Source organism: Actinoplanes sp. NPDC051851 (assembly GCF_040681165.1).
Lineage (GTDB): Bacteria > Actinomycetota > Actinomycetes > Mycobacteriales > Micromonosporaceae > Actinoplanes.
This window is the reverse complement of sequence record NZ_JBFAYF010000071.1, coordinates 1-43,986: the sequence shown is the minus strand read 5'-3', so window position 1 is coordinate 43,986 and position 43,986 is coordinate 1. Positions and strand designations below refer to the sequence as shown.

Below are 43,986 nucleotides of genomic sequence, written 5' to 3'. Positions count from 1 at the left end.
GATTTCGTAACCCGAAGAACCAGCGGCTACGGACCCGTACCGCTACCACCCGCCGCCACCGCGGACACCTCAACCCCGCTTAAATTCGAAGAGCCGGTATCGATGCGACTTCTCGAGAATGAGCCGCGGCACAGGGGGCATTCGACGGGCGGTACGGGTAGTTTCCCCCGGCCATCGCACCTCTGGCATTTTTGGGATTCCTTGCCGTCGATCGCGGGCCGCATGTATCCCGGCGTGTAGTGCCCAGGATCTCCTGGCGATGCCCCGGGGGTGTGGTAGCCGCCTGACCGCTCCGCTGGCCGTGAGCCACGATCAACCACGGTCCAACCACTGCCCCGGCGTGCGAAGCAGTCTTCGCAGTACGCATCGGCCACTCACTCAACGTAGCCAAGACGTGACTCGATCGGTGGCGCTCCGAGTGGGGCCGTCCGCGTCGACGCCGGATTGCTAATGTTTTTAGAACATATTTCTGTAAAGAGAAAATCGGCTTGCCGACCCGTCCCCGTTAGCACCGGCTCGTCGGTCATTGTGCTGCCTTGCCCTGCCGCGATCACGTTGTCCACTCGCGGCCTGAGGTGCCGGCGATGAGGGAGGCTGGGGCGATGGCGACTGGGACTTCTGGAGCGACCGGGACGTATTCTCGGCCGTAGGAGGTTTTCAAGATCTGGTGTCGAACTCCTCGAAGACCAGCAGGGTTCGCGTGTTGACGACGCCGGGCATGCCCTGGATCTCGTCGAGGACCAGGCGGCGCAGGTCGGTGTTGTCCTTCGCGCGGACCAGCAGGATCACGTCGAACTCGCCGCCGACCAGCGCGATGTGGACCACCCCGGGCAGCGCCCGTAACCGGTCGCCGACCTCGCGCCACTCCGCCTGGTGCAGGTTCACCGTGACGTAGGCCGAGGTCGTCATGCCGGCCGCGATGTGGTCTATGTCCGCGCGGAAGCCCCTGATCACGTTCGTCTCGCGGAGGCGCTGGACCCGGGCGTACGCGTTGGCCCGGGAGATGTGCAGCGCCTCGGAGAGGTGGCGGATCGACATCCGCCCGTCGCGGCCGAGCTCCGTGAGGATCTGTCGATCGATGTCGTCGACCACCTGTCCATCTCCCGTCCTCGATCCTGCTCGCGGTTGGACGTCTGGCTTCCGAAGTCCGCCCGCGGAGCGCAGAATTCTCGATCTGTCCCGGATTATGGAACAGGAGTGCTCCAGGTAACAGCATGAGCAGATGAGCCTGCTGCCGTCCGACACTCCCGTCACGCTCATGGACCTGGAGAAGCCGCCCGAGGACGATGTCCTGTTGCGGTCACTCCAGCACCTGATCACCGCCCGGCGGATCAACGATCAGGCGTACGCCCTGGTCCGGCAGGGCCGCCTCGCGGTCTACCCCTCGTCGCACGGTCAGGAGGCCTGCCAGGTCGCGGCCGCGCAGGTTCTCGAACCGGGGGACTGGCTCTTCCCGACCTACCGGGACACGGTCGCGGCGGTGGTCAAGGGCGTCGATCCCGTGGAGGCGTTGAGCCTGCTCAAGGGGGACTGGCACTGCGGCTACGATCCGCGCGAGCATCACGTGGCGCCGCACACCACGCCGCTCGCCACCCAGCTGCCGCACGCGGTCGGGGTCGCCCACGCGGCGCGGCTGCGCGGTGAGCCGACCGTGGCGATGGCGATCTGCGGCGACGGCGGGACCAGCGAGGGCGACTTCCACGAGGCGCTCAACTTCGCGGCCGTGTTCCACGCGCCGGTCGTCTTCTTCGTGCAGAACAACGAGTACGCGATCAGCGTCCCGCTCGCCCGGCAGACCGCGGCGCCGTCGCTCGCGCACAAGGGGGTCGGCTACGGGATTCCCGGTCAGCGCGTGGACGGCAACGACATGCCGGCGCTGCTGTCGGTGCTGGGTGCGGCGGTCGAGCGGGCGCGATCCGGCGGTGGCCCGCAGCTGATCGAGGCGCACACGTACCGGATGCAGGCGCACACGAACGCCGACGACGCGTCCCGCTACCGCCCCGAGTCGGACGTCGCCGCCTGGGTGGATCGTGACCCGATCGTCCGGCTTCGATCATATCTGACCGAGCGCGGCGTGCTGACCGACGCGATCGAGGCCGCGTTCGCCGAGGAGGCCGCGCGCGTCGCCGAGCACCTCCGCGAGGGGATCGATCAGGATCTCAAGATCAACTTCCAGGACCTTTTCGCGTACGTCTACAGCACGCCGACGACGCAGCTGGAGGAGCAGGCGGCCGTGGTCGCCGACGAGCTGAGCAGGGAGGCCGCACCGTGACCGCGATGGTGACCCACGAGAAGCTGTCGATGGCGCAGACGCTGAACCGGGCACTGCGCGACGCGATGACCGACGACCCCACGGTGCTCGTCTTCGGGGAGGACGTCGGCCCGCTCGGCGGCGTCTTCCGGATCACCGACGGGCTGACGGCCGAGTTCGGCGAGACCCGCTGCTTCGACACGCCGCTCGCCGAATCCGGCATCGTCGGGCTGGCCGTCGGGATGGCGATGAACGGGATGCGCCCCGTCGTCGAGATGCAGTTCGACGCGTTCGCCTACCCCGCGTTCGAGCAGATCATCAGCCACGTCGCGAAGATGCGGAACCGCACCCGTGGCCGGGTCACGCTGCCGATGGTGATCCGGGTGCCGTACGCCGGCGGCATCGGCGGGGTCGAGCACCACTGCGACTCGTCCGAGGCGTACTACGCGCACACCCCCGGCCTGCAGGTGGTCACGCCGGCCACCCCGGCGGACGCGTACACGCTGCTGCGCGCCGCGATCGCCGACCCCGATCCGGTGATCTTCCTGGAGCCCAAGAAGCTCTACTGGAGCAAGGACGAGGTCGCGCTCCCGGACACCGGCGCGCCGGGCATCGGGACCGCGGTGGTCCGGCGGGAGGGCACCGACGCCACCCTGATCGCGTACGGCCCGTCGGTGCCGGTCGCCCTGGAGACCGCCGCGGTGGCCGCGCAGGAGGGCCGCAGCCTCCAGGTGATCGACCTGCGCTCGATCGTCCCGTTCGACGACGCCACGGTCTGCGACGCGGTCCGCGCCACCGGCCGCGCCGTGGTGATCACCGAGTCCGCCGGATTCGCCGGGGTCTCCGCGGAGATCGCCGCCCGGGTGACCGAGCGCTGCTTCACCAGCCTGGCCGCCCCGGTCCGCCGGGTGACCGGTTTCGACATCCCGTACCCGCCGCCGAAGTACGAGCACCTCCAGCTGCCCGGCGTGGACCGGGTGCTGGACGCCGTCGACGACCTCGCCTGGGAGCAGTGATGATCTTCAACCTGCCGGACCTCGGCGAGGGCCTGACCGAGGCCGAGATCGTCCAGTGGCTGGTGGCCGAGGGCGACGAGATCGCGAGAGACCAGCCGGTGGTCGAGGTGGAGACCGCCAAGGCCGTGGTCGAGGTGCCGTCGCCGTACGCCGGCCGGGTGGCCACCCTGCACGCGACGGCGGGCAGCACCCTCGCGGTGGGCGCGCCCCTGATCAGCGTCGCCGAACCGGCCGCCGACACCGGCTCCGGCAACGTCCTGATCGGCTACGGCACCTCGGCCGCCGGGGTGTCCGGGCGCAAGCGCCGTCCGCGCGTCCCCGTGCAGCCGTCCAGCCACACGCGGCCGCCGCAGGTGGTGTCCCCGCTGGTCCGCACCCTGGCCCGGTCCACCGGCGTCGACCTGGCCACGGTCACGCCGACCGGTCGCGGGGGAGTGATCACACGGGCCGACGTGGAGCGGGCCGCCGCATCGGTCGTGACGCCGGTGGCCGCTTCGCCGGTGGCTGCGCCGCCGGTGGCTGCGCCGCCGTCGGCCGGATCGCCGGTGACTGTTCCGCCGCCGGGATCGGCGGTGCTCGCTCTGCCGGAATCGGGGGAGACGCGGGTGCCGCTGAGCGGATTCCGGAAGGCGGCGGCGGTCGCGCTCGGCCGGAGCCGGGCGGAGATCCCCGAGGCGACCGTCTGGGTGGACGTGGACGCCACCGAACTCTGGCGGCTGCGCGAGAGCAACCCCGACGGGCCCGGGCTGCTGGCCTATCTGGCCCGGTTCACGATCGCCGGGCTGCGTGAGTTCCCGGTGCTCAACGCCCGCTTCGACGGCGAGCGCCAGGAGATCGTCGAGCTCGCGACGATCAACCTCGGGATCGCCGTACAGGGGAAGCGGGGTTTGCTGGTGCCTTCTGTCCTCGATGCCGGGCGGCTGACGACGCGTGAGCTGTCCCGCGAGATCCGGAGGCTGACGGCTGCCGCGCGGGAGGGCCGGGTCAGCGAGCGCGAACTGTCCGAGGGCACGTTCACGCTGAACAACTACGGCAGCCTCGGCGTCGACGGCAGCGCCGCCATCATCAACCACCCGCAGGTCGCGATCCTCGGCTTCGGCCGCATCCTCGACCGCCCCTGGGTGGTCGGCGGCGAGCTCTGCGTCCGCAAGATCACCCAGATGAGCTTCGTCTTCGACCACCGGGTCTGCGACGGCGGCACGGCGGCCGGTTTCATGCGCACGATCGCCGACGCCATCGAGAACCCACCGTCCGTGATCGCCCGCCTGTGAACCGCCCGCTGTGACTTGCCGGCCTGTGAACCGCCGGCCTGTCTGCTATTGACCGGCGCCGATAGGGTGTGCGCCGTGGAAACGGTGTTCTTCGGACTGGTCTTCATGGCGGTCGGCGCGGTGGTCATCGGTGTGGGCGTCCGCCATCGCGCCACCCAGCGGCTCCTCGCGAGCCGTGGCGTCGCGGTGCCCGGCCGGGTGGAGAGCCTGGAGATCCGCCGTACGTCCGGCACGTCCGGGTCCACGGTGTCCCCGGTGATCTCCTTCCGGGACGGTGCGGGCCTTTCGCGTACGTTCCGGCTGAAGCTCGGCGGCAGTTCCGTGCGGTACCCGGTGGGCTCGGCGGTCCCGGTCCGCTACCTGCCGGAGAACCCGGAGGTGGCCGATCTGGACGCCGCCGACTACCGGGGCTGGTCCTACGCGGTCACCTTCGGCACCGGCGCGGTCTTCTTCCTGATCGGCCTGGCCAGCGCCGCGTACGGCATCACCGGCCCCTGACCGTCCCCCGGCCCGCATCGCGGATCGGCCGGCGTGCGCGGGCGGTCTGACGTCGTGGATGCCGTCGGCGTGACGGGGCAGCCGAGTGATCCACGTACGCTGAACGCCCGGGTGCGGCTCGCGGCCCGCTACTGTCAGGGTGGCCACGACCGGGCCGCCCTCCTCGAGCTCGGCGAGCGGATCATCGCCGAGGTTCACCGGGTCCTCGGCCCGGAACGGCAAGACCTGCTTCTGGTACGCGCGGTGTCGATCTCCTCGTACCCGGCGGGCGGGCGTGCGGAGGAGGCGCTCGCGGTCGCCGAGCGCTACCCGGTGCCCGACGACGAGGAGTAGCGGGTGCTGCGGCCGGAACGGATCAGTGTGCCGGCGCCGACCAGGATCGTGCCGCCGATGAGGAGGAACAGCCCGGCGAGCCGGAAGTCGCCGGTGTGGTCGACGGGGGTGTCGTCCGTGTCGACGTTCAGGCCGGCACCCTCGAGGTGAACGACGGTGCCCCGGTACAGCGTCACGCGTACCGTCTGGCCCACCGCGTCACCGGGGAGTTGCCCGTGCAGCGTCAGCCCGGCCGACACGCGGCGGCCGTCGACGTCCATCGTGGCCTGGGAGTTCGTCAGCGCGGTCAGCGTCGCGCCGACCGTGGCCCGGCAGTCCGTCGCGGTGAACGTCTGGGCCGGCGAGCAGGTGGGTGCGTCATGGAACCGGTCCAGGCCGGAGGAGCCGTACCGCGAACCCACCAGCATGAGGACACCGACCGTCCAGAATCCGGCCAGTGCCAGCAGCGCCCTGCGCATCGTGCTCACCAGATCATTCTCGGCCGGCGAGGGCCAGGGCGACGTCCAGCTCGTGCTGCTTGGCCGGGGACAGGAGACCGATCCGGGTCAGCAGGGAGTCGCGGCTGACGGTCGTACCCCAGGTGCAGAAGATCTTCCCTTGCTGCGGCAGCGCCACCCGGACCACGCCGGGTTCGGCCAGACCCTCCTCCGCGCCGAAGAACACCTCGATGCCGGTCGCGCGGGGATCCGGCCCGGCCGCGTCGAGGACCCGGCGGCGCTCGTCGGGGTCGGCCGCCTGGTCGCCGGAGAGCAGCAGGAATCCGGCCTTCTGCGCGGGGGTGGCCGGTGCGACGATCTGCACGGCCGGGAAGTCCGGGCCCGGTCCACCCGAGAGCAGCACGACGGCCCGCTCCTCGTCGAGCCGGGCCCACCAGAGCTCACCACGTTCCACATGCCCTCCTCGCGGATGACCGTAGCGGTGCTGGATTCGTTGAGGGTAGCTCAGCCGGTACACAGCCGACGGGGCACAGGATCGACGCATGTCGCCTCGTCGTGGTGCCCCGCCGGCCGGTGACCGGTGTCAGCCGATGCGGGCGACGCCGCCGAACAGGTAGACCTCCGGCTCCGCCGAGTCCGGGGCCGGGCGCCAGCGCGAGCACGTGACGACGCCCGGCTCCAGCAGGTCCAGGCCGTCGAAGAAGCGTTCCAGCTCCGCCTTCGTCCGCGCGCGGATCGGGGTGCCGCCGCGCTCGGTGGTCTCGCGCATCACCCGCAGCATCGGCTCGCCGTGGATCTCGGCGGTGGAGTGGGTGAGGACCAGGTGGCTGCCGGGCGGCATCGCCCGCACCAGCCGGGCGACCGAGGCGTACGCCACCTCGTCGTCCATGATGTGGTTGACGACGCCGAGGATCATGAGCCCGATCGGCTGGGAGAAGTCGAGCGTCTCCCGCGCGGCGTCCAGGATGCTCTCCGGTTCGCGCAGGTCGGCCTCGACGTAGGTGCAGGCGCCCTCCGGCGTGCTGTTCAGCAGCGCCCGCGCATGCTCCATCACCAGCGGATCGTTGTCGACGTAGACGATCCGGCTGCCCGGGTCGAGCGACTGCGCGACCTCGTGGGTGTTGTCCGCCGACGGGAGCCCGGTGCCGACGTCGAGGAACTGGCGGATGCCGGCGTCCTCGACGAGGAACCGGACCACGCGCTTGAGGAAGACCCGCTCGGCCTTCGCGCCGATCGGGATGTCCGGGATGTGGGCGATCACCTCGTCGCCGGCGGCCCGGTCGGCCTCGAAGTTGTCCGTGCCGCCGAGCCAGTAGTTCCAGATCCGCGCCGAGTGCGGAACCGACGTGTCCAGTGTGGAGCTCTCCTCGGTCATGGGCGGCATTCTTCCGCCTCGATGGGGTGATCGCGCAAGAGGCCGGCCGTGCTCACCATGCCGGAATCCGCTCGCGGCGTCGCGGCCCGAGCGGCCGCTACCGGTCGTCGGCGTGCCGGGCGATGTCCCGGAGGTCGTCCGCGGCCATCCTGATTCCCGCGCACACGGCGTACTTCACGACGGTGTGCAGCGTGGCGCAGATGACGGCGATCACGAGCAGGTATCCCGCGCCCCTGAACAGCAGCATGACCAGGGGGTCCCAGTTCTCCATCATGTCCGCGGCAACCTTTCGTGTCCGGGTCGGGAGGGTGCCCGACTCATCAATCCTTGCTGGTGAGGGGCGTGCGGTGCCGGTCTTCGCGCAGGTTCGGGAGGGTGGGCGGCGGACTTCTCTGATCCCGCTGGTCAATTTCGGGCAGGGCCCTCACTCGGTCGTGCTGCTCCGTGCTCGTGCTCTCGCCTCGACACGGCGTTGTCCACAGGCGGCCCGCCAAGATCACTATTTTTCGGGCAGGATGCCTGTTGGGATGGGGGATTCCCCCGGTATGGGGTGGGAGCCGGGCATACGCGCCGAATGCGCCAGCAGGTTCACGGGTGTGTCCGGGTGCTCGAGGTACCCGTGATCCCACTGGTCAATTCCGGCGGGATCGTCACCGGCGGGGGTCGCGGGGTGGCCGTCCGGTCGGGGTGGGCCCTGTTCGGCCGGCTTGATCGACATTTCATGATCACCCGTGGAGATGATCTTCGTGGCCGGCGTTCAGGGGTGTCTCGACGGGCTCGAGTGACCTCTGGGCGCCGGCTTTCCCGGCGCGGCTGGCGGTCACGGGTCTCTCGGACCGCCCGAGACACCCCGGAGCGCCAGCCCACCACGCCGATACACCCCGGAGCGCCAGCCCACCGCCCCATGCGGTGAGGCGAGGCGGGGGCGAGCGACGGGGCACCCGCCGCGGGATCCGGCGTCCCGTCCGGGCGGGCCAGAATTGACCAGCAGGGTCTTCTCTTCGCCGTCGCCGCCGTCCGTGGCTTCACGCTCGGCCTGCCGGTGGGCACCGTGTCCGGGCTGCTCGCCCGCATCGGGGTGGCCATGGTGGTGTACACGCTGATCGGCGTCGGGATGGGCGCCCTGCTCCGTGATCAGGCCATCGCCCTGGTCGTGGTGATCGGCTACCTGTACATGGGTGAGCCGATGCTGATGCTGATCCCCGGCGTCAACGCGCTCTACCCGGTGCTGCCGGGCGGCGCCACGGCATCCCTCACCGACTTCACGTACCTCGCCGACGCGATCTCCCAGGAGGTCGGCAGCGCGTCCGTCACGCTGCTCCCACCCGCGGCGGGCGCCCTGCTGCTCCTCGGGTACGCCCTGGCCGCCTCACTGCTCGCCGTCGTCATCCCGATGCGCCGCGACATCACCTGACGGGAGCTCCACCGGGTGTCAGCCGCCGGCAGGTTCGGGCCCGGGGATGATCGCTGGGTCGGTGCGGCGGGGTGGCCTTCGCGGCAGCCGCACCCGGCGTGGCGGGCCGCCCTCCCCGAACCCCAACATCCCACCACGTCAGGGGCGAATGGCTGCGAATGCGGTTGCGGGCCGGTTGCCGTCAGCGCCACGTCAGCGGCGTTTCAGCAGAGCGCTGCACTGTGGACGGACCATTCGCGCGGCAAAAGGAAGACGGAATATGAGATGGCGAAGAGTCCTGGCCGGGCTCGTGGCGGCGGTGTGCGCCGCGTTCGTGACGGAAACGGTCACCGCCGGGCCGGCGTGGGCTGATCAGGAACCGACATCGGTGTCGCTGACCCCGCAGAGCGGCACCGCGTACCTCGGCTACGAGGACCAGGACGTGATGCGGGTCGACGTCTACGGTGGCGACGGTGGCGGCAGTTTCGGCGTCCGGCTCGGGTCGACCTGGCTCTGCTCGGGCGCGGTCGGCAACTACACCGGCACCTGTTCGATTCCGGCCTCGCAGCTGGCCGTCGGCACGTACTCGATCTGGGCCTATTACACCGGCGACGAGAACTCCTCCGCGGCGGCGTCCAGCCTGGTCACGCTCACGGTGGAAAAGCAGACGAGCTCCAACTTCCTTTCCCTGTACGACCCCAACGGCTCGACGGTGACGGGCGATCCGATGCTCGTCTACGGCAGCGAACAGTGGTACTCGTTCGGCGGCGCCGTGCTCGCCGCCCACATCGGCAAACCCACCGGCACGGTGACCATCACGGACACCACGGCGTCCGGGACGACCACCCTGTGCAGCGGGCCGCTGGACAGCACCGGCTCGATCGGCTACTGCGGTCTGGGCGCGACCACCCTGCCGGTCGGCAGCAACCAGATCACCTCGACCTACGGCGGCGACGCGAACTTCACCGGCTCCAGCACCCAGCGGACGATCACCGTGCTGGCCGTGCAGCCGACGACCACGGCGGTGACGCTGTCGGCCGCCTCGGTGCCCTACGACGCCGAGCAGACCGAGGTCTTCACCGCCAAGGTCACCCCCTCGACCAGCGGTACGCCGACCGGGAAGGTCACGATCGCCACGGGCACGACGGCGATCTGCACGATCACCCTCTCCGGCGGGACCGGCACGTGCAAGCCGTCCAGCGGCAGCCTGCTGCGGCCGGGCACTTACCCGATCACCGCCACGTACAGCGGTGACGCCACGAACACCGCCTCCTCGGACACCTCGCAGACCCTGACCGTGGCGAAGGAGCCGACCACCACCCTGCTGACCCTCTCCGCGGACACCGTCGCCGTCGGCGCCGAGGACGCCGAGGTCTTCACCGTCGAGGTCCTCCCCGCCACCGCGGGCACCCCGACCGGCAACGTGACGATCAAGGCCGGCGCGGTGGCGATCTGCACGATCTCCCTCGCCACCAACGTGGGCTGCTCCCCGAAGCCCAGCCTCTTCAAGGTCGGCACCTACCAGATCACCGCGACCTACAACGGCGACGGCACGTACGCCACCTCGATCTCCAACCCGGCACAGACCCTCAACGTGGTGGAGCTCCTCAACCGCCGCCGGGAACTCTGACACCCGGCACCGGCTGTCCCCGCGCCCGGAAAGGCGCGGGGACACCGGGTAGCGTCTCGGGCCATGAGCTTCGCGGGGAGGATCAGGCCGGTCGTCGATCGGGTCTACATCGGGGTGCGGGCGGCATCGCGGGAGCGGGTCATGGCCGTCTACGCCGAGCACGGGGTGAAGCCCGGGTTCGAGGGCAGCTTCTACTTCGGGCTGCTGGCGCGGCCGATGCCGGCGGAGAGCTTCGCGGCGGTGACCTCGTACGGCAGCGGGGACATGAGCGCGGAGCTGGCATCCGGCACCGCGGAGGTGGGGGCTGACGGGACGTGGCGCCTCACCGAGCGTGGGCGGGCGGTGGCCATGGCCGTACAGGAGAAGATCGGTGAAGTTGCGGCGCAGCGGTGGCGGCCCGGACCGCCCCTGGACGCGATGCTGCCCGGGGTGGACGCCTGGGAACGCCTCGCCGACCTGGTCGGGCGCCTTCTCGACGCGGGGCGGGCGACCGGTGGGCCGGCCTTCCGGGCGATGGCTCCGGTGTACGAACCGGAGGGCGCGCCGGCGGCGGTACGCCTGACGACCCGGCTGGGTGCGCTGCGGCATCATCGGGCGGACGCGCACCGGGCGGCGTGGCGGGCGGCCGGGCTGACCGCGAGGCAGGTGATGGAGTTGCCCGCCGGGGCGGAGCGGCGGGCCATCGACGCGGAGACCGACCGCCTCGACCAGCCGATCTACGACGTACTCGACGCGCGGGAGCGGATCGAGCTGCTGGCCGGGCTCGGGGCCCTGCCGTGACAGGTTAGGGGACGAAGGTCCCTACTGGTGGCGGCCGGGCGGCGCAAGGCTGGGGGTGTAGCGCAGAGCCCCCACCAGTGAGGTGACGAGGATGCCCGGCAGCGAAGTCTCGATCATGGTAGACGCCCTGGTCAGCGCCGGTTTGAAGGCGTTGGACGACTACGACGGCTTCGATCAGGAGAAGGTCGACCACATCGTCCGGAAGGCGTCGGTCGCGGCGCTCGACCGGCACGCCGCCCTGGCGCGGCTCGCCGTCGAGGAGACCGGGCGAGGGGTCTTCGAGGACAAGGCCGTCAAGAACATCTTCGCGTGTGAGCACGTCACGCACAGCATGGCGACGGTACGCACGGCCGGGGTGATCAGCCACGACGAGATCAGCGGGATCACCGAGATCGCCGATCCGGTGGGCGTGATCGCGGGCATCACCCCGGTCACCAACCCGACCTCGACGACGATCTTCAAGGCCCTGCTGGCGCTCAAGACCCGCAATCCGATCGTGTTCGCGTTCCACCCGGCCGCGCAGCGGTGCAGCGCCGAGGCGGCCCGGATCGTGCGGGACGCGGCGGTCGCGGCCGGTGCGCCGGAGAACTGCGTCCAGTGGATCGACGAGCCGTCGGTCGAGGCGACCACCGCGCTGATGCACCATCCGGGCATCGCCACGATCCTGGCGACCGGCGGCAACGGGATGGTCCGGGCGGCGTACTCGGCGGGCAAGCCGGCCCTGGGTGTCGGCGCGGGCAACGTTCCCGCCTACATCGAGGCGACCGCCAAGCTGCCCCGCGCGGTCAACGACATCGTGCTCTCCAAGGCGTTCGACAACGGGATGATCTGCGCCTCGGAACAGGCCGCGATCATCGACGCGGAGATCTACGACGCCGCGCTGACCGCTTTCCGGGAGCTTTTCGCGTACGTCGTGACGCCCGCGGAGAAGCGCAAGCTGGAGGAGTTCATCTTCGGGGCGGCCGCACACGGCACCGGATGCGACGAGGCGCGGCTCAACCCGGACGTGGTGGGACAGTCCGCCGCGTGGATCGCCGAGCGCGCGGGCTTCACCGTGCCGCCGGAGACCTCGATCCTGCTGGCCGAGGTCGGCGAGGTAGGCCCGGCCGAGCCGCTGACCCGGGAGAAGCTCTGCCCGGTGCTCGCCGTGCTGCGGGCCGGGTCCCGCGCCGAGGGCGTCCGGCTGGCCACCGAGATGGTGGAGTTCCACGGGCTCGGGCACAGCGCGGTGATCCACACCGAGGACGAGGAGCTGGTGGTGGAGTTCGGTCAGCGGGTCAAGGCGGTCCGGGTGATCTGGAACTCGCCGGCCTCGCAGGGTGGCATCGGGGACATGTACAACGCGTTCCTGCCGTCGCTGACCCTGGGGTGCGGCAGCTACGGGCGGAACTCGGTGTCGAACAACGTGTCGGCGGTGAACCTCATCAACGTCAAGCGGATCGGGCGGCGTACCAATAATCTGCAGTGGTTCAAGGTGCCTTCCAAGATCTACTTCGAGCCGCAGTCGATCCGGTACCTGGCCGACATGCCCGACGTGCGGCGGGTCACCGTGGTCACCGACGAGACGATGACCCGGCTCGGCTTCGTGGAACGCGTCAACCGGGTGCTGCAGCGCCGCGCGAACCAGGTCGTCCTGCAGATCATCGACGACGTCGAGCCCGAACCGCGGATGACCACCGTGGAGCGCGGCGCCGAGCTGATGCGCTCGTTCCGCCCGGACACCATCATCGCGCTCGGCGGCGGCTCCGCGATGGACGCCGCCAAGGTGATGTGGCTCAAGTACGAGCACCCGGAGGTCGACTTCGCCGACATGCGGGAGAAGTTCTTCGACATCCGCAAGCGGGCGTTCACCTTCCCCGCGCTCGGCGAGAAGGCCCGGCTGGTCTGCGTGCCGACCACCTCCGGCACCGGTGCCGAGGTGACCCCGTTCGCGGTGATCACCGACCACCGGACCGGCAAGAAGTACCCGCTCGCCGACTACGCGCTCACCCCGACCGTCGCGATCGTCGACCCGGTGCTGACCGCCAGCCTGCCCCGGGCGATCGCCGCGGACAGCGGGTTCGACGCGCTCACCCATGCCATCGAGGCGTACGTGTCGGTCTACGCCAACGACTTCACCGACGGCCTGGCCCTGCACGCCATCCGGCTGATCTTCGCGAACCTGGAGCGTTCGGTGGTGGACGGGGAGAGCGAGGCGCGCGAGCGGATGCACAACGCCGGGACGATCGCCGGGATGGCGTTCGGCAACGCGTTCCTCGGCATCGTCCACGCGATGTCGCACACTCTCGGCGCCACCTTCCACATCGCGCACGGCCGGACCAATGCGGTGCTGCTCCCGCACGTGATCCGCTACAACGGCGCGGCGCCGACGAAGTTGTCCGGCTGGCCGAAGTACGAGAGCTACCGGGCACCGCAGCGCTTCGCCGACATCGCCGCGATGCTCGGCCTGCCGGCGGGCACCCCCGCGGAGGCGGTCGAGGCGCTGGCCGCGGCGATCGAGCGGCTGCGGACCGCGGTCGGCATCGAGCCGTCGTTCGCCCGGCTCGGGGTCGATGAGACGGCGTTCCTCGCGGCACTGCCGCAGCAGGCGCTCAACGCGTACGAGGACCAGTGCGCCCCGGCCAACCCGCGGATGCCGATGATCGACGACATGCAGCGGCTGATGCGGGACGCGTACTACGGCCCGGACCACGACCGGCCGCGCGGCTGACCCGCCGGCGGCGCGCCGTACTGCACCGATCCGGCAACCGACTCGGGCCCGGTTCGCTCACGGCGCGCCGCCGTGGTGCCGATCTGCTGGTCCGGCGGGCGGCTGCCCGTCCCCCGAGGAGAGGCGGCAGGGCTGTGGCGGATCAGACGGGTGCCCGGGAGACGCCGAGCGGTGACGGTCACGGCCTGCTGGCGGAGGCGATGGACCCGATCGGTGCGCCGGACCACCGTCGCGCCCTGGCCGAGAGCGAGGCCCGGTTCCAGGCGGTCTTCGAGTCGTCGCCGATCGGCATGGCGCTGGTCGGGCTGGACGGCGCGTGGCTGCGGGTCAACGCGGCGGTCGCCGCGATCACCGGGTACACCCGTCAGGAGCTGGCCGCCCGTACCTTCCAGACGATCACCCACCCGGAGGATCTGGACGCCGACCTCGACCAGGTGGCCCGGCTGCTCGCCGGTGAGCTGGACAGCTACCAGCTGGACAAGCGCTACATCCGGGCCGACGGTACCGGACCTCTTCCTGCTGATGGACGCGGAGGCCCGGGTGATCCGGGCCAACCGGGCCTGGGAACGGACACTGGGTCACCCGCCCGACGAGCTGTGCGGTACCGGGATCCTTCGTCTCGTCCACCCCGACGACCGGGAGGCCACCATCGCCGCGGTCACCGCAGCCGCCGGGCTGCCCGCCGGGGAGAGAGCGGAACTGGTCAACCGGATGTGCGACCGTGCGGGCGGTCATCACTGGATGAAGTGGCACACCATTCCGCTGCCCGGCCGGGACCTGTTCGCCGCGACCGCCCGGGACATCACCGACGACATCACCCGTCGCCGGATCATCGACGAGCGCGCCCAGCTGCTCGACCTCACCCAGGACGCGGTGATCGTCCGGGGGATGGACGGGCGGATCCGGTACTGGAACCCCGCGGCGGAGCACGTGTACGGCTGGCCCGCCGAGGTCGCCACCGGCCACGACCTGGACCGTCTGCTCGGTACGGCCTGGCCCGGCGGCACCGGACGGGACGAGATCACCGAACTCCTGCACCGCGACGGCCGGTGGGAGGGCGAGGTCGAGCACTGCCGGGCCGACGGGCGGCGGGTGACCATCCTGTCCCGCAAGGCGCTGCAGCGTGACGCCGCCGGCGAGCCGATCGGCATCCTCGCCATCAACACCGACGTCACCGCCCGCCGGGACGACGAGCGTGCCCTGGCCGCCAGCGAGCAGCGGATCCGGTCGCAGTTCACGCACTCCAGCGTGGGCCAGATGATCCGCGGGCTGGACGACGTGATCGAGGACGTCAACCCGGCGTTCGCCGCGATGCTCGGTTACACCCGCGACGAGCTGATCGGGAGCCCGGCCGCGCGGCTGTACGACCCGGCCAAGACCGCGGCCCGGACGGCCGCCCTGGCCGGCATGGTCGCGGGCGTGACCGACTCGGTCAGCGCCGAGGGCCACCTGGTCCGGGCCGACGGCAGCCTGCTGGACGTGCACATGAACATCGCCGCGGTCCGGGGCGCGGACGGCCGGCCGCAGCGGTTCGCCGGTGTCTTCCAGGACATCGCGGCCCGCAAGAGCGCCGAGGCGCAGCGCGACGCCGCGATGGCCACCCTGGCCTCGCAGAACACCCGGCTGGAGTAGGCCGATCAGCTCAAGCTCGACCTGATCGGGATGCTCGGCCACGAGATCGCCAATCCGCTGGCCGCCATCGTCGGTTTCAGCGGTACCGCCCTGGAGCACTGGGAACGGCTGACCCCGGAGAAGAAGCTGCACAGCATGGCCGCGGTCGGGCGCAACGCCGACCGGCTCGGCGCCATCCTCCAGGAGTTCCTGGCGATGGTCACCGTGGAGTCCGGTGAGCTGACCGCCAGGCCCGTACCGGTCCGGGTCACCGAGCGTCTCGCCGGCGTCGTCGAGGCCGCCGGCGGGGATCTCACCGTGGACGGGCCGCCGGACGCCGTCGCCGTCGTGCGGCCCGGCCACCTCGACCAGATCGTCGCCAACCTGCTCTCCAACGCCGCCAAGTACGGCGGCGGTGCGGTCGCGCTCACCGTCCGCCGCGACGGCGGGAGCGTGCGCATCGACGTCGAGGAACGGGGGCCGGGCGTACCGGAGAGCTTCCGTGCCCGGCTCTTCGACCGCTTCTCCCGTGACCCGGCGACCGCGGCCGAGGTACGCGGCACCGGGCTCGGCCTCTACATCGTCCGCGAGCTGGCCCGGGCCAACGGCGGCGACGTCGTGCACCGGGCGCACCCGGCCGGCGGGTCGGTCTTCACCCTGATCCTCCCGGAGGGCGCCACCCGCGGGCGTGACGGCCTGACGGGCTGACGACGCCACAGGCCCGCCTCTCCGCCGCTGCACGGTTTCGGCTACGCCTCCTGGCGCCGGATCCCGTTGATGCTGAGGTACCGGCTCCGTACCCACGTCGGGTCTCGGGTGCTGCGCGGCGCCTGGTCCAGGTGCGGACCGGGGGCGCCGCGCATCCGGCCAATCGAGCGCTCTACGTGCCGAATCCTTGGTACAGGTTCGACAGACCCGTCGTCAGTCGGTCAGGGTGACCTTTTCCGCCTCGCCCTTGTCGATGGCGGTGAAGGTGCTCAAACCGTCGCCTTCGCCGGCCGGCTGCACGAAGATCTTGCCGTCGGCGGCGTCGGCGAAGACGAGATCCAAATCAACCTTCATGTACCAGCCGTCCGGCCCCTTCTCGAAGGTGAAGTGCTCTTTCGTCTCGTTGGGCTCGCAGTCGGTGATCTTCAGGCGGTCGAGTTGGGCGGCGGCGTCTTCCTCCCTCGACAGGCAGTACCAGTAGCCGTCGATCTTCGTCGCGGTCCGCATCAGATACTCGTCCCCGCCGGCCTTGATCGCCAAGGGCGCGAACACCGATCGCTCGTCGGGCTGTTCGGTGACGACCAGCACGCCGTCGGCGCTCACGGTCAGCGCCTTCTTACCGCCGGATTGCACGGTGGTGAAGGTGAACTGCCGTCCGTCACGGATGTCGGCGCCGAAGCCGGAGGCGGCGGCCCCTTCCGCTCCGGTGCTCACCGCAGTGGCCGGAGCCGACGCCGCGGTGGTAGCGGCTGCAGCCGAGCCGGCTCCCGTGGCCGGCTGGGCCTCGGAGTCGCTGGACGAGCAGGCCGCGAGGCTGAGAGCGATTGCGCAGCCCCCTGCGATGGCGCCGATCTTGACCATTGCAAACATGTCGATTCTCCTAAAAGGGCGTGCCGAAGTGGCACCAAACAAAACTCTTCGCCAGGACTGACCGGGCGACTGCCGGGGCCGGCGCGGGTAGCCGGCGGAGTCACACCGGGCCAGGACAGCCGCGCCCGGAAGACCGGGTATGGCGGATGTACTGTCCTTCTGGGATGGCGCCCGTCAGAAATTCATTTCTGGTCTGCGCCGAGGCTGTCGGACAGTCCAGAACGGGCTATTCGCGACACGGTTTCTCCATCACCTCCTCAATGAGCAGACATCTGATATCCAGCCGGACCTGACCGATGTCTATGCGACGGCCCGGCGACTGTGGTGCGGTATTTTGTTCGTGCCTCATCGCGCCGTCTGCACGGCGGCGATCCTCTCCGCGCGGCGCGCGAAGGCGGTCACCGTATCGACGGGTACACAGGGTGCTCGTCAGGGCGAACGGGTAGCCGTCGCCGAACGCGGTCCTGCCGCCCGGCCGGACCGGCGTCGGCCGACCGGGCGGCCGGGCGCAATTCCTGGCCGGTTCTGGTCATGCCGGCCAGGTGGTGGGGAGATCGCCGTCGCTGCCGTCGATGGTGCTGCAGGCGTCCGGTCCCACTCCGGACCCAGCCGACACGGCAGGGGACGTCGTGGTGTCCCGCCTCTGGGGCGGCGACCCCGGCATCGGCGGTTTTGATCACACGCTCGGCCCCCGTCGGCGGGACGACTGGTGGCGAGCAAGTGCCCGTAGCCGGGGTGCCGTTCGCGGCCACCGCGGAGACCGGGGTGGGCGTCTTCAGGGCGTTCGGCGTGTCAGTCGTGGGGGTACCGCATGCCGGCACAAAAACGGTCGGCATGCCGACCGTCGATGTGGTTCGGCGCATGCCGAGATGATGCCATCGATCTTGGACCGCCTCCATGATCTTGCACCCGGATAGCTGTCCAATGGTCGACAATGGATTGTTGATCACATCCGACGACCTCTGTATTGCACGCACGGCAAGCCGGGTCCGCCGCCTCGCATCGATGATCATCAGGAGGTGTAGGAGGAGACACGCGCCATTCGGTATCGGCGTGACGATTCCGGGCTTGGTCCCGGTGACGAGATCGCGGATGACCGGACGCTTCAGCTCGGCGTGGGCTCCCTACCGATCTGCTGCAACCGGGGAACGCCGCCGCGTCGTCATCGGCGGGACCCGGAAAGGGCGCCGGCCAGGGCGTCGAGGTGGCGCATGACCACGGGCCGGGCGCCGCGCAGGATGGCGAGCGGCCCGCGCCCGTGGTGCAGCAGTGTCTGGGTGACGGCTCCGAGCATCCCCTGGTAGGGCAGCGTTCCCCGGGCGCCGACCACGGTCAGCGAGGCTCCGCGTGCCTCCCGGCGCAGCACCTCGGCCGGGTCGCCGTCGAACACCCGCAGTTCGGCCTCGACGCCGGTCGCCTCGGCGTACGCGGCCACGGCGTCCCGGAGGGCGGCGGCCCGTTCCGGCGCGTCGCCGACGTGCACGGCGACCAGCGGCGTGTGCCGGCGCGCCGCCGCGCCGAACGCGAAGTCGAGCAGGTGATCGGCGGGGGCGTCGCCGATCCCGACCAGCAGCGGCCCGCCCGGCGCCGGCGACGGGCGGGCCACCATCACCGTGGCGGCGGCGCGGGCGGCGACCTGCACGGCCGTCGCACCCGCCGGCAGGCAGTCCCGGTCGTGCAGGTCGCCGTCGCCGATGACGGTGAGTGTGGCTCGCCGTGACGCCCGGATCAGGGCGGTCACCGGGTTCCCCTCCATCAGCTCGGTGGTCACCCAGAGCCCGGGCGCGGCCCGGTCGGCCTCGGCGCGGGCCAGCTGGAGCAGGTCGCCGGGGTGCTCCGGCCGCCCGGCGGAGGTGGGCGCCCAGTCGAAGACGTGGACGAGCCGGAGCGGGCATCCGTGTGCCTCGGCCTCGCGGGCCGCCTCCCGGACCGCCCGGAGGCTGGCGGGTGATCCGCTGACCCCGGCGACGACGGGCAGGTGTCCTGACAGTTCCATGAGATTCGACCGCCTTTCGCGTGCGACGTCGACCGGGCGGCCCGGCGCGGCCAGCGCGACCGTCATGTCAGGCTCCTCTCCGAGTCCGCACTCGATCGTCGGGCGCCGCCGGGAAGGCGGAGCAGAGCAGGAGGGCCCAGCCGGGCGGACCGAAGGTCCCGCATGTCGTAAAAGTCCCCACGGAACGTCGTCAGCGGTGGGCGGCGTTCAGGACCCGCAGGCGTTCCTCGTACTCCTCGGTGTCGATCTCGCCGCGCGCGAACCGTTCGGCCAGCATCCGCTCGGCGTGCGAGGACGTCCGGGGCAGGCCCCGGGCCACGGTGGCGAGCATGGCGATCACCCCGCCGACGACGACGAGGGTGACCAGCAGAGAGACGAGCCAGCTCGCGCTCATTCCGGCGAAGTGTCCGTACATCATGACCGCACTCCCTTCCGTGCTCCTCACCGTCAGTCTCGACCGGAACGGGAGGTCCGGTCAGAGGCGAAGGTCCCGCGAGCAGGGTCCGGACACACGGGCCGAACGGCACTGTCACCGGTGGGCACACCGGTGATGAGCTGGAGGTAGAGGATGCCGGCACCGTTGCCGGCCTCCCCGCATTTCGCGGAGGTGCCGCCATGTCAAACCTCGACCACTTCACCGCGGAGAAGACAGCGCGTCGCGGTACGAGGACGCCGACCCAGTTCGGTGAGGCGATCAACCGCTACCTCGGCGCCACCGGCTACACCGACCCGTACGCGCCCGCACCCATGCTGGTCCCGGCCACCGGAACCCGCCGGGTGGCGCCGAACGGCGGGATCGTCCTGGTCGGGGTGGACGACAGCCCGATCAGCTGCAGCGCCCTCGACCAGGCCGCGATCGAGGCCGAACTGCACGGCTGGTCGCTGCGGATCGTGACGGTCCGGCGCAGCGGAACCGACGAGTCCGGGGAACGCCTGCTGGAGCGGCTCACCGACCGGGTCCACGCGATCGTGCCCACCGTCCCGGTCACCAGCCGCCTCGCCGCGGCGTCGTCCCGGGTCCCGGCCCTGCTCGATCTGGCGAACGAGGCCGACCTGCTGGTGGTCGGGCACCGGCACGGCGCCGCCACCACCGCCCTCGGGGGCAGCGTCGCCGACCAGGTCGCCCGCCGGCACGCCGGGCCGGTCATGGTGGTCCGGATGCCCGGCTGGCCGGCCGGCCCGGACTTCGGCAGCCGTCCGCTGCTGGCCGCGGTCGACGGATCCCCGCCCGCGCACGCGGCGATGGAGTACGCCCTCGCCGAGGCGGCGGTCCGGGGCTGCGACGTGACCCTGCTGCACGTCGTGGGCAGCCGGATGGACGTGGCCCGCCGGGTCGAGCACCGCGACGGCGTCACCGTGCATCACCGGATCCTCTCCGGCGACCCGGTCGAGGCCCTGATCGAGCAGTCCGCGCGGGCCGCCGCGGTGGTCGTCGGCCGCAGTCGGCACGACCTGCTCGCCCGCACGCTGCTGAGCCCGGCGGCTCACCTGCTGCCGCAGCGGTCGTTCTGCCCGGTCTTCGTGGTCTGACGAGTCCGCGTACCGGCCCGTGGGGGGAACGTTCATCCCAGAGAGGAGACGACGATGTCCGAGGCTACCGTCGGCCGGATTCTGGTCGGTTACGACGGCTCGGTGCCGGCCGGCGCGGCGATCGAGGCCGCCGCCCGGTTGCTGCCGGCCGGGAACGCCGCCGTGGCGTACGTCTGGACCCCACCCTTCGGCAGTGACGCCCTGCGGCGCCGGCTCCGGCATCGCTCGGCCGGCCTGGACGACTTCGTCGCGGCCGTGGAGCGTGAGGGCGAGGCGGAGGCCCGGCGGCTGGCGACGATCGGAGCCGACCTGGCCGCCGCGCGGGGCTGGACCGCCGAGCCGCTGATCGAGCGGACCTACGGCGGCGAGGGGATGCAGCTCACCCAGCTCGCCGAGCGGACCGGGACGGATCTCATCGTGGTCGGTGCCCGGGGGCTCGGCGGCGCCCGCGCGGTGCTGGGCAGCGTCTCGGACATGGTGGTCCACTACGCGCCCTGCCCGGTGCTCGTGGTGCCGTACCCGCTGTTCGAGGCGGAACAGGAGACCCTGGAGAAGGGGCCGGTGGTGCTCGGCTGGGACGGTTCCCCCGGTGCGTCGGCGGCCGCCGCGGTGGTCCGCAGCCTGTTCCCCGGGCGTGCGATGGAACCCGTCCTGGTGGAGGACGGCGCCGCACCGGCCGGACCGGCGCCGGAGGGCCTGGTGACCGTCGAACAGAACGGCCTCCCGGCGGAGCGCGGCCGGTCGATCGCCGCGGCGCTCGCCCGCGAGGCCGGTGCCCGGCACGCGGCCCTTGTGGCCGTCGGCTCGACCGGCCGTTCGGCGCTGAGCGAGATCCTGATCGGCAGCGTCGCCATGGCCACCCTGCACCATGCCTGCCGCCCGGTGCTCGTCATCCCGCACCGGTACGCCGTCCGCCGCTGACCGCCGTACCGGAAAGGGTGTTGTCATGAATCGGTTGAGTCCACTCGACGCCTTCTTTCTGGACGCCGAGGAGGAGGATCCGCACGCCTGCCTGGCCATCGGGTCGATCGCGGTGCCGGCCGGGCCCCGCTGGCCCGGCCGGCCGAGACCGCGCGGGCGCACGGGGTCACGGTCAACGACGTCTACCTGGCCGCGGTCACCGGCGTACTGCGGCGGCTGCGATCCCTCATCGGCACGCTCTACCGGACCGGTGACGGCGCGCCGGCCATGGTGGTGCTCAGCGACCGGTACGCGCAGGCGGCCCCCGGCGAGCGCGCGCCGTTCGTCGCCGGCGCCGAACTGCTGCTCGCCCTCAACGCCGTCCCGGCCGCGATCGGCGTACTGTAGACCCTCGGCATCCTGCTGATCTCACTGCTGATGCGGCACGGGCCGGCCGCCGCCCCGGTGGCGTGGCTCCCGATCGCGACGGGCGCGATCGGGATCGTCGCCGAGGTGCTGCGGCCGCTCCTCGGGCCCGCCTACGCGATCTACGGCCTGCTCTTGTTCTCCTGGCTGATCGCGGTCTGCGGGACGCTCGGGCGGTATCCCGTCACCGTCGAAGCCCGTCGCGACGAGCGCCTGAGCCGGTGGCTCCGGCTGGTCAAGTGGCTTCTGCTGATCCCGCACCTCGTGATCCTGTGTTCCTCTGGCTCGGCCTGGTACGCGCCACTACGACGATCCGTCGGTGACCGCACGCCCGGCCGGCTTCGTCGCGCCGGCCGTCCTGGTGATGGGCGTGAGCCTGTTGTTCACCGGCGGCTATCCGCGTGGACTGTACGACCTGCTGGTGGGCGTCGCCCGCTGGAACCTTCGGGTGGCCGCCTACGTGATCCTGCTGACCGGCGCCTACCCGCCGTTCCGGCTCGATCAGGGTGAGCGGGAGCCCGCCGGGGAGCCGCCCGGCGTGGCGTCCGGCGGCGCCTGATCCGCCCGCGGCGGGCGTACCGGAGGAGGGGTCCTTCGGCCCTGTGAACGGTGCGCCCGCCGCGAGGTGCGACGGAGGGGGAACGAAGGCAGGAGGGGCCCGATGGTTCACCGGCCGGTGCCGTTTCCGGGGTACGTGGGGGAGCGGGCACCGATGATCGGGGCGGCCGCGTCGGCGACCGCCCCGGTGTGGTGCTGGGCTGAGCTCGGTGTCCGTGATGGATCAGATCAGCCAGCGGTGGTGCTGGACCAGCGGGAGCCCGGTCCACCAGCGGCCGAGGCCCCAGGTGCGGCCGGCGTCGGTGAGCGCGGCGACGATCGCGCCCAGGGCGTACACGATGTGGTAGTCGACGATCGGGTTGGTGGAGTGGGTCGCCTCGCCGGCGCCGGTGGTCTGGGCCGGCGGGAACTCGGCGAGCCACATCAGCAGCAGCATGGCGGTGGCCGCGCCGGCGGCGATGCGCATGCCGATGCCGAGGATCAGGGCGACGCCGATGCCGAGCAGGCCGAGCATGAACAGCCAGTCGGCCCAGGCGTCGCCGGCGATGCCGGTGAAGAAGCCCGGGAAGGGGCCGACGTCGACACCGGAGAGGAAGCCCTTGGTGGGGGAGCCGCCGTTGATCCAGGCGCGCTCGGACGGGGTCGCGTAACCCCACCCGAAGGTCTTGTCGAGGAACGCCCAGAGGAAGACGAATCCGAGCGGGATGCGCAGCACCGCGAGTCCGCGGGCCGCGGTGGTGGTGAGCATCGATCCGGGTGCGGGTGCGGGAGCGGGAGCGTGCTCGAGCGACGGGGCCGCGTCGCGGCCGGTGGCGGTCATGGTCTCCTCCTTAGCGATGAGCTTCTATGCCTGACTATTCGCCGGCGGTGCCATGAACAACCGGGCCGGTGGGCCCGACCGGCGGGGGCCGGACGGCCCTGACGGGTGGCACCCCGGCGGGCAGACGCTGAGGACATGACTGAGACGATGGCGGCTCGAGGTCGACGAGCGTCAGCCGCCGACCGAGCTCTTCCGGCGGCAGGCCCGGCACTGGCCGCGGCAGCTGTTCGCCCAGTTCACCCAGCCGCTCGCGATCCTGCTGATGGTCGCGGCCCTGCTCGCCGCCGGCCGGGAGGAGGCGGAGGCCGGGGGGAGCCGGAGGCCGGGAGGAGGCGGAGGCGGAGGCCGGGCTGACCCTGCTCGGGCTGGTCGCCATGGTGGACCCGCCCGCGAGGCGGTACCCGCCCCTCGAGGCGGTACCCGCCGCGGTGGCCGCGGCACACCTGGCGACGCGCTGGCTGACCGAGCCCGGCCGCAGTCCGGCGAAGCCCGTCTCGGGGGACCCGTCAGCGGAGGACTTCCGGTTGCCGTGGCGCTGAGCGTGGCGCCCGGCCGGCCGTCAGCGGCGCAGGCGGTGCGCTGCCACGGCGAGAGCCGCGGCGACGACGGCCACGGCGAGGGTCAGCACGACGCCGGCCGCGCCCCAGGCGACCATCGCGACGGAGAGCAGCCCCCAGGTCAGGCCGCCCACCACGGCCACCGCGATCCGCGCACCGCGTGACCAGCTCCGTCGTGGACGCAGCGACGGGTAGTCGGTCCGCAGCCGCGCCACGATCTCGTCGAACTGCCGCTGCTTGTCATCGGTTCCCAACGGGCCACCTCCACGGCCGAGCGTCCGGTGTTTCTCCCGTGCCGTATCTCCAGGGTAGAACGCCGCCGGGCGTGCGGCACCGGACCGGTGGCCCGCGTCGTCCGGCGCGATCCGCTACGCCGTCGGCACCGGGTCGTCGTGGCGGGACTCGACGTGTGTCTCCGGTCCCGGGAAGAGCAGGGTCGTCCGGTCGTCGTCGAGCCAGTGCACCTGATAGGGCGGGCTGCCGTCGGCGTGCCCGACGCCGACGATGAGGCCGACCCGCCGCCGCGTACCGGCGGGGCCTCCTTCGATCACGATGCGGTCGCCGGTCTGTGCCTTCATGACAGGGCCTCCTGATCTCGCCAAAGGAATCCGATGGGGATCCATCTCCATCCTCGCCGGTCGTGGAGGGGCAGGTCAGGGCTGGAAGACCCGCCCGGCCCGGCCGCCCGGCCCGGCGCGCGATCCGCGATGGCGACGATCGCACGGCTCGGTGATCACGTGACGAGGCGGTGGGCGCCGATGATCCGCGCCCACCACGGGCGGGGGTGTCCTAGCGCAGCGGCGGGCACCCCGTCCGTTCGACCCTGACCGCCCCGGCCGGACCGCTTCTAACGTCGACGGTGATGGATGAGGAGGGCCCCGTTCTTCGGCGTGGCCTGACCATCGGTGACCGGATCGGACTGAGCGGCGGCCGTTCGGGGTAATGGCGGCGGCATGTCGTCAGAGCGCCAGGCCCCGCGGCGGTCCGCCGTCGTCGTCAACCCCGTCAAAGTGGCCGATCCGGATCAGCTGCGCCGCACCATCACCGCGGCGCTTGCCGACGCGGACTGGCCGGAACCGATCTGGATGGAGACCTCCGTCGAGGATCCCGGCGCCGGTCAGGCCGCGCGGGCGGTGCGGGAGGGCGCCGAGGTCGTCTTCGTCTGCGGCGGCGACGGGACCGTGATGGCCTGCGTCACCGCGCTGGCCGGCACCGGTGTCGCGCTCGCCGTGCTGCCCGCCGGGACCGGGAACCTGCTCGCCGCCAACCTCGGGCTCAGCGACGACCTGGCCACCGGCGTCGAGGTCGTCCTGCAGGGCGGCCGCCGCACCATCGACGTCGGCTGCGCCGGCGAGCAGCGGTTCGCGGTGATGGCCGGGATGGGGTTCGATGCGCAGATGCTCGACGCCACCGACGAGACGGCGAAGAAGCGCGTCGGCTGGCTCGCCTACGTCGCCGGGGCGCTCCGGCACCTGCGGGACCGCCCGATGCGCGTCGAGGTCTCGCTGGACGGCGGGCCCGCGCTGGTCCGGCGGCCGCGTACCGTCATCGTGGGCAATGTCGGTCGGCTCCAGGGTGGCATGCGGCTGCTCCCGGACGCCCAGCCGGACGACGGCGTGCTCGACGTGGCGATCCTGAGCCCGAGGAACCTGCGTCACTGGCTCGCCCTGGCCTGGGGTGTGCTGCGGCGGCGGGGGAGGGTCGCGCGGATGGAGACCTACACCGCCTCCACGGTGGAGATCCGCAGCAACCGTCCCCAGCCCCGCCAGCTCGACGGCGACCTGATCGATCCCGGACGCGAACTGCTGGTCACGGTACGACCGCGGGCCCTGGTCCTGTGCGTACCCCGGCCGGAATCCGACCCGGACCTCGCCCACGACGCCGCCGCGGTCGCCCGTGCCGCGCGGTCACGCGATTAGCGTGCCGATCCGCTCGGAGAACTCGACCAGGCGGTTCGAGAAGCCCCACTCGTTGTCGTACCAGCCCATCACCTTGACCTGGTGGCCGACCGATTCGGTGAGCGGTGCGTCGAAGATCGAGGAGTACGGGTTGCCGACGATGTCCGCCGAGACCAGCGGCGCCTCCGAGTACTGCAGGTAGCGCCGCAGCCGCTCGGAGGCCGCCGCCTCCCGGAACGCCGCGTTGACCTCCGCCACGCTGGCCCGCTGCCGCAGCGCCACGGTCAGGTCGGTGATCGAGCCGACCGGCACCGGCACGCGCAGCGCCGCCCCGGTCAGCCGCCCGTCCAGCTCCGGGATGACCTTGCCGATCGCCTTGGCCGCGCCCGACGAGGTCGGGATGGTGGAGACCGCCGCCGCGCGGGCCCGGCGCAGGTCCGAGTGTGGCGCGTCGTGCAGCCGCTGGTCGCCGGTGTACGCGTGGATCGTCGTCATCAGCCCGGACTCGATGCCGAACGCGTCGTGGAGCACCTTGGCCAGCGGGGCGAGCGAGTTCGTGGTGCACGAGCCGTTCGAGAAGACGTCGTGGCCGTCCACGTCGAGCGTGTCGTCGTTGACCCCGAGCACGAACGTGGGCACGTCGCCCTTGGCCGGCGCCGAGACGATCACCTTCCGGGCGCCGCCCTTGAGGTGTGCCGCCGCCGCGACCCCGTCGGCGAAGAACCCGGTCGCCTCGATCACCACGTCCGCGCCCACCTCACCCCAGGCGATGCCGGCCGGGTCGGCCTGCGCGAACACCCGGATCCGCTTGTCGCCGAGGGTGATCGCGTCGCCGTCGAGCCCGACCCCGTCGAGACGGCCGTTGATCGAGTCCCATTCCAAGAGGCTTGCGAGGGTACGGCCGTCGGTGAGGTCGTTGACGGCGACCACGTCCACGTCGGCGTTGCTCGCCAGGGCGGCCCGCAGGTAGCTGCGCCCGATCCGCCCGAACCCGTTGATCCCGATGCGTACGGTCATGGTGTTCCCTTCCCGGTGTTCATCCCTGCTGCCTTTCTCGCTCCTGCTGCCCGCAGCAGGTCGAGCGCCCCGGACCGCGCGTCGTCGAACGGTCCCGGGTCCTGCTGTGCGATCGCGAGCACGTAGCCGCCCTGCAGCACCGCCATCAGCGTGTGCGCGAGCCGTTCCGGATCGAGGTCGTCCCGCAGCTGCCCGGCCTCGATGGCTTCGCGCAGCACGGTCACCCAGCTGACGTGGATCGTCGCGAACGCTCCGGCGACCGGCGCGAGCAGCACCGGGTCCTCCCGGACCTGCGGGTCCTGGGTCATCCGCCCGACCTTGCAGCCTTTGAGCGCGTCGCGGGGCCGCATCAGGTACGCCTCGATCCGCTCCATCGGGTCGCCCGGCCCCTCGAGCCCGGAGGCGGCCGGCAGCAGGTCGGCGACGTTGCGTTCGAGGGCGGCGAGCGCCAGGTCCCGCTTGCTGGGGAAGTGGTGATACATGCTGCCCTGCCCGACCCCGGACCGTTGGCGCACCTCACGGGGGCTGGTGTCGGCGTAGCCGCGCTCCCACATGAGCTCGCTCATCGTCTCCAGTAGCCGCTGTCGCGAATCCATGCCCCGAGTGTACATACCTGTAGGTACAGCCGACGTGGCGAGCCCGCGGGGACTTGCCGACGTGTAACACTGCCAAAACAAATGGGTCCTACCGTCAGGTCATCAGACCACCAGGACACTGGGCCACCAGGAGACCAGGAGACCAGCATGACAACCGGCTTCATCGCACGGCACGAGCTCTGGACGAGCGAACAGATCGAGGCCGCCGACCGGCTCCGCGCGACCATCGCGGAGCGCGAACTCAAGCAGGTCCGGATCGCCTGGTGCGACCAGCACGGGATCCTGCGGGGGAAGACCCTCGAGATCCCGCACTTCCTCTCCGTACTCCGTCAGGGCAAGGACTTCCAGACCGCCACCCTGATCTTCGACACCACCAACAACCCGGTGGTGCCGCCGTTCGGCGCCGACGCGCTGGGCGATCCCCGGATGACCGGTCTGCCGGACGGCGTCCTGGTGCCCGACCCCCTCACCTTCACGGTGCTGCCGTGGCTGGACCGCACCGGATGGATCCTCTCCGAGCTGCACTACCGCAGCGGTGAGCGGGTGCCGTTCGACACCCGCGGCGTCCTCACCGATCAGCTGACCCGGCTGGGACAGGAGGGCTTCGAGTACGTCTCCGGCATCGAGATGGAGTTCTACCTGACCAGGCTCGAGGACCCGATGCTCGGTTTCGAGGACTGCGGCTACCCGCCCACCCCGCCGAAGGTCACCGCCGTCGGCCACGGCTTCCAGTACCTCACCGAGTCCCGCGGTGACGAGATCGAGCCGATCCTGACGATCCTCCGCGACAACCTGGTCGCCCTCGGGCTGCCGCTGTCCACGATCGAGGACGAGTGGGGTCCCGGCCAGACCGAGTTCACCTTCGAGCCGCTGACCGGCAGGGCCACCGCGGACGCCGCCGTCCTGGCCCGGACCGCGATCAAGCAGCTGGCCCGCCGGCACGGCTACCACGCCACGTTCATGGCCCGCCCGGCGCTGCCCAACGCGTTCTCCAGCGGCTGGCACCTGCACCAGTCGCTGCGCACCGGCAGCACGGCCAACGCCTTCGCCGGCACCACCGACGACGAGCTGCTCTCCGCGACCGGGATGCACTTCATGGGCGGGCTGCTCCGGCACGCGCTGGCCTGCTCGGTGCTGACCACGCCGACCATCAACGGCTACAAGCGGTACCGGCCGGACTCGTTCGCGCCGGACCGGATCGCCTGGGCGGAGGAGAACCGGGGCGCGATGATCCGGGTGACCGGTGGGCGCGGGGACGGCAACACCCACCTGGAGAACCGGATCGGTGACCCGGCGGCCAATCCGTACCTCTACCTGGCCTCCCAGATCGCCGCCGGCCGGGACGGGCTGCGGCACAAGCTCGACCCGGGCGCCTCGGCCGACGAGCCGTACCTGGCCGAGGCCGTCTCACTGCCCGCGACGCTGGAGCAGGCGGTCGGCCACTTCAGCGGGAGTGAGCTGCTCCGGGCGGAGTTCGGGGAGGCGTTCGTCGACTACCTGGCGATGATCAAGCGCCACGAGGTCAGCCGCTTCAACGCCGCCGTCACCGACTGGGAGCACCGTGAGTACTTCGAGGTCTACTGAGCTGATCGCGCACCGGCGCAGCGAGACGGAGAACCCGTTCGTGGTGGCGGCGGCCCAGCTCGGCGGCGGGTGGCTCGACGTCGAGGGGCGCCTCGACCGGGCGATCGACGCGGCGGAGCTCGCCGCGTCCCACGGTGCGAGCGTCATCGCGTACCCGGAGTGCTATCTCAACGGATACCCGTACTGGCTGTCCCGCACCAACGGCGCCACCTTCGGCGACCCGCTGCAGAAGCAGGCGTACCGCTACTACCTGGAGACCGCGGTCGACGTCGGCGGACCGCAGGTCCGCCGGCTGACCGAGCTGGCCCGCGACCTGGAGATCACCCTGGTCATGGGCCTGACCGAGCGGGTCCTGGGCACCGCCTACTGCACGCTGCTGACCATCGGCGGGCACGGCGTCGCCGGTCATCACCGCAAACTGGTGCCCACCCACGACGAGCGGCTGGTCTGGGGCAACGGGGACGGACACGGGCTGCGCAGCCATCCGGCCGGCGGCGCCCGGATCGGCAGCCTCAACTGCTGGGAGAACTGGATGCCGCAGGCCCGGCAGGCGATGTACGCGACCGGCGAGGACGTCCACATCGGCGTCTGGCCCGGTTCGGTACGGCTGACCGGCGACATCACCCGGTTCATCGCGCTGGAGGGACGGGTGTTCAGCGTCGCCGCCGGCGGGTTGCTGCGCCGTGACGAGGTGCCCGCCGACTTCCCGCTCGCCGAGCAGCTGCTGGCCGACCTGGACGAGATGCCCTTCGACGGCGGCACCGCGGTCGCCGCGCCGGACGGCCAGTGGCTGATCGAGCCGATCAGCGGGCGGGAGGGCGTGGTGGTCGCGGAGCTGGACCTGGGGCGGATCGCCGAGGAGCGGCTCGCCTTCGACCCGACCGGGCACTACAGCCGCCCCGACGTGCTGGCCACCCACGTCGACCGGGTGCGCCGGCAGGCGGTCACGCTGCTCGACGAGGTGCCGCGGTGAGCGACCGGGTCCTGCTCCTGCGGCACCAGGACGACGCCGGGCCGGCCGGGCTGGCGGACTGGATGCGGGGGCAGGGCATCCCGTACGAGATACGCGACGTGCCGGCCGAGGCGGCGGCCGGTGCCCACGACGAGACCGACTGGCGGGCCGTGGTGGTGCTGGGCAGCAGGGAGGCCGCCTACGACGACACGGTGCCCTGGCTCGCGTGGGAGCGGGACGAGGTCGGCCGGCACCTCGCCGCGGGCCGTCCCGTACTCGGCATCTGTTTCGGGGCGCAGTTGCTCGCCCGGCTCGAAGGCGGCGAGGTCCGCCCGGCCGGCACGCCGGAACGGGGCTGGGTCACCGTGCACAGCGACGACCCGGTGCTGGCCGGATCCTGGTTCGCCTGGCACGGCGACGAGGTGCGGGTACCCGCCCACGCCGCGGTGCTGGCCCGCTCGGCCTCCTGCGCGCAGGCCTTCCGGGTCGGGCGGCACCTCGGCGTGCAGTTCCACCCGGAGGTCACCACCGACGTGGTCCGGCAGTGGCTCGCCCAGCGGCGACGGCAGGACCAGCTTCTCGCCGTCGACGGCACCGGCGAGGAAGTACTGCGCGAGACCGCGTCCCGGATCGGCGCCGCCACCGCGGCGGCGCACCGGTTGTACGCCACCTTCTTCACGGGGATCTGACACCGACTTCACGGGGATCTGACACCAACCCTCGAAAGGGGACAGCCATGTCCACCACCACCAAGAGCCTCCAACCCGACGTCCAGGCACCCGCCAACGGCCTCGCCGCCCGCTCGATGGGGCTGTGGGGCGTCGTCTTCACCATCCTCGCCGGCGCCGCACCCCTCTACGCGATGCTCTTCAACGTCCCCGTCGCGGTCATGGGATCCGGGTACGCCGCCCCGGTCGCGTTCGTCATCGCGACGCTGGCGCTGCTGGTCTTCAGCGTCGGCTACATCCGGATGTCCCGCCGGGTGCACAGCGCCGGCGGCTTCTACACCTTCGTCAGCGCGGGACTCGGCCGGGTACCCGGCCTGGGCACCGCCTACGTGGTCAGCGGCTGCTACGCGGTGTTCTGCGCCGCGATCATCGGTCCGACGGCGTACTTCACCCACGGCACGCTCGAACACTGGTTCGGCGTCGACATACCGGCGTGGGTCCTGCTCTTCGTCATCCTGGCGGCCTCGGCGGCGCTCTCCTGGTTCCGGATCGGGTTCACCGCCCGGGTCCTCTCCGCGCTGATGGTGCTGGAACTGCTGGGCCTGCTCGCCTTCGTCGTGGTCGTCACCGTCCGGGGCGGCGCGCACGGGATGTCGCTGAAGCCGCTGGACGCAGGATCCTTCTTCGACAACCACCAGGCCGCCACGGTCTTCGGTACGGCGGCCGCCGGCATCGCCCTCTTCGGCGCGTTCTGGTCCTGGGTCGGCTTCGAGATGGCGCCCAACTACGCCGAGGAGAGCCGCGACCCGGCCCGCAACGGCAAGCGGGCCATGTACATCACCGTGATCGGCCTGGGCGTCGTCTACACGATCGTCTCCTTCGCCTTCGTGAACGGCTGGGGCGCCGACGCCGTCTCCGCCGCGGTGAAGGCCCAGTTCGAGGGCGACTACGACTCGGCCTTCTACCCGCTCACCGACCGGTTCGGCGGCCAGGCGATGACCGAGTACTTCCGCGCGCTGACCATGACCAGCGGGTTCGCCGCCCAGCTGGCCTTCTTCAACACCGCCTCCCGGTACCTGTTCAGCCTCGGCCGCGACGGCCTGCTCCCGGACAGCCTCGCCACCACCCATCGGGTCCACCGCAGCCCGCACCGGGCCAGCATGGTCATCACCGTGGTGGTCGCCCTCTACCTGATCGCCTTCGTGCTGGCGGACTCCTCCGATGAGGCCACGCTGACCAAGCTGGGCACGTGGAGCCCGCTGCTGGGGGTGCTCGGGCTGCTGGCCGTGCAGGCGCTGGTCTCGGTCGCGGTCATCCGGTACTTCCTGACCCGGGCCCGCGAGGACTTCTCGATCTGGGGCACGCTCGTCGCCCCGGTGCTGGGCACGGCGGCCATGGTCGGCGCGATCGCCCTGATGCTGACGAACATGGACACCCTCTCCGGTGCCGGCGACGCCCCGTTCATCAAGGCGATCCCCTGGGTGATCGTCGCGCTCTTCGCGGCCGGAGCGGTCACCGCGCTCGTCTTCCGGGCCCGGTCGCCCGAGCGGTACGCGCGGATCGGCACCTTCACCACCTACACCGACTGACACCACCTACACCGATTGACGGGAAAAGGGCGGGGGTGGGTTTCCGGACCGGGCGCATCCCCGCCTATGGTGGTCAGACCAGCAGGTGACCGAGGGGTTGATGGTGATCATGGCGAGGATGCGGCCGGTCAGCCGGAAGCCGGTCTACGAGCAGGTCAGCGACCGGCTCCGGGAGTTCATCGACGAGAACGGCCTGCAGCCGGGCGACAAGCTGATGACCGAGCGGGAACTCGCCGCCGAGCTGAGCGTGGGCCGCTCCACCGTGCGCGAGGCGATCACCGCCCTGCGCGCCCAGGGCCTGGTCGAGGTACGCCACGGCGACGGCATCTACCTGCTGCAGCGCTCCGACGACCTGATCACCACGCTCGCCGAGGAGCTGGTCGCCACGCACGTCGACCACCCGTACATCTGGGAGGCCCGCCAGGCGATCGAGGTGCAGTGCGCCCGCCTCGCCGCGGTCCGGGCCGGCGGCGAGGACCTCGCGGCGATGGAGTCGGCGCTGGACCGGATGGCCGCGGAGATCGAGGCCGGGCAGCCCGCGCTGGACGGCGACCGCCGGTTCCACCTCGCCGTCGTCCAGGCCTCGCACAACCCGATCCTCATCCAGCTGGTGGCCGGCATCCGCGAGTCCTTCGACAAGACCTCCGAGACCTCCCTGACCCGGGCCGGGCAGCCCGCCCGCTCCCTGGCCGAGCACCGCGCCGTCTTCGAGGCGATCGTCGCCGGCAACCCGGTGCTGGCCGCCGACCGCATGCTCGACCACCTGGTCGGCACGACCGACGACCTCCTGCGCATCGGCAACGTCAAGCGCCCGGCGAAGGGGCGGGCCGACGCTCCCACCGACCCGCAGGCCTGAGCCTCACTCGTAGCGGTACTTCAGCGACTCCGCCTCGGTCCGCTCGATGTCGGCGATGGTCAGCTCCGGCATGCGCAGCTGGGCCAGGGTCACCTCGGCCGAGGTCGGCTGGGCGTCGGCCGGCAGCCACTGCTCGGGCTTCCAGGCCGCGCTGCGCAGCAGGGCCTTCGGGCAGTGCGGGTAGACCTCCTCGATGCCCACCACCAGCGCGCTGGCCGGCGGCTTGCCGACCGCGGTCAGCTGGGACAGCAGGTCGGGGCGGGTGGAGACGCAGGCGCGGCCGTTCACCCGCAGCGTCGTGGTGCGGCCCGGGATGACGAAGAGCAGCCCGGCGCGCCCGGTGGCGACCACGTTCTGCAGGGTGTCGAGACGCTTGTTGCCGGTCGCGTCCGGGATCACCAGCGTCCGGTCGTCCAGCACGGTGACGAACCCGGCCGGCCCGCCGCGCGGCGAGACGTCACAGTTGCCCTCGGCGTCCACGGTGGCCACCAGGACCAGCGACGCGCAGCCGACCAGCAGCCGGGTCTGCTCGGTGAGCTCGGTCATCTGCTTGCGGACGGCGGCCGCGCTGGGCAGATCGTACGCCCGGCGCAGCCCGTCCTCATCGGTCACGGCATCGTCGAGCAGCAGATCGAACGCACTGGTGGTGAGCATTCACCGACCCCTTTCAGTAACTGGCCTCGCGGGTGATCCGGGGGAACTGGGCGGCCATCGCCTCGGAGAGCGCCTGCGCGGCCGAGAGCGGGCGGACCATCACCATCAGCTCGTCGATCAGGCCGTCCTCGTCGAGGTGCAGGAAGTCACAGCCGGTGAGCTCCTTGCCGTCCACGGTGGCGCGGAACACCAGCGCGTGGTCGTTCTCGCCGGACAGCTCCCGCTCGTACCGGAAATCCTGAAAGACCCGCAGCACGCCCCGCAGGATGGCGGCGGTGATGGCCTTGCCCGGATAGGGCTTGAACGCGACGGGACTGACGAACACGACGTCGTCGGCGAGCAGGGCCTCGATCGCGGCGGCGTCGCGCGCCTCCACCGCCTCACGGAACGCTTTCATGACTCTCAACCTATCGGGCTCGCGCCCGGCGATGGCCGCTCACTCACGGCCGGCCCACGATCAACCGCAAAGAACCCAGAAAAGCCTCCTGGGTACGCAGGTGGCCGTGGCGCTCGTCCCACGCCCCGGAGTCGAGGTCCGCGCGCAGGCTGCCGACGGCGCGGGCGGTCGCGGTGTCGTCGACGAAACCCCACGCGGACTGGGCCGCCCGGACCCGCGGGTCGAGGAAGCGTTCCGGGCGGGCGTAGTACGCCTCGGTGAACCCGTCCGTGCAGTCGACCGGGATCGGCACCTCGACCACCTCGGACCGGGGCCCGACCGCGGCGGCGATGTCGGCGATCGCGGGGAAGCGGCGGCGTTCCGCGGCGATCAGCTCCGGCACGTACCCGGCCAGCCAGAAACGGTCGAGGGCGTCGCCGTCGAAGGTCAGCACCGCGACCGGGCCGCGGGTGACCCGGCGTAGTTCGGCCAGCCCGCGGGCGGCGTCCGGCCACTGGTGCACGGTGACGGTCGCCATCGCCGCGTCGAAGCCGCCGTCGTCGAACGGCAGGTGCTCGGCGGTCGCGTCCAGGGCCGGTACCGCGTCCGGGGGACGCTGGGCGCGCATCCGGGCGGACGGTTCGACCGCGACGACGTACCGGTCGGCGGGCTCGTACGAACCGGCCCCGGCGCCGACGTTGAGCACGGTCCGGGCGTCACCCAGGGCCGTGTGGATGAGCGCGGCGATCCGGGGATCGGGGCGGCGCTGCAGCGCGTACCCGTGGCCGTTGGTCTCGTAGTCGACGTCACCGCTCGATGTTCTGATCACGTCACGACGCTAAACCCGTACCCCCGGGTACGGGTCAAGTCGAATTCCGCCGGAGAGGGCTTGACCTTGCCCCAGGGGCAGGGTTCCACGATCGATGCATGCCCGACATCGAGCACCTCAGGAAACGTATCAGCGACTTCTGCGACGCCACCGGGGTCCCCGGCTTCCTGGCCGGCGTCCGGCACCGGGGGGAGGAGACCGTCCTCGCGTACGGGACGGCGAACGTCGCGACCGGCGCGCCGATGCGGGAGGAGACCGGGTTCCTCTTCGGCTCGATCACCAAGGTCATGACGACCACGATCGTCATGCGCCAGGTCGAGCGGGGACTGCTGGACCTCGACACGCCGGTCGTCGACCGTCTGCCGGAGTTCCGGCTCACCACGCCGGGCGCGGCGGAGCGTATCCGGGTCCGGCACCTGCTCAACCACACCAGCGGGATCGACGCGGACCTGTTCTTCCCGGAGGCGGCCGGGGACGGCGCGCTGGCGGCCTACCTGGCCCGGCTCGGCCGGGAGTGCGGGGCACTGTTCGGCGCGGGGGAGCGGGCGAGCTACTCGAACGGCGGGATGATCGTCGCGGGGCGGCTGCTGGAGGTGGTGACCGGGCTGCCGTACCCCGAACTGCTCGACCGGGAGGTCTTCGCCCGCTGCGGGATGATCGATGCCTGCACCTCGGCGGAGCGGGCCGTCCTGCGGTCCACGGCGGTCGGGCACTTCGCGGACCGGACCACCGGTGCGGTGCGGCCGACCGGCCTGTTCACGCTGCCGCAGACGTGGGGACCGGCCGGCGGCACGCCGATCGGGACCGTCGCGGATCTGCTCGCGTTCGGCCGGGTGCACGCCGGCGACGGCACCGCGGCCTCCGGGGAGCGGGTGCTGTCCGCGGAATCGGTCACCCGGATGCGGACGGTCACCCACGACGCGGGTACGCCGAACACGCCGCCGATCGGTCTCGGCTGGCTGGTCCGGACGCTCGGCGGCACGACCGTGCTGACCATGTCGGGTGCCTCGCCCGGCGGGGTGGCGGTGCTGGTCGTGGTGCCGGAGCATGATCTCGTGTTCGCCGCCTACGGGAACGACGCCCGCGCGCTGAGCCTCCACGACGAGCTGCTGGGGTGGCTGACCGGGGAGTTCGGCGAGGTGCGGGCTCCGTCGTACACGCAAGAAGAGGTTGATCTCAAGGGTTTCGGCGGAACATATCGATCGAATCAACTGCGGATCGAGGTACGCGTGGTCGACGGCGGTCTGGAGGAATCGGTCACCTACGAACCGGCGGACGAGGCGCAGGAACGCGTGTTCACCGGGTTCGCCGGTGGGGCGTTCACGGCGCCGCCGATGCGATACGTGCCGGTGGGGGAGGGATTGTTCGCGCCGGCGGGGGTGCCGCTGGAGAACCTGCCCGCGCACTACCTGGTGTCGTACCACGGTGGGGCGGAGTTCCGGTCGGCCGGCGGGCGGATGACCCGGCGCGTGGCGGTCTGACACGATGCGGTCCATGGGCGACGGGCGGCATCTGCTCACCATCGGACAGCTCGCCAGGTATGCGGGCGTCACGATCAAGGCGGTGCGGGTCTATCACGATCGGGGCCTCCTCCCGGAGCCGCCGCGCGACGAGTCCGGCTACCGGCGGTACGCGCCCGAGCACGCCGTCCGGCTCGTCAAGATCAGGACGCTGGCGGAGGCCGGGGTGCCGCTGGCCCGGATCGGCGAGCTGCTCGGCTCCGGCGCGGAGCGACTCGCCGCCGCGATCGACGAGATCGACCGTGAACTGCGCAGACGGGCCGTCGCGATCGACCGGACCCGGCAGCGGCTCGCTCAGCTCCAGGGAGGCGACCGGTTGTTCGTCTCGGCGGAGGCGGCCGGCTACCTGGACCGGCTGCGGGAGATCGGGGTGAGCGAGCGGACGATCCTGGTCGAGCGCGACCTGTGGATCCTGATGCGGTCCGCGGCGCCCGGCCCGGCGGCGGAGTGGCTCACGGACAAGGCGGCGGCGGTCACCGACCCGGAGTTCTGCGCGCTCTACCTGGACTACGACGCCGCCTTCGACTGGTCCCCGGACGATCCACGCCTGCCGGAGCTGGCCGAGCGGACCCGGCGTTGGTTCGCCGCCCGCCCGCAACGCGCCACCGCCGCCGGGCCCCCGGACCCGGCGGCGGCCCGCCTGGCCGCGGTGACGGCCGCCGCATACTCCCCGGCGTGGATCCGGATCGCCGAGCTGAGCGCTGCCTGATCGGCCTCCTGCGGACCCGGGACCGCCTCGACGCGGTGATCACCAACGCGACCGCCGGCAGGCGCGCCGGGGTCTCCTGCCGCGACGGGCGGAGCGACCGCTGATCACTCGCCGAGCAGGCCGGTGAGGACGCGGGCGACGGTGTCCTCGACGTTCGGTGCGACGTCCGGTGGGGCGCCGGTCAGTGCGGCCGTCAGGTGCGGGTGGCGGCCCGCGGCGATCACGTGGGCCAGGTACGCGGTCTGGTGCTGGCGCGTGGCCGAACCGCCGTTGAGCTCGTTCACGGCGAGGGACGCGGTGAGCGTGGTCAGCACGGCGAACGCCTCCAGCTTGCGGCCCACCGGGGCCGGGTGGCCGGCGAGGATGGTCAGCACGTGTTCCAGCAGGTCGACGCCGTGCGGGCCGAGGGTGGACCGGGTCTGCATCAGCTCCGGGAGCCAGGGGTGCCGCAGCATCAGGGCGCGGCCCTGGCGGTACACCTCCAGCATCGCGGGCAGCCAGGGGCCGCCGGGTTCCGGGAGCCGGTACGCGGCCGCGACCTCGTCGATCATCAGGTCGAGCAGGTCGTCGCGGCTGTCGACGTAGCGGTAGAGCGACGCCGGGCCGGTGCCCAGCTCGGCGGCGACCCGGCGCATCGAGACGGCGGCGAGGCCCTCGCGGTCGGCGAGCGCGATCGCGGCGGCGGTCACCTCCGCCCGGGTGCGCTCGGCGGGTCGGCCCACTCCCGTACGCCGTTCCCGCAGCCACACCGGCACCGACGACTCCATGCCACCCCTTTCGATGGCGCCCATCCTAGCGTTTCGGTTACAGTGTTCGCGAACAACGTTCCCGGAATGAGCGAGGTGACGATGATCAGGACGACCCATGCCGTACGCAACGGTGACGTGCACCTCGTGGCCGACGACCTCGGCGGCGCCGGCGGTGACCCGCTGCTGCTGCTCATGGGGCTCGGCGTGTCCCGGTTCTACTGGCCCGACGGGCTGGTCGCGGCGCTGATCGGCGCCGGGTTCAGCGTGGTCTCGTTCGACGGCCGTGACGCCGGTGGGTCCACCCGCTTCGACGACGTCCCGGCCGGTAACCCGATCGCCGAGCTGTTCCGCCGGAGGCCGCCCGCCTACACCGCCGAGGACATGACCGACGACGCCGTCGCCGTGCTGGACGCGTTCGGGTGGCAGCGCGCGCACCTCTTCGGCGTCTCCCAGGGCGGCCTGGTCGCCCAGCGCGTCGCGCTCCGCCATCCGCGGCGGGTCTACACGGTCACCACCTACGGGGCGGTGCCCAGCGATCTCCGTGGCGCGGCGGTCCTCCGGTACGTGCGGCTGCCGTTCCTGGCCCGGCTGGCCCGCATGCGCCACCCGGCCGGCCGGGCCGGTGACGTGGCGGCCGGCCGGGAACTACTGCGGGCGATCTCCTCACCCGGCCACCCCTTCGACGAACAGGACGCCCGCCTGCGAGTGGAGCGCGAGCTCGACGCCGGGCTGCCCAGCGGCGTCCGGGACACCCGTGCCCAGGCCCGCCAGGTGAGCGCGCCCTGGCACGGCCCGCGCCTGCGCGACCTGCGCGCGCCCACACTGGTGATGCACGGCGAACGCGACCCGCTGATTCGGCCCGCCGCCGGTCGACGGATCGCCGCGTCGGTGCCGGGCGCCCGCTACGTCGAGCTGCCCGGCACCGGTCACGACCTGCCCCGCGAGGTCTGGCCCACGGTCACCCGGGAGATCCGCGCCCGGGCGGGTTGACTACTTCGCCAACAGTTCGATCTCGGCCAGGTTCGCCGGCTTCGCGAAGACCAGCCGGAACCGCTGGAACGTACCCGGGGAGGCGATCTTGAAGGGCCGGGTCTGGTTGCGCCAGGCGAAGACCTCTCCGGTACGCGCGTCCACCGTGGTCCACGTGACCCCGTCGTCCGAGCCCTGCAACTCCCAGTCCGCCGGATCGCCCGTGCTCGCGCCCGCCCCAGAGGTGAGCGTGTAGTACGCCGGCTTCCGCGGGTCACCCGGATAGACCCAGGTGGCCGCCGGGACCCCGGTCGCCTGGGTGGTCGACGAGTTGTCGAAGAGCGCCTCGGTGCTCGGCCCGGTGGTGTCCCGCAGCGGCGCCGGCACCTGATCGTCCTCGGTCAGCGACGGCGGCGCGTCGGCGACCCCGGTACCCCAGGACGACGGCTTCGGGCCCATCGTGAACTCCAGTGTCCCGCCGTGCTGGAGCAGCCCCGAGTCGATGGACACCCCCGACTGCCTCCTACCGTCGACCCGCAGGCTCTGGACGTACACGGAAGAGGTGGTGTTGTTCTTCGCCGTGACGACGATGTCGCCGGTGCTGCGGTGTACGGTCATCCGGGTGAACTGCGGGGAGCCCACCACCCACCCCGGGGAGCCCACCTGCAGGGGGTAGAGCCCCAGTGAACTGAGGACGTACCAGGCGGACATCTCCCCGTTGTCCTCGTCGCCGAGGTAGCCCTGGCCGATCTCGCTACCCGTGTAGAGGCGCTGCAGGATCTCCCGTACCAGCTTCTGGGTCTTCGCGGGCGCGCCCACGTAGTCGTACATGTACGGGATGTGGTGCGACGGCTGGTTGCTCATCCCGAGCTGGCCGAGCCGGACCGCGCGCGCCTCCAGCATCTCGTGGATGGTGCCGCCGTAGCCGCCGGGATGGTCGGCCTTCTCCGGTGTCGCGAAGAACTCGTCAAGTTTGCTCTCCAGCCCGGCCCGCCCGCCGTAGAGGTTGGCCAGCCCCCGCCCGTCCTGCGGGGCGGTGAACGCGAAGTTCCACCCGTCGGTCTCGGTGTAGACCCCACCCCAGTCCAGGGGATTCCCGGCCAGGAAGGCCCCCGCGGCGGTACGGCCCTGGAAGAACTCGGTCTCCGGGTCGAACATGGTGACGTAGTTGCGGGCGCGCTCCAGGAAGTACTCCGACTCCTCGGTGAGGCGGGCCCGCCGTGCGTCCGGGGTCGCCGGGTCTGTGGCCAGGGCCGCGGCCATGTTCCCGATCCCGTAGTCGTTGATGTACCCCTCGAGGGCCCAGGAGACCGACTCCCCGGTCGTGGTCGGCGTGTACCCGAGGAAGAGCGACGTCTCGATCCCCTTGCGACCGACGGCCGCGCGTCCCGAGGCGACCGTCGCGTCCTTCACCGCCGCGTCGTAGGCGGCGAGCGGATCCGGAAGATCGACACCGTTCAGGTACGCCTCGGCCAGGGCGACGTCCGCACTCGTACCGGTCATCAGGTCGGCGTACCCGGGGGAGGACCAGCGGGCCGCCCATCCACCGTCGCGGTACTGCTGGACGAAGCCGTCGGCGATCCGGGCCGCGACATCCGGGTAGAGCAGGGAGTAGGCCGGCCACACCGTCCGGTAGGTGTCCCAGAACCCGTTGTTGACGTAGATCTGGCCGTCCGTGACCGTGCCGGCCGTCGCGGCGACCGGGCTCGCGTACCGCCACACCGGCTGCTCGGCGGTGCCGGTGTTCTCCGACTGCGAGTTCGGGTACAGGTTGAGCCGGTACAGGTTCGAGTAGAGCGTGACCCGCTGCGTCTCGCTCGCGCCGGCCACCTCGATGCGCCCCAGCCGGTCCGCCCACGCCGCCGTCGCCGCCGCCTGGATCTCCGCGAAGCCGCGCCCGCCGACCTCCAGGTCCAGATTGCGCCGCGCCTGATCGACCGAGAGGAACGACGTCGCGAACCGCAGCGTGACCGTTCGTGACACATCAAGACCGAAGCTCGCGTACGCCGTACCCGACGCGGCCGGCGCGCGATCGAAGCCACCGGAGACGAACATCCGGCTGCGCCCCGCCCCGCTCCCGTTCTCCACCCAGCCGGTCACTGTGCCGTCCACGGCGATGGTGAACGTGCCGTTCTGCAGCACCAGGCTTCCGGTCGCCGGCCCGTCCGGGAAGGTGAACTCCATGATCGCGCCGTGATCGGTCGGCGACATCCGCGCCACGAGACCGCTCTGCGTGGTGACCCGGTAGAGGTCGGGCCGGGCGATCTCGTCGTCGTGGCTGAAGGCGAGCGCCCGGGTGCCCGGCTGCCCGGTCACGTTCCCGCCCTCGGGCACCGGCATGACCGACATGAAGTCGCGGTCACCCATCCACGGGCTCGGCTCGTGCGACACCCCGAGCCCCTGCAGCATCGGCAGGTTCGCCGCGTTGTTGGCGTGCTGGTAGACGTACTCCCAGGTGTTCGAGGTGGCGTTGGTGACCGGGGTGAGGAAGTTGAACCCGTTCGGCACCGCGGTGATCGGCAGGTTGTCGCCGCGCGAGAACGAGCCGCTCGCGTTGGTCCCGCGCCGGGTGTCCACGTAGTTCGTCAGCACGGACCCGTCGATCATCGCCGGTTCGGCGATCACCCGCACGTCGTCGATCCAGCCCTGGAACCGGGTGTCCGCGGTCGCGTCCGGGTCGTCGTAGGAGAGCAGGATCCGGTCGATGGTCTTCCCCTTGGCGACCCGGCCGATATCGGACGACACCGCATTCCACTCGTCGGCGTAGAGCACCTTCGACGCACCCTGCCCGGCCGCGGTGAGCGCGTATCCGTGCTGGTCGCGGGGGTGACTGCCGCTGAGATAGGTGCCGTCGGTGAAATGCAGATCGATTCCCGCGTACGTCGAGGGGTAGCTCAGATCCTCGTCGGTGAGCTCGGGGAAGATCCGGTAGGACAGTCGTGTCTTCGGGCCGACCGGAATGTCGACATCGAAGAGCCTGTTCTCCGCGTACGACCGTCCGTCGGCCTGGGCGCCTCCGGCGTACCGGAGCGACGCGACCCCGGTGAACCCGGCGTTCGGGAGCGCGTTCGCGCCGCGCGTGGGCCCGCCGCCGACCTCGGTGACCATGGGTGTGGCGGGCGGCGTGACGTCCGACCCGTCGCTGATGTCCCAGCCGGCCAACTGGACCAGCGAGGCACCCGCCGTCGCGGTGATGTCCAGCCGGTAGTACTCGTACCCGGAAAGGTTGTCGAAGGTGTAGGTCCTCGTCGCGAAGCGACCGTCGAAGGTCTGCCCGGTCCGCTGATCGAGATCGGTCCAGGTCGCGCCGTCGGCCGAGCCCTGCAGGGTGAAGTCGCGGGGATCGCGGGTGGGCACGTCGTTCGCCGAGGTCATCGAGTACTTCGTGACGATCCGCGGCGCGTCGAGGTGGTAGACGATCCAGCCGGTCGGGGCGAACGCCAGCCACTTGCTCTGCGCGTTCCCGTCGATCAGCTTGACCGCGGTCTCGTCGGGCGGATTCTCGGCGCTCGCGGTGACGGCGGCGACGTGCTCGAGGAGGCTGCCGGGAAGCCCGCTGCGCGCCGCACCGGTGAGATTCCCCTGTACGGGCTCCCCGTCCGCGCCGACCTCCACGGCGCTGCCCGCCGGCGGCGGATCACCACTCTCGAACGAGGACCCGAAGTCCCCACCCGAGGCGGCCCACGCGGGCGCCGGCACGACGAGGAACCCGGCCAGAAGAAGCAACGTCGCCGCGATCAGCTTCACACGCACTCCCGAACTTTCGGTGCACAGTGGACACTGATCACCTCACTCCGGCCACCCGTCATTGTCAAGAAACCAAACAGAAATAAATCGAGCAATCTGGATCAGCTTGATCGACGAGGGTGGCGGTCGTCCGCTGGCGGACCTGATCAGTCCTGGTACTGGTGGGGGACGGGTAGATCGAACCGTCGGCACAGGGCCAGGACGTCGGCGCGGTCGTCGGCGTCGCCCCGGTAGACGTCGCGGAACCTGACGGCCCATGCCGCCGTGATGCAGTCCACGGTCCGGTCGCCGATCGTGCCGCGCCCGGTCAGCGACGCGGCGGGATAGGCGTTCCCGGCTTCCGGCGGTCCCAGCACACCGTTGCCGTGTGCGTCGAGAACGACGGCGTGCAGGTCGACGACCGCTCCGGTGGCGTTCCGCATCAGGAAGTTCCACGCCGTGGCGCCGTCCTCGCCGACCGGCACGAACCCGTGGCCGTTCAGCATCCCCCGGAACGCGCCGAGGTGCCGCTCCTCGATCGCGACGTCGAGATCGCCGTGCTCCCGCGTCTGGCGGCCCAGCAGCGCGTCGACTCCCCAGCCGCCGTCGACCCAGAGCCGCGCCCCCACAAGATCGGCCAGGCGAAGCACGGCGAGCACGTCATCCACCGTGGTCCGCGCCCCCGACGGCGTACTGCTCGGCATGAGCGAAGTATGCGGGCATTCCAACCCCAGCACGACCCGGTTGCAACGGCGCGCCGTCAACCGGTTCGCCGGGCCTTCGCCGCGGTTGCCGGTCCTGGCTGGTACTGAGGGGTGCCTCACGGCCCTCGAGGCACACCTGAACTCCAGCAGCCGGGGTCCAGCGGCGGGTGCTCAGGGGTGACCCTGCTGGTCACGTCTGGACCACCCGGGCGGGACGCCTGATCCCGTGACCGGGTGCCCGCCCGAACACTCGCCGCCCGTGGTCGTCGACTCCGCCCGCCAGGGTTCGATCATGGACCGGCCGGGTGGTACCCCGCGGGCGGTGAGCCGGCGATCCGGGGTGCCCCGGCCGGTCCGGCTGGCGATCCGGGGTGCCTCGGCCACGGTCGGCTGGCCGGAATCGACCAGCAGGGTCAGGGGTGAATCCGAGGCCGTGAGGGGCCTCTCTGGCGGTGGCGGGGGATGATGCGGGGGTGGAGTACCTGGAGCGGACCTCGCCCGTGATGGCGCTGGCCTGGATGACGCCGCTTGAGCAGCTTCTCGGGCTGGTCTGCCGCGAAGGGGTGTGGCGGGTTCGGTGGGTGCGGATCGATCCGCTCGCCGAGGTGCCCGGGCTGCTGGTATCGGTGCACGAAGAGGATCTCGCCGGGGACGTCGACGCGCTCGACCCCGGTCTCCGGGTTCGGCTGGATCCGGGGCTGCCGCCGCCGTCGAGTGTCGTCGTTCCGGATGACGGGGCGGCGCTGCGGTGGGCCGAGGAGCACGCCGGTGCGCGGGACGACCGGTGGGTGAACCCGGCGGTCGACGGCTGGCGGGTGCTGTGTGCGATGCGCGGACACCCCTGATCGGCGTGCGAGAGCGGCCGGTCCCGGTTGTGGCTGGTGCTGTGGGGTGTCTCAAGCGGAGCGAGACACCCCACA

The 43,986-nt window shown here is 71.6% G+C and carries 46 protein-coding genes and 1 pseudogene; 27 read left to right on the top strand and 20 right to left on the bottom strand.

The window, feature by feature from the left end:
- Positions 1 to 657 precede the first annotated feature (657 nt).
- Entirely contained in the window at positions 658 to 1,092 is a 435-nt protein-coding gene (locus AB0M08_RS40630) for an Lrp/AsnC family transcriptional regulator (RefSeq protein WP_364505576.1), read from the bottom strand.
- A 130-nt stretch (positions 1,093 to 1,222) separates the two neighbouring features.
- Here AB0M08_RS40630 and pdhA point away from each other — a divergent pair, with 130 nt between their 5' ends.
- From pdhA to AB0M08_RS40605, 5 genes are all read left to right on the top strand, one after another.
- Entirely contained in the window at positions 1,223 to 2,272 is a 1,050-nt protein-coding gene (pdhA, locus tag AB0M08_RS40625; protein WP_364505574.1) for a pyruvate dehydrogenase (acetyl-transferring) E1 component subunit alpha, read from the top strand.
- A 5-nt stretch (positions 2,273 to 2,277) separates the two neighbouring features.
- Positions 2,278 to 3,267 (top strand): alpha-ketoacid dehydrogenase subunit beta, encoded by a 990-nt coding sequence (locus tag AB0M08_RS40620; RefSeq protein ID WP_364505580.1) that lies wholly within the window; start codon positions 2,278 to 2,280, stop codon positions 3,265 to 3,267.
- Positions 3,267 to 4,538: a dihydrolipoamide acetyltransferase family protein gene (locus tag AB0M08_RS40615; protein WP_364505572.1), complete on the top strand. Its 1,272-nt coding sequence runs from the start codon at positions 3,267 to 3,269 to the stop codon at positions 4,536 to 4,538. Before AB0M08_RS40620 ends, AB0M08_RS40615 begins: the two co-directional genes overlap by 1 nt.
- Before the next feature lie 75 nt (positions 4,539 to 4,613).
- Positions 4,614 to 5,036 carry a DUF3592 domain-containing protein gene (locus AB0M08_RS40610; protein ID WP_364505570.1) on the top strand — a complete coding sequence of 141 codons (423 nt, stop codon included), beginning with the start codon at positions 4,614 to 4,616 and terminating at the stop codon, positions 5,034 to 5,036.
- A gap of 33 nt (positions 5,037 to 5,069) precedes the next feature.
- Complete coding sequence (locus AB0M08_RS40605) at positions 5,070 to 5,369, top strand: hypothetical protein (RefSeq protein WP_364505569.1); 300 nt, start codon at positions 5,070 to 5,072, stop codon at positions 5,367 to 5,369.
- On the opposite strand, the gene AB0M08_RS40600 is transcribed toward AB0M08_RS40605, so the two are convergent.
- The 4 genes from AB0M08_RS40600 to AB0M08_RS40585 all read right to left on the bottom strand — a co-directional run bounded on the left by AB0M08_RS40600 (position 5,342) and on the right by AB0M08_RS40585 (position 7,455).
- Positions 5,342 to 5,836, bottom strand: a complete 495-nt coding sequence (locus AB0M08_RS40600; RefSeq protein ID WP_364505567.1) for a hypothetical protein — start codon at positions 5,834 to 5,836, stop codon at positions 5,342 to 5,344. The two genes, AB0M08_RS40605 and AB0M08_RS40600, sit on opposite strands and share 28 nt — an antisense overlap.
- Positions 5,837 to 5,840: 4 nt before the next feature.
- Positions 5,841 to 6,260 carry a hypothetical protein gene (locus tag AB0M08_RS40595; RefSeq protein ID WP_364505565.1) on the bottom strand — a complete coding sequence of 140 codons (420 nt, stop codon included), beginning with the start codon at positions 6,258 to 6,260 and terminating at the stop codon, positions 5,841 to 5,843.
- A 129-nt stretch (positions 6,261 to 6,389) separates the two neighbouring features.
- A complete protein-coding gene (locus tag AB0M08_RS40590; protein WP_364505563.1) occupies positions 6,390 to 7,181 on the bottom strand; it encodes an SAM-dependent methyltransferase in 792 nt (263 codons plus the stop codon).
- Positions 7,182 to 7,278: 97 nt separating this feature from the next.
- Positions 7,279 to 7,455 (bottom strand): hypothetical protein, encoded by a 177-nt coding sequence (locus tag AB0M08_RS40585; protein WP_364505561.1) that lies wholly within the window; start codon positions 7,453 to 7,455, stop codon positions 7,279 to 7,281.
- A gap of 768 nt (positions 7,456 to 8,223) precedes the next feature.
- Here AB0M08_RS40585 and AB0M08_RS40580 point away from each other — a divergent pair.
- The 4 genes from AB0M08_RS40580 (at position 8,224) to adhE (ending at position 13,694) form a co-directional block, all read left to right on the top strand.
- Positions 8,224 to 8,595, top strand: a complete 372-nt coding sequence (locus AB0M08_RS40580; RefSeq protein WP_364505560.1) for a hypothetical protein — start codon at positions 8,224 to 8,226, stop codon at positions 8,593 to 8,595.
- A gap of 259 nt (positions 8,596 to 8,854) precedes the next feature.
- Positions 8,855 to 10,204 (top strand): Ig-like domain-containing protein, encoded by a 1,350-nt coding sequence (locus tag AB0M08_RS40575; RefSeq protein WP_364505558.1) that lies wholly within the window; start codon positions 8,855 to 8,857, stop codon positions 10,202 to 10,204.
- Between the two features lie 63 nt (positions 10,205 to 10,267).
- Positions 10,268 to 10,984, top strand: a complete 717-nt coding sequence (locus tag AB0M08_RS40570) for a hypothetical protein (RefSeq protein ID WP_364505556.1) — start codon at positions 10,268 to 10,270, stop codon at positions 10,982 to 10,984.
- Between the two features lie 91 nt (positions 10,985 to 11,075).
- Entirely contained in the window at positions 11,076 to 13,694 is a 2,619-nt protein-coding gene (gene adhE, locus AB0M08_RS40565) for a bifunctional acetaldehyde-CoA/alcohol dehydrogenase (protein ID WP_364505554.1), read from the top strand.
- Positions 13,695 to 13,872: 178 nt separating this feature from the next.
- Here the strand turns inward: adhE and AB0M08_RS40560 are convergent, their stop codons facing one another.
- Positions 13,873 to 14,046 carry a hypothetical protein gene (locus AB0M08_RS40560; protein ID WP_364505552.1) on the bottom strand — a complete coding sequence of 58 codons (174 nt, stop codon included), beginning with the start codon at positions 14,044 to 14,046 and terminating at the stop codon, positions 13,873 to 13,875.
- On the opposite strand from AB0M08_RS40560, the pseudogene AB0M08_RS40555 reads away from it, so the two are divergent.
- From AB0M08_RS40555 to AB0M08_RS40545, 3 genes and pseudogenes are all read left to right on the top strand, one after another.
- A pseudogene (locus AB0M08_RS40555) lies at positions 13,985 to 14,140 on the top strand (PAS domain S-box protein); the annotation flags it as partial. The gene AB0M08_RS40560 and the pseudogene AB0M08_RS40555 sit on opposite strands and share 62 nt — an antisense overlap.
- 7 nt (positions 14,141 to 14,147) lie before the next feature.
- Positions 14,148 to 15,326 (top strand): PAS domain-containing protein, encoded by a 1,179-nt coding sequence (locus AB0M08_RS40550; RefSeq protein ID WP_364505550.1) that lies wholly within the window; start codon positions 14,148 to 14,150, stop codon positions 15,324 to 15,326.
- A 21-nt stretch (positions 15,327 to 15,347) separates the two neighbouring features.
- Entirely contained in the window at positions 15,348 to 16,013 is a 666-nt protein-coding gene (locus AB0M08_RS40545) for a HAMP domain-containing sensor histidine kinase (protein ID WP_364505578.1), read from the top strand.
- Between the two features lie 213 nt (positions 16,014 to 16,226).
- Here AB0M08_RS40545 and AB0M08_RS40540 read toward each other — a convergent pair whose 3' ends face one another.
- From AB0M08_RS40540 to AB0M08_RS40530, 3 genes are all read right to left on the bottom strand, one after another.
- Entirely contained in the window at positions 16,227 to 16,883 is a 657-nt protein-coding gene (locus AB0M08_RS40540; RefSeq protein ID WP_364505548.1) for a hypothetical protein, read from the bottom strand.
- 1,162 nt (positions 16,884 to 18,045) lie between these two features.
- Positions 18,046 to 18,945: a universal stress protein gene (locus AB0M08_RS40535; protein ID WP_364505546.1), complete on the bottom strand. Its 900-nt coding sequence runs from the start codon at positions 18,943 to 18,945 to the stop codon at positions 18,046 to 18,048.
- Between the two features lie 124 nt (positions 18,946 to 19,069).
- Positions 19,070 to 19,297, bottom strand: a complete 228-nt coding sequence (locus AB0M08_RS40530) for an SHOCT domain-containing protein (RefSeq protein ID WP_364505544.1) — start codon at positions 19,295 to 19,297, stop codon at positions 19,070 to 19,072.
- 197 nt (positions 19,298 to 19,494) lie between these two features.
- Between AB0M08_RS40530 and AB0M08_RS40525 the strand changes: the two genes are divergently transcribed.
- The 3 genes from AB0M08_RS40525 to AB0M08_RS40515 all read left to right on the top strand — a co-directional run bounded on the left by AB0M08_RS40525 (position 19,495) and on the right by AB0M08_RS40515 (position 22,294).
- Positions 19,495 to 20,409 carry a universal stress protein gene (locus AB0M08_RS40525; protein ID WP_364505542.1) on the top strand — a complete coding sequence of 305 codons (915 nt, stop codon included), beginning with the start codon at positions 19,495 to 19,497 and terminating at the stop codon, positions 20,407 to 20,409.
- A 54-nt stretch (positions 20,410 to 20,463) separates the two neighbouring features.
- Positions 20,464 to 21,330, top strand: coding sequence for a universal stress protein (locus AB0M08_RS40520; RefSeq protein ID WP_364505540.1), 867 nt, complete (start codon positions 20,464 to 20,466; stop codon positions 21,328 to 21,330).
- A gap of 724 nt (positions 21,331 to 22,054) precedes the next feature.
- Positions 22,055 to 22,294, top strand: a complete 240-nt coding sequence (locus tag AB0M08_RS40515) for a DUF4389 domain-containing protein (protein ID WP_364505538.1) — start codon at positions 22,055 to 22,057, stop codon at positions 22,292 to 22,294.
- A gap of 222 nt (positions 22,295 to 22,516) precedes the next feature.
- Here AB0M08_RS40515 and AB0M08_RS40510 read toward each other — a convergent pair whose 3' ends face one another.
- The gene (locus tag AB0M08_RS40510; RefSeq protein ID WP_364505536.1) at positions 22,517 to 23,113 is read right to left on the bottom strand and encodes a hypothetical protein; all 597 of its coding nucleotides are present in this window, start codon (positions 23,111 to 23,113) and stop codon (positions 22,517 to 22,519) included.
- Between the two features lie 374 nt (positions 23,114 to 23,487).
- Between AB0M08_RS40510 and AB0M08_RS40505 the strand changes: the two genes are divergently transcribed.
- Positions 23,488 to 23,652, top strand: coding sequence for a hypothetical protein (locus AB0M08_RS40505; protein ID WP_364505534.1), 165 nt, complete (start codon positions 23,488 to 23,490; stop codon positions 23,650 to 23,652).
- Positions 23,653 to 23,672: 20 nt separating this feature from the next.
- Here the strand turns inward: AB0M08_RS40505 and AB0M08_RS40500 are convergent, their stop codons facing one another.
- Both AB0M08_RS40500 and AB0M08_RS40495 read right to left on the bottom strand, forming a co-directional pair.
- A complete protein-coding gene (locus AB0M08_RS40500) occupies positions 23,673 to 23,924 on the bottom strand; it encodes a hypothetical protein (protein ID WP_364505532.1) in 252 nt (83 codons plus the stop codon).
- A 114-nt stretch (positions 23,925 to 24,038) separates the two neighbouring features.
- Positions 24,039 to 24,248, bottom strand: a complete 210-nt coding sequence (locus tag AB0M08_RS40495) for a DUF1918 domain-containing protein (RefSeq protein WP_364505530.1) — start codon at positions 24,246 to 24,248, stop codon at positions 24,039 to 24,041.
- A 375-nt stretch (positions 24,249 to 24,623) separates the two neighbouring features.
- Between AB0M08_RS40495 and AB0M08_RS40490 the strand changes: the two genes are divergently transcribed.
- Entirely contained in the window at positions 24,624 to 25,589 is a 966-nt protein-coding gene (locus tag AB0M08_RS40490) for a diacylglycerol kinase family protein (RefSeq protein WP_364505528.1), read from the top strand.
- Here the strand turns inward: AB0M08_RS40490 and gap are convergent.
- Together gap and AB0M08_RS40480 are read right to left on the bottom strand one after the other, a co-directional pair.
- Positions 25,578 to 26,585 carry a type I glyceraldehyde-3-phosphate dehydrogenase gene (gene gap, locus AB0M08_RS40485; RefSeq protein WP_364505526.1) on the bottom strand — a complete coding sequence of 336 codons (1,008 nt, stop codon included), beginning with the start codon at positions 26,583 to 26,585 and terminating at the stop codon, positions 25,578 to 25,580. The genes AB0M08_RS40490 and gap overlap by 12 nt on opposite strands.
- Positions 26,582 to 27,181, bottom strand: a complete 600-nt coding sequence (locus tag AB0M08_RS40480; RefSeq protein ID WP_364505524.1) for a TetR/AcrR family transcriptional regulator — start codon at positions 27,179 to 27,181, stop codon at positions 26,582 to 26,584. The genes gap and AB0M08_RS40480 overlap by 4 nt, the downstream gene beginning before the upstream one ends.
- A 147-nt stretch (positions 27,182 to 27,328) precedes the next feature.
- Here AB0M08_RS40480 and AB0M08_RS40475 point away from each other — a divergent pair, with 147 nt between their 5' ends.
- From AB0M08_RS40475 to AB0M08_RS40455, 5 genes are all read left to right on the top strand, one after another.
- Positions 27,329 to 28,765 carry a glutamine synthetase family protein gene (locus AB0M08_RS40475; RefSeq protein ID WP_364505522.1) on the top strand — a complete coding sequence of 479 codons (1,437 nt, stop codon included), beginning with the start codon at positions 27,329 to 27,331 and terminating at the stop codon, positions 28,763 to 28,765.
- Positions 28,743 to 29,738: a carbon-nitrogen hydrolase family protein gene (locus AB0M08_RS40470; RefSeq protein ID WP_364505520.1), complete on the top strand. Its 996-nt coding sequence runs from the start codon at positions 28,743 to 28,745 to the stop codon at positions 29,736 to 29,738. Before AB0M08_RS40475 ends, AB0M08_RS40470 begins: the two co-directional genes overlap by 23 nt.
- The gene (locus tag AB0M08_RS40465) at positions 29,735 to 30,406 is read left to right on the top strand and encodes a type 1 glutamine amidotransferase (RefSeq protein ID WP_364505518.1); all 672 of its coding nucleotides are present in this window, start codon (positions 29,735 to 29,737) and stop codon (positions 30,404 to 30,406) included. The genes AB0M08_RS40470 and AB0M08_RS40465 overlap by 4 nt, the downstream gene beginning before the upstream one ends.
- Positions 30,407 to 30,453: 47 nt before the next feature.
- Positions 30,454 to 31,974 carry an APC family permease gene (locus tag AB0M08_RS40460; protein WP_364505516.1) on the top strand — a complete coding sequence of 507 codons (1,521 nt, stop codon included), beginning with the start codon at positions 30,454 to 30,456 and terminating at the stop codon, positions 31,972 to 31,974.
- A gap of 85 nt (positions 31,975 to 32,059) precedes the next feature.
- Positions 32,060 to 32,830: a FadR/GntR family transcriptional regulator gene (locus AB0M08_RS40455; protein WP_364505514.1), complete on the top strand. Its 771-nt coding sequence runs from the start codon at positions 32,060 to 32,062 to the stop codon at positions 32,828 to 32,830.
- 3 nt (positions 32,831 to 32,833) lie between these two features.
- On the opposite strand, the gene AB0M08_RS40450 is transcribed toward AB0M08_RS40455, so the two are convergent.
- The 3 genes from AB0M08_RS40450 to AB0M08_RS40440 are packed head-to-tail and all read right to left on the bottom strand — an operon-like array spanning position 32,834 to position 34,689.
- A complete protein-coding gene (locus tag AB0M08_RS40450) occupies positions 32,834 to 33,484 on the bottom strand; it encodes an MSMEG_1061 family FMN-dependent PPOX-type flavoprotein (RefSeq protein ID WP_364505512.1) in 651 nt (216 codons plus the stop codon).
- Between the two features lie 13 nt (positions 33,485 to 33,497).
- Complete coding sequence (locus tag AB0M08_RS40445) at positions 33,498 to 33,881, bottom strand: nuclear transport factor 2 family protein (protein WP_364505510.1); 384 nt, start codon at positions 33,879 to 33,881, stop codon at positions 33,498 to 33,500.
- Between the two features lie 43 nt (positions 33,882 to 33,924).
- A complete protein-coding gene (locus AB0M08_RS40440) occupies positions 33,925 to 34,689 on the bottom strand; it encodes a class I SAM-dependent methyltransferase (protein WP_364505508.1) in 765 nt (254 codons plus the stop codon).
- Positions 34,690 to 34,787: 98 nt separating this feature from the next.
- Here AB0M08_RS40440 and AB0M08_RS40435 point away from each other — a divergent pair, with 98 nt between their 5' ends.
- Genes AB0M08_RS40435 through AB0M08_RS40425 form a run of 3 tightly spaced genes read left to right on the top strand, consistent with a single transcriptional unit; the run spans position 34,788 to position 37,022 of the window.
- Positions 34,788 to 36,170, top strand: coding sequence for a serine hydrolase domain-containing protein (locus tag AB0M08_RS40435; RefSeq protein ID WP_364505506.1), 1,383 nt, complete (start codon positions 34,788 to 34,790; stop codon positions 36,168 to 36,170).
- 13 nt (positions 36,171 to 36,183) lie between these two features.
- On the top strand, positions 36,184 to 36,918 hold the full coding sequence (locus AB0M08_RS40430) for a MerR family transcriptional regulator (RefSeq protein WP_364505504.1): 735 nt from the start codon (positions 36,184 to 36,186) through the stop codon (positions 36,916 to 36,918).
- Positions 36,885 to 37,022, top strand: a complete 138-nt coding sequence (locus AB0M08_RS40425; protein WP_364505502.1) for a hypothetical protein — start codon at positions 36,885 to 36,887, stop codon at positions 37,020 to 37,022. The genes AB0M08_RS40430 and AB0M08_RS40425 overlap by 34 nt, the downstream gene beginning before the upstream one ends.
- Here AB0M08_RS40425 and AB0M08_RS40420 read toward each other — a convergent pair whose 3' ends face one another.
- The gene (locus AB0M08_RS40420; protein ID WP_364505500.1) at positions 37,023 to 37,685 is read right to left on the bottom strand and encodes a TetR/AcrR family transcriptional regulator; all 663 of its coding nucleotides are present in this window, start codon (positions 37,683 to 37,685) and stop codon (positions 37,023 to 37,025) included. It lies immediately after the preceding gene.
- Positions 37,686 to 37,751: 66 nt separating this feature from the next.
- On the opposite strand from AB0M08_RS40420, the gene AB0M08_RS40415 reads away from it, so the two are divergent.
- On the top strand, positions 37,752 to 38,657 hold the full coding sequence (locus tag AB0M08_RS40415) for an alpha/beta hydrolase (protein WP_364505498.1): 906 nt from the start codon (positions 37,752 to 37,754) through the stop codon (positions 38,655 to 38,657).
- Here AB0M08_RS40415 and AB0M08_RS40410 read toward each other — a convergent pair whose 3' ends face one another.
- Together AB0M08_RS40410 and AB0M08_RS40405 are read right to left on the bottom strand one after the other, a co-directional pair.
- Complete coding sequence (locus AB0M08_RS40410) at positions 38,658 to 42,389, bottom strand: GH92 family glycosyl hydrolase (protein WP_364505496.1); 3,732 nt, start codon at positions 42,387 to 42,389, stop codon at positions 38,658 to 38,660. It lies immediately after the preceding gene.
- Between the two features lie 140 nt (positions 42,390 to 42,529).
- Entirely contained in the window at positions 42,530 to 43,066 is a 537-nt protein-coding gene (locus AB0M08_RS40405; protein ID WP_364505494.1) for a hypothetical protein, read from the bottom strand.
- A gap of 473 nt (positions 43,067 to 43,539) precedes the next feature.
- Between AB0M08_RS40405 and AB0M08_RS40400 the strand changes: the two genes are divergently transcribed.
- Positions 43,540 to 43,911: a hypothetical protein gene (locus tag AB0M08_RS40400; protein WP_364505492.1), complete on the top strand. Its 372-nt coding sequence runs from the start codon at positions 43,540 to 43,542 to the stop codon at positions 43,909 to 43,911.
- Positions 43,912 to 43,986 lie beyond the last annotated feature (75 nt).

Bases quoted from the DNA above. Each gene is read 5' to 3' on its own strand.
- pdhA (WP_364505574.1), top strand. From the start codon at position 1,223: ATGAGCCTGCTGCCGTCCGACACTCCCGTCACGCTCATGGACCTGGAG.
- AB0M08_RS40620 (WP_364505580.1), top strand. From the start codon at position 2,278: ATGGTGACCCACGAGAAGCTGTCGATGGCGCAGACGCTGAACCGGGCA.
- AB0M08_RS40615 (WP_364505572.1), top strand. From the start codon at position 3,267: ATGATCTTCAACCTGCCGGACCTCGGCGAGGGCCTGACCGAGGCCGAG.
- AB0M08_RS40590 (WP_364505563.1), bottom strand. From the start codon at position 7,181: ATGACCGAGGAGAGCTCCACACTGGACACGTCGGTTCCGCACTCGGCG.
- AB0M08_RS40585 (WP_364505561.1), bottom strand. From the start codon at position 7,455: ATGATGGAGAACTGGGACCCCCTGGTCATGCTGCTGTTCAGGGGCGCG.
- AB0M08_RS40575 (WP_364505558.1), top strand. From the start codon at position 8,855: ATGAGATGGCGAAGAGTCCTGGCCGGGCTCGTGGCGGCGGTGTGCGCC.
- AB0M08_RS40570 (WP_364505556.1), top strand. From the start codon at position 10,268: ATGAGCTTCGCGGGGAGGATCAGGCCGGTCGTCGATCGGGTCTACATC.
- adhE (WP_364505554.1), top strand. From the start codon at position 11,076: ATGCCCGGCAGCGAAGTCTCGATCATGGTAGACGCCCTGGTCAGCGCC.
- AB0M08_RS40540 (WP_364505548.1), bottom strand. From the start codon at position 16,883: ATGTTTGCAATGGTCAAGATCGGCGCCATCGCAGGGGGCTGCGCAATC.
- AB0M08_RS40535 (WP_364505546.1), bottom strand. From the start codon at position 18,945: ATGACGGTCGCGCTGGCCGCGCCGGGCCGCCCGGTCGACGTCGCACGC.
- AB0M08_RS40530 (WP_364505544.1), bottom strand. From the start codon at position 19,297: ATGATGTACGGACACTTCGCCGGAATGAGCGCGAGCTGGCTCGTCTCT.
- AB0M08_RS40525 (WP_364505542.1), top strand. From the start codon at position 19,495: ATGTCAAACCTCGACCACTTCACCGCGGAGAAGACAGCGCGTCGCGGT.
- AB0M08_RS40520 (WP_364505540.1), top strand. From the start codon at position 20,464: ATGTCCGAGGCTACCGTCGGCCGGATTCTGGTCGGTTACGACGGCTCG.
- AB0M08_RS40510 (WP_364505536.1), bottom strand. From the start codon at position 23,113: ATGACCGCCACCGGCCGCGACGCGGCCCCGTCGCTCGAGCACGCTCCC.
- AB0M08_RS40505 (WP_364505534.1), top strand. From the start codon at position 23,488: ATGGTGGACCCGCCCGCGAGGCGGTACCCGCCCCTCGAGGCGGTACCC.
- AB0M08_RS40495 (WP_364505530.1), bottom strand. From the start codon at position 24,248: ATGAAGGCACAGACCGGCGACCGCATCGTGATCGAAGGAGGCCCCGCC.
- AB0M08_RS40490 (WP_364505528.1), top strand. From the start codon at position 24,624: ATGTCGTCAGAGCGCCAGGCCCCGCGGCGGTCCGCCGTCGTCGTCAAC.
- gap (WP_364505526.1), bottom strand. From the start codon at position 26,585: ATGACCGTACGCATCGGGATCAACGGGTTCGGGCGGATCGGGCGCAGC.
- AB0M08_RS40480 (WP_364505524.1), bottom strand. From the start codon at position 27,181: ATGGATTCGCGACAGCGGCTACTGGAGACGATGAGCGAGCTCATGTGG.
- AB0M08_RS40475 (WP_364505522.1), top strand. From the start codon at position 27,329: ATGACAACCGGCTTCATCGCACGGCACGAGCTCTGGACGAGCGAACAG.
- AB0M08_RS40460 (WP_364505516.1), top strand. From the start codon at position 30,454: ATGTCCACCACCACCAAGAGCCTCCAACCCGACGTCCAGGCACCCGCC.
- AB0M08_RS40450 (WP_364505512.1), bottom strand. From the start codon at position 33,484: ATGCTCACCACCAGTGCGTTCGATCTGCTGCTCGACGATGCCGTGACC.
- AB0M08_RS40445 (WP_364505510.1), bottom strand. From the start codon at position 33,881: ATGAAAGCGTTCCGTGAGGCGGTGGAGGCGCGCGACGCCGCCGCGATC.
- AB0M08_RS40435 (WP_364505506.1), top strand. From the start codon at position 34,788: ATGCCCGACATCGAGCACCTCAGGAAACGTATCAGCGACTTCTGCGAC.
- AB0M08_RS40430 (WP_364505504.1), top strand. From the start codon at position 36,184: ATGGGCGACGGGCGGCATCTGCTCACCATCGGACAGCTCGCCAGGTAT.
- AB0M08_RS40420 (WP_364505500.1), bottom strand. From the start codon at position 37,685: ATGGAGTCGTCGGTGCCGGTGTGGCTGCGGGAACGGCGTACGGGAGTG.
- AB0M08_RS40415 (WP_364505498.1), top strand. From the start codon at position 37,752: ATGAGCGAGGTGACGATGATCAGGACGACCCATGCCGTACGCAACGGT.
- AB0M08_RS40405 (WP_364505494.1), bottom strand. From the start codon at position 43,066: ATGCCGAGCAGTACGCCGTCGGGGGCGCGGACCACGGTGGATGACGTG.